Source organism: Mycobacterium celatum, from assembly GCF_002101595.1.
Lineage (GTDB): Bacteria > Actinomycetota > Actinomycetes > Mycobacteriales > Mycobacteriaceae > Mycobacterium > Mycobacterium celatum.
In genome coordinates this window covers 55,478-110,165 of sequence record NZ_LQOM01000035.1, presented here as the reverse complement: position 1 = coordinate 110,165, position 54,688 = coordinate 55,478, and the positions used below count along the sequence as shown (strand labels likewise).

59 protein-coding genes and 1 pseudogene (1 of these 60 only partly in view) are annotated in these 54,688 nt (G+C 67.0%); 29 read left to right on the top strand and 31 right to left on the bottom strand.

Translation table 11 applies throughout. The features are described 5' to 3' along the window. The first annotated feature begins 132 nt into the window (after positions 1 to 132). The 4 genes and pseudogenes from AWB95_RS15880 (at position 133) to AWB95_RS15865 (ending at position 3,322) form a co-directional block, all read left to right on the top strand. Positions 133 to 657 carry a DUF1360 domain-containing protein gene (locus AWB95_RS15880; RefSeq protein WP_062539726.1) on the top strand — a complete coding sequence of 175 codons (525 nt, stop codon included), beginning with the start codon at positions 133 to 135 and terminating at the stop codon, positions 655 to 657. A 17-nt stretch (positions 658 to 674) separates the two neighbouring features. After that, positions 675 to 1,088: a ChaB family protein gene (locus tag AWB95_RS15875; protein ID WP_062539725.1), complete on the top strand. Its 414-nt coding sequence runs from the start codon at positions 675 to 677 to the stop codon at positions 1,086 to 1,088. A 438-nt stretch (positions 1,089 to 1,526) separates the two neighbouring features. Further along, positions 1,527 to 1,775, top strand: a pseudogene (locus tag AWB95_RS15870) (hypothetical protein); the annotation flags it as partial. Positions 1,776 to 1,852: 77 nt separating this feature from the next. Beyond that, positions 1,853 to 3,322 (top strand): flavin-containing monooxygenase, encoded by a 1,470-nt coding sequence (locus tag AWB95_RS15865; protein ID WP_062539723.1) that lies wholly within the window; start codon positions 1,853 to 1,855, stop codon positions 3,320 to 3,322. A 3-nt stretch (positions 3,323 to 3,325) separates the two neighbouring features. Here AWB95_RS15865 and AWB95_RS15860 read toward each other — a convergent pair whose 3' ends face one another. Both AWB95_RS15860 and AWB95_RS15855 read right to left on the bottom strand, forming a co-directional pair. Beyond that, the gene (locus tag AWB95_RS15860; RefSeq protein ID WP_238600910.1) at positions 3,326 to 3,718 is read right to left on the bottom strand and encodes an archease; all 393 of its coding nucleotides are present in this window, start codon (positions 3,716 to 3,718) and stop codon (positions 3,326 to 3,328) included. A gap of 26 nt (positions 3,719 to 3,744) precedes the next feature. Continuing rightward, a complete protein-coding gene (locus AWB95_RS15855; protein WP_062539722.1) occupies positions 3,745 to 5,181 on the bottom strand; it encodes an RtcB family protein in 1,437 nt (478 codons plus the stop codon). A gap of 68 nt (positions 5,182 to 5,249) precedes the next feature. Between AWB95_RS15855 and AWB95_RS15850 the strand changes: the two genes are divergently transcribed. Continuing rightward, the gene (locus AWB95_RS15850) at positions 5,250 to 6,161 is read left to right on the top strand and encodes a DMT family transporter (protein ID WP_062539721.1); all 912 of its coding nucleotides are present in this window, start codon (positions 5,250 to 5,252) and stop codon (positions 6,159 to 6,161) included. On the opposite strand, the gene AWB95_RS15845 is transcribed toward AWB95_RS15850, so the two are convergent. After that, a complete protein-coding gene (locus tag AWB95_RS15845; RefSeq protein WP_062539720.1) occupies positions 6,158 to 8,503 on the bottom strand; it encodes an MMPL family transporter in 2,346 nt (781 codons plus the stop codon). The genes AWB95_RS15850 and AWB95_RS15845 overlap by 4 nt on opposite strands. Positions 8,504 to 8,672: 169 nt before the next feature. Between AWB95_RS15845 and AWB95_RS15840 the strand changes: the two genes are divergently transcribed. Continuing rightward, entirely contained in the window at positions 8,673 to 9,902 is a 1,230-nt protein-coding gene (locus tag AWB95_RS15840; RefSeq protein ID WP_062539719.1) for a GNAT family N-acetyltransferase, read from the top strand. A 4-nt stretch (positions 9,903 to 9,906) separates the two neighbouring features. Here AWB95_RS15840 and AWB95_RS15835 read toward each other — a convergent pair whose 3' ends face one another. Beyond that, on the bottom strand, positions 9,907 to 10,560 hold the full coding sequence (locus tag AWB95_RS15835; protein WP_062539718.1) for a phosphate signaling complex PhoU family protein: 654 nt from the start codon (positions 10,558 to 10,560) through the stop codon (positions 9,907 to 9,909). 177 nt (positions 10,561 to 10,737) lie between these two features. Further along, positions 10,738 to 11,484, bottom strand: a complete 747-nt coding sequence (locus AWB95_RS15830) for a cutinase family protein (protein ID WP_062539717.1) — start codon at positions 11,482 to 11,484, stop codon at positions 10,738 to 10,740. 323 nt (positions 11,485 to 11,807) lie between these two features. Between AWB95_RS15830 and AWB95_RS15825 the strand changes: the two genes are divergently transcribed. Continuing rightward, positions 11,808 to 12,752: an esterase family protein gene (locus tag AWB95_RS15825; RefSeq protein WP_062539716.1), complete on the top strand. Its 945-nt coding sequence runs from the start codon at positions 11,808 to 11,810 to the stop codon at positions 12,750 to 12,752. A gap of 66 nt (positions 12,753 to 12,818) precedes the next feature. On the opposite strand, the gene AWB95_RS15820 is transcribed toward AWB95_RS15825, so the two are convergent. The 5 genes from AWB95_RS15820 to AWB95_RS23960 form a co-directional block, all read right to left on the bottom strand. Continuing rightward, entirely contained in the window at positions 12,819 to 13,250 is a 432-nt protein-coding gene (locus tag AWB95_RS15820) for an anti-sigma factor antagonist (RefSeq protein ID WP_084707084.1), read from the bottom strand. A 583-nt stretch (positions 13,251 to 13,833) separates the two neighbouring features. Further along, positions 13,834 to 14,994 carry a glycoside hydrolase 5 family protein gene (locus AWB95_RS15810; RefSeq protein WP_085168388.1) on the bottom strand — a complete coding sequence of 387 codons (1,161 nt, stop codon included), beginning with the start codon at positions 14,992 to 14,994 and terminating at the stop codon, positions 13,834 to 13,836. A gap of 147 nt (positions 14,995 to 15,141) precedes the next feature. Next, positions 15,142 to 15,312, bottom strand: coding sequence for a hypothetical protein (locus tag AWB95_RS23310; protein WP_169714688.1), 171 nt, complete (start codon positions 15,310 to 15,312; stop codon positions 15,142 to 15,144). Positions 15,313 to 15,484: 172 nt separating this feature from the next. Beyond that, positions 15,485 to 16,882 carry an IS1380 family transposase gene (locus AWB95_RS15805; RefSeq protein WP_085168387.1) on the bottom strand — a complete coding sequence of 466 codons (1,398 nt, stop codon included), beginning with the start codon at positions 16,880 to 16,882 and terminating at the stop codon, positions 15,485 to 15,487. A 120-nt stretch (positions 16,883 to 17,002) separates the two neighbouring features. Next, entirely contained in the window at positions 17,003 to 17,128 is a 126-nt protein-coding gene (locus AWB95_RS23960) for a hypothetical protein (RefSeq protein WP_282957122.1), read from the bottom strand. A gap of 243 nt (positions 17,129 to 17,371) precedes the next feature. On the opposite strand from AWB95_RS23960, the gene AWB95_RS15800 reads away from it, so the two are divergent. Together AWB95_RS15800 and AWB95_RS15795 are read left to right on the top strand one after the other, a co-directional pair. Continuing rightward, a complete protein-coding gene (locus tag AWB95_RS15800; RefSeq protein WP_062541435.1) occupies positions 17,372 to 17,869 on the top strand; it encodes an MPT63 family protein in 498 nt (165 codons plus the stop codon). A 92-nt stretch (positions 17,870 to 17,961) separates the two neighbouring features. After that, complete coding sequence (locus AWB95_RS15795) at positions 17,962 to 18,897, top strand: lysophospholipid acyltransferase family protein (protein WP_062541436.1); 936 nt, start codon at positions 17,962 to 17,964, stop codon at positions 18,895 to 18,897. Here AWB95_RS15795 and AWB95_RS15790 read toward each other — a convergent pair whose 3' ends face one another. Both AWB95_RS15790 and mbp1 read right to left on the bottom strand, forming a co-directional pair. Further along, the gene (locus tag AWB95_RS15790; protein ID WP_062541437.1) at positions 18,898 to 19,605 is read right to left on the bottom strand and encodes a winged helix-turn-helix domain-containing protein; all 708 of its coding nucleotides are present in this window, start codon (positions 19,603 to 19,605) and stop codon (positions 18,898 to 18,900) included. Positions 19,606 to 19,750: 145 nt separating this feature from the next. After that, complete coding sequence (mbp1, locus tag AWB95_RS15785; RefSeq protein WP_062541438.1) at positions 19,751 to 19,993, bottom strand: microaggregate-binding protein 1; 243 nt, start codon at positions 19,991 to 19,993, stop codon at positions 19,751 to 19,753. A gap of 182 nt (positions 19,994 to 20,175) precedes the next feature. Between mbp1 and AWB95_RS15780 the strand changes: the two genes are divergently transcribed. The 9 genes from AWB95_RS15780 (at position 20,176) to AWB95_RS15740 (ending at position 27,930) form a co-directional block, all read left to right on the top strand. Beyond that, positions 20,176 to 21,669, top strand: a complete 1,494-nt coding sequence (locus AWB95_RS15780) for an FAD-dependent oxidoreductase (RefSeq protein WP_062541439.1) — start codon at positions 20,176 to 20,178, stop codon at positions 21,667 to 21,669. 134 nt (positions 21,670 to 21,803) lie between these two features. After that, positions 21,804 to 22,595, top strand: coding sequence for a UMP kinase (gene pyrH / locus AWB95_RS15775; RefSeq protein ID WP_083129438.1), 792 nt, complete (start codon positions 21,804 to 21,806; stop codon positions 22,593 to 22,595). Positions 22,596 to 22,660: 65 nt separating this feature from the next. After that, complete coding sequence (gene frr / locus AWB95_RS15770; RefSeq protein ID WP_085168386.1) at positions 22,661 to 23,218, top strand: ribosome recycling factor; 558 nt, start codon at positions 22,661 to 22,663, stop codon at positions 23,216 to 23,218. A gap of 22 nt (positions 23,219 to 23,240) precedes the next feature. Further along, the gene (locus AWB95_RS15765; RefSeq protein ID WP_420799441.1) at positions 23,241 to 24,134 is read left to right on the top strand and encodes a phosphatidate cytidylyltransferase; all 894 of its coding nucleotides are present in this window, start codon (positions 23,241 to 23,243) and stop codon (positions 24,132 to 24,134) included. 13 nt (positions 24,135 to 24,147) lie between these two features. Next, entirely contained in the window at positions 24,148 to 25,233 is a 1,086-nt protein-coding gene (gene rlmN, locus AWB95_RS15760) for a dual-specificity RNA methyltransferase RlmN (RefSeq protein ID WP_062540320.1), read from the top strand. 69 nt (positions 25,234 to 25,302) lie between these two features. Beyond that, a complete protein-coding gene (gene dsbE, locus AWB95_RS15755) occupies positions 25,303 to 25,809 on the top strand; it encodes a disulfide bond-forming protein DsbE (RefSeq protein ID WP_062540319.1) in 507 nt (168 codons plus the stop codon). Next, entirely contained in the window at positions 25,810 to 26,667 is an 858-nt protein-coding gene (locus AWB95_RS15750) for a cytochrome c biogenesis CcdA family protein (RefSeq protein ID WP_062540318.1), read from the top strand. It abuts the gene before it with no gap. 31 nt (positions 26,668 to 26,698) lie between these two features. Next, the gene (locus AWB95_RS15745; RefSeq protein ID WP_085168384.1) at positions 26,699 to 27,160 is read left to right on the top strand and encodes a toxin-antitoxin system HicB family antitoxin; all 462 of its coding nucleotides are present in this window, start codon (positions 26,699 to 26,701) and stop codon (positions 27,158 to 27,160) included. A 20-nt stretch (positions 27,161 to 27,180) separates the two neighbouring features. Next, the gene (locus AWB95_RS15740) at positions 27,181 to 27,930 is read left to right on the top strand and encodes a DUF4097 family beta strand repeat-containing protein (protein WP_062541405.1); all 750 of its coding nucleotides are present in this window, start codon (positions 27,181 to 27,183) and stop codon (positions 27,928 to 27,930) included. Here the strand turns inward: AWB95_RS15740 and AWB95_RS15735 are convergent. Together AWB95_RS15735 and AWB95_RS15730 are read right to left on the bottom strand one after the other, a co-directional pair. After that, entirely contained in the window at positions 27,923 to 28,177 is a 255-nt protein-coding gene (locus tag AWB95_RS15735) for a DUF2631 domain-containing protein (RefSeq protein ID WP_062541406.1), read from the bottom strand. The two genes, AWB95_RS15740 and AWB95_RS15735, sit on opposite strands and share 8 nt — an antisense overlap. Positions 28,178 to 28,243: 66 nt before the next feature. Continuing rightward, positions 28,244 to 28,924, bottom strand: a complete 681-nt coding sequence (locus AWB95_RS15730) for a fasciclin domain-containing protein (protein ID WP_062541407.1) — start codon at positions 28,922 to 28,924, stop codon at positions 28,244 to 28,246. An 88-nt stretch (positions 28,925 to 29,012) separates the two neighbouring features. Between AWB95_RS15730 and dxr the strand changes: the two genes are divergently transcribed. The 6 genes from dxr to AWB95_RS15700 all read left to right on the top strand — a co-directional run bounded on the left by dxr (position 29,013) and on the right by AWB95_RS15700 (position 36,046). Beyond that, complete coding sequence (gene dxr / locus AWB95_RS15725) at positions 29,013 to 30,179, top strand: 1-deoxy-D-xylulose-5-phosphate reductoisomerase (protein ID WP_085168383.1); 1,167 nt, start codon at positions 29,013 to 29,015, stop codon at positions 30,177 to 30,179. Beyond that, on the top strand, positions 30,176 to 31,384 hold the full coding sequence (locus tag AWB95_RS15720; RefSeq protein ID WP_062541045.1) for a M50 family metallopeptidase: 1,209 nt from the start codon (positions 30,176 to 30,178) through the stop codon (positions 31,382 to 31,384). Before dxr ends, AWB95_RS15720 begins: the two co-directional genes overlap by 4 nt. A 10-nt stretch (positions 31,385 to 31,394) precedes the next feature. Continuing rightward, positions 31,395 to 32,549: a flavodoxin-dependent (E)-4-hydroxy-3-methylbut-2-enyl-diphosphate synthase gene (gene ispG, locus AWB95_RS15715; protein WP_085168382.1), complete on the top strand. Its 1,155-nt coding sequence runs from the start codon at positions 31,395 to 31,397 to the stop codon at positions 32,547 to 32,549. Between the two features lie 30 nt (positions 32,550 to 32,579). Further along, positions 32,580 to 33,434, top strand: coding sequence for a GNAT family N-acetyltransferase (locus tag AWB95_RS15710; protein ID WP_062541044.1), 855 nt, complete (start codon positions 32,580 to 32,582; stop codon positions 33,432 to 33,434). A 197-nt stretch (positions 33,435 to 33,631) separates the two neighbouring features. Continuing rightward, positions 33,632 to 35,440 (top strand): penicillin-binding transpeptidase domain-containing protein, encoded by a 1,809-nt coding sequence (locus tag AWB95_RS15705; RefSeq protein ID WP_062541043.1) that lies wholly within the window; start codon positions 33,632 to 33,634, stop codon positions 35,438 to 35,440. 33 nt (positions 35,441 to 35,473) lie between these two features. After that, entirely contained in the window at positions 35,474 to 36,046 is a 573-nt protein-coding gene (locus tag AWB95_RS15700) for a DUF1707 SHOCT-like domain-containing protein (RefSeq protein ID WP_062541042.1), read from the top strand. Here the strand turns inward: AWB95_RS15700 and AWB95_RS15695 are convergent. Beyond that, positions 36,043 to 36,489, bottom strand: a complete 447-nt coding sequence (locus AWB95_RS15695; protein ID WP_062541041.1) for a nuclear transport factor 2 family protein — start codon at positions 36,487 to 36,489, stop codon at positions 36,043 to 36,045. The two genes, AWB95_RS15700 and AWB95_RS15695, sit on opposite strands and share 4 nt — an antisense overlap. 40 nt (positions 36,490 to 36,529) lie before the next feature. Between AWB95_RS15695 and map the strand changes: the two genes are divergently transcribed. The 5 genes from map (at position 36,530) to AWB95_RS15670 (ending at position 41,337) form a co-directional block, all read left to right on the top strand. Beyond that, positions 36,530 to 37,387, top strand: coding sequence for a type I methionyl aminopeptidase (gene map / locus AWB95_RS15690; protein WP_062541049.1), 858 nt, complete (start codon positions 36,530 to 36,532; stop codon positions 37,385 to 37,387). A gap of 94 nt (positions 37,388 to 37,481) precedes the next feature. Continuing rightward, a complete protein-coding gene (locus AWB95_RS15685) occupies positions 37,482 to 38,981 on the top strand; it encodes a cobyric acid synthase (RefSeq protein WP_062541040.1) in 1,500 nt (499 codons plus the stop codon). A gap of 172 nt (positions 38,982 to 39,153) precedes the next feature. Next, a complete protein-coding gene (locus AWB95_RS15680; protein ID WP_062541048.1) occupies positions 39,154 to 39,705 on the top strand; it encodes an alpha/beta fold hydrolase in 552 nt (183 codons plus the stop codon). A gap of 157 nt (positions 39,706 to 39,862) precedes the next feature. Beyond that, positions 39,863 to 40,573: a gamma-glutamyl-gamma-aminobutyrate hydrolase family protein gene (locus tag AWB95_RS15675; protein ID WP_062541047.1), complete on the top strand. Its 711-nt coding sequence runs from the start codon at positions 39,863 to 39,865 to the stop codon at positions 40,571 to 40,573. Beyond that, positions 40,564 to 41,337: a 3-oxoacyl-ACP reductase gene (locus tag AWB95_RS15670; protein WP_062541039.1), complete on the top strand. Its 774-nt coding sequence runs from the start codon at positions 40,564 to 40,566 to the stop codon at positions 41,335 to 41,337. Before AWB95_RS15675 ends, AWB95_RS15670 begins: the two co-directional genes overlap by 10 nt. Before the next feature lie 15 nt (positions 41,338 to 41,352). On the opposite strand, the gene AWB95_RS15665 is transcribed toward AWB95_RS15670, so the two are convergent. The 16 genes from AWB95_RS15665 to AWB95_RS15595 form a co-directional block, all read right to left on the bottom strand. After that, on the bottom strand, positions 41,353 to 42,510 hold the full coding sequence (locus AWB95_RS15665; protein WP_062541038.1) for a PPE family protein: 1,158 nt from the start codon (positions 42,508 to 42,510) through the stop codon (positions 41,353 to 41,355). Positions 42,511 to 42,713: 203 nt separating this feature from the next. Next, positions 42,714 to 43,103 carry a putative copper homeostasis (lipo)protein LpqS gene (gene lpqS, locus AWB95_RS24210; RefSeq protein ID WP_476638859.1) on the bottom strand — a complete coding sequence of 130 codons (390 nt, stop codon included), beginning with the start codon at positions 43,101 to 43,103 and terminating at the stop codon, positions 42,714 to 42,716. 54 nt (positions 43,104 to 43,157) lie between these two features. Further along, positions 43,158 to 44,369 (bottom strand): PPE family protein, encoded by a 1,212-nt coding sequence (locus AWB95_RS15655; protein ID WP_085168381.1) that lies wholly within the window; start codon positions 44,367 to 44,369, stop codon positions 43,158 to 43,160. Between the two features lie 11 nt (positions 44,370 to 44,380). Further along, a complete protein-coding gene (locus AWB95_RS15650) occupies positions 44,381 to 44,680 on the bottom strand; it encodes a PE family protein (RefSeq protein ID WP_062539510.1) in 300 nt (99 codons plus the stop codon). A 235-nt stretch (positions 44,681 to 44,915) separates the two neighbouring features. Next, positions 44,916 to 46,034 carry a Nickel transporter NicT gene (nicT, locus tag AWB95_RS15645; RefSeq protein WP_062539509.1) on the bottom strand — a complete coding sequence of 373 codons (1,119 nt, stop codon included), beginning with the start codon at positions 46,032 to 46,034 and terminating at the stop codon, positions 44,916 to 44,918. Positions 46,035 to 46,249: 215 nt separating this feature from the next. Continuing rightward, the gene (locus tag AWB95_RS15640) at positions 46,250 to 47,002 is read right to left on the bottom strand and encodes a DUF6390 family protein (protein ID WP_269745727.1); all 753 of its coding nucleotides are present in this window, start codon (positions 47,000 to 47,002) and stop codon (positions 46,250 to 46,252) included. Beyond that, positions 46,999 to 48,129, bottom strand: coding sequence for a hydrogenase formation protein HypD (hypD, locus tag AWB95_RS15635; protein WP_062539512.1), 1,131 nt, complete (start codon positions 48,127 to 48,129; stop codon positions 46,999 to 47,001). Before hypD ends, AWB95_RS15640 begins: the two co-directional genes overlap by 4 nt. 8 nt (positions 48,130 to 48,137) lie before the next feature. Beyond that, positions 48,138 to 48,410 carry a HypC/HybG/HupF family hydrogenase formation chaperone gene (locus tag AWB95_RS15630; RefSeq protein ID WP_062539507.1) on the bottom strand — a complete coding sequence of 91 codons (273 nt, stop codon included), beginning with the start codon at positions 48,408 to 48,410 and terminating at the stop codon, positions 48,138 to 48,140. A 16-nt stretch (positions 48,411 to 48,426) separates the two neighbouring features. After that, complete coding sequence (gene hypE, locus AWB95_RS15625; RefSeq protein WP_084707046.1) at positions 48,427 to 49,539, bottom strand: hydrogenase expression/formation protein HypE; 1,113 nt, start codon at positions 49,537 to 49,539, stop codon at positions 48,427 to 48,429. Next, on the bottom strand, positions 49,539 to 50,201 hold the full coding sequence (locus AWB95_RS15620; protein ID WP_062539506.1) for a D-sedoheptulose-7-phosphate isomerase: 663 nt from the start codon (positions 50,199 to 50,201) through the stop codon (positions 49,539 to 49,541). The genes hypE and AWB95_RS15620 overlap by 1 nt, the downstream gene beginning before the upstream one ends. After that, a complete protein-coding gene (locus tag AWB95_RS15615) occupies positions 50,201 to 50,917 on the bottom strand; it encodes a HypC/HybG/HupF family hydrogenase formation chaperone (RefSeq protein ID WP_062539505.1) in 717 nt (238 codons plus the stop codon). The genes AWB95_RS15620 and AWB95_RS15615 overlap by 1 nt, the downstream gene beginning before the upstream one ends. Continuing rightward, positions 50,914 to 53,247, bottom strand: coding sequence for a carbamoyltransferase HypF (gene hypF, locus AWB95_RS15610; RefSeq protein WP_085168380.1), 2,334 nt, complete (start codon positions 53,245 to 53,247; stop codon positions 50,914 to 50,916). Before hypF ends, AWB95_RS15615 begins: the two co-directional genes overlap by 4 nt. A gap of 1 nt (position 53,248) precedes the next feature. After that, on the bottom strand, positions 53,249 to 53,509 hold the full coding sequence (locus AWB95_RS15605; RefSeq protein WP_062541119.1) for a HypC/HybG/HupF family hydrogenase formation chaperone: 261 nt from the start codon (positions 53,507 to 53,509) through the stop codon (positions 53,249 to 53,251). A 3-nt stretch (positions 53,510 to 53,512) separates the two neighbouring features. Next, positions 53,513 to 54,007 carry a hydrogenase maturation protease gene (locus AWB95_RS15600; protein WP_062541118.1) on the bottom strand — a complete coding sequence of 165 codons (495 nt, stop codon included), beginning with the start codon at positions 54,005 to 54,007 and terminating at the stop codon, positions 53,513 to 53,515. Positions 54,008 to 54,026: 19 nt separating this feature from the next. Next, a complete protein-coding gene (locus tag AWB95_RS24150) occupies positions 54,027 to 54,146 on the bottom strand; it encodes a DUF6893 family small protein (protein ID WP_099539621.1) in 120 nt (39 codons plus the stop codon). Then, positions 54,134 to 54,688 carry the final stretch of a hypothetical protein gene (locus AWB95_RS15595; RefSeq protein ID WP_062541117.1) on the bottom strand. The gene runs 798 nt beyond the window's last position, so 555 of the gene's 1,353 nt are visible here — the last part of the coding sequence; its start codon lies beyond the right edge, outside the window; it ends in the stop codon at positions 54,134 to 54,136. Before AWB95_RS15595 ends, AWB95_RS24150 begins: the two co-directional genes overlap by 13 nt.

The window sequence follows — 54,688 nt, the reverse complement described above, 5'->3', positions numbered from 1 at the left end:
GCCGCCGCCAACCCATCGCGGCGATCGCAAGCGCGGCGCAGCCGGGCGCTGCGGGTCGCCGCAACTCAAGCGTGATTGCCGGGCTCCGACATCGGGTAACCGGGTGCCGGAGCCGACCTCGAGGAGTGGGTAGTGGGCGACGTAAAGGAAATCGGCAAGCGCGCGCGTCGGGAGGCCGATGCTTACCGGGGCGACAACCCACGGCCGTTGGGTGGATACCTGGTCGTGCTGTTCGTATACGGCACGGTAGTAGCCGTGACGGCGCTCGTCGCCTCGCTCACCGGGCGCAAGCTGCCCGATCGGTGGCGGACTCAAGACCTTCTCACGGTGACCTGCGGGACCCACAAGCTGTCACGTTCGTTGACCAAGGACGCGGTGACCAGCCCGCTGCGGGCACCGTTGGCCGAGTATGCCGGGACCGGCGGACCCGCCGAGGTGCAGGAGGAAACCCGGCAGGACAGCCAACTGCGCCACAGCCTGGGCGAGCTGCTGACCTGCCCGTTCTGCCTGGACATGTGGGTGGCCACTGCATTTGTCATCGGCCTGATCTTTGCGCCCCGGTTCACCCGTCTGGTGGCGGGCTGTTTCACCGCACTGGCAGGCGCCGACTTCTTGCAGCTCGCGTACGCGATGGCGCAGCAGTCCGCGCAGGGTTGAGAAAACAAGGAGGATTCATGCCCAAGACGACGAAGGGCGGCAAAGCCAAGAAGAGCGAGCTGCCCAGCACACTTCAGCGCTCGAGCGCCAACGCCCAGCGAACGTTCGCCAAAGCGCACGATGCGGCCGCCGAAGAGTACGGCAGCGAGCAGCGGGCCCACCGGGTGGCCTATTCCGCGCTCAAGCGCAGTTTCGAAAAGGTCGGCGACCACTGGGAGCCGAAGAAAAAGAAGGGCCCGTCGGACAAGCGTGCGGAGCGTGGTGGCCTGCGCAACCCGATCCCCTCGGCGGAGGGCGTCGACGCCAACGCCAGCAAGAAGCATCTGCTCGACGTCGCGCGCCGGCTCGACGTTCCGGGACGCTCCACGATGAACAAGGCCGAGTTGGTCGACGCGATCAAGAAGGCCAACCGTCGTGCCCGGGCCCGGTGACCGGTTTGCTGCGCTGACCGAAATCCTGCTGTGGTGGGTGATCACCGCCCTGGTCTAGCTGGCGACGCTGACGTCGTCACCGCCGCCGAAACGGCGGTGGCCGTGGCGTGCGCACTGCCCTGCGCTGTCGCGGCACGGTCTGCCGCGACGGGCTAACCGGGGGGCACTGGCGGTTCCGCGGCGCATGTCGACCACGCCCTGCTCACCCTCGATGAGTGAACGCCTGTACCTCTAGCTGGCAAAACCAGCTAAGTGCTTGAGCATCGGTATTGTGGTGGTACGGTCACTTTCAGTGAACATCCGTGCTCATTAGATTGAGCGCGTGGTGTCAGCGGGTGAGCGACGCCTTGTCCCGCTAGTTGAGACTCGTGGTCTTGATCGGGAGGCAATGACGTGGGAGTAGCTGTTCTTGCCGAAGCGCCGGCGCGTGGTGCCGGGCTGAACCAGGTGATCGGTCTGTCGATCGCCGCGGCAGTGGTAGCCGCATCGATGCTGTGGACCGGGTATGCGCACCGCACGCACCGGATCAGCTGGCTTGCTCGCGCCGCCGACTGGATGGGCCGCAAGTTCGACAACCCGTCGTGGGTGGCGTTGCCGGTTTTGGTGTTCACGACGTCGATCATCTGTGCGCTGTTTGGGTTCATCTGGTGTGTCAGCTGGCACATCGGCAATGGCCGCGATCCCGGTCACCCCCGCAAGCGGCGACCACCCGGGGCCGTGCCGGATAACCAAAACCGCTGCTCAATCTGTTGCTACCGTGGGCTATGGGCGAACACTTCGACGTCGTAATCGTGGGAGCCGGCATTTCGGGGATAAGTGCCGCCTGGCATCTGCAGGAGCGCTGTCCCACCAAGAGCTACGCCATCCTGGAGAAGCGGCCGGACATGGGCGGCACCTGGAACCTATTCAAGTATCCGGGCATCCGTTCCGACTCAGATATGTACACCTTGGGCTTCCGTTTCCGCCCGTGGACCGGCAGCCAGGCCATCGCGGGCGGCCAGTCGATCCTGGAGTACATCAAGGACACCGCGGCCACGTATGGCATTGACAAGCACATCCGGTTCAACCACAAGGTTGTCGGCGCCGACTGGTCGAGCGCGGAGAGCCGCTGGAGCGTGCGCGTCGAGACGCGGGGGCAGGAAACCACGATCAGTTGCTCGTTCCTGTTTTTGTGCAGCGGCTACTACAACTACGAGCAGGGTTACTCGCCAACCTTTCCCGGCGCGGAGGACTTCACCGGCCCGATCATCCACCCGCAGCACTGGCCCGAGGACTTGGACTACACCGGCAAGAACATCATCGTCATCGGGAGCGGCTCTACCTCGGTGACTTTGGTTCCCGCACTTGCTAATTCGGGCGCTAAGCATGTCACGATGCTGCAGCGCTCGCCGGGCTACATCATCTCGCAGCCCGAGCGTGACCCAATCGCCGCCGGGCTCAACCGGTTACTGCCCGACGGCAAGGCCTACACCATCGTCCGGTGGAAGAACGTGGTCCTGCAGGTGGCGCTGTATCAGCTGTGCCGGCGGTTCCCGCAGCGGATGCGGAAGATCTTGATGGGGCTTGTCGAACGCCAGCTACCCGAAGGCTATGAGGTCGAAAAGCACTTCAGCCCCCGCTACGACCCGTGGGACCAACGGCTGTGTGTCGTGCCCAACGGCGACCTGTTCCGCGCCATTCGGCACGGGAAAGTCGAGGTGGTCACCGACACCATCGACCGGTTCACCCGGACCGGCATCAAGCTCAGCTCGGGCCGTGAACTGACCGCTGACATCATTGTCACCGCAACGGGTCTCGACCTGCAGCTCTTCGGTGGCGCCACCGGCACGGTCGACGGGCAGGAGGTGGACCTGACCCAGACGATGGCCTACAAGGGCATGATGCTCTCGGGCCTGCCCAACCTGGCCTACACGGTCGGCTACACGAACATAGGGTGGACGCTCAAGGCCGATCTGGTGTCGGAGTTCGTCTGCCGCATCTTGAATTACATGGACGCCAACGGTTACGACGTCGTCGTGCCCGAGGATCCGGCCCCGGACGTCGAGGAGCGGCCGTTCCTGGAGTTCACCCCGGGCTATGTGCTGCGCAAACTCGACGAGCTGCCCAAGCAGGGCTCACGCAAGCCGTGGCGGCTGAACCAGAACTATCTGCTCGACGTGCAGTTGATCAGGCGCGGCAAGGTCGACGACGAGGGGTTGCGGTTCGCCAAAAAGCCTGTCTCCCTGGCAGCTTAGCTGTCACACGTCGATCGTCGCGCGGCAGCGCCACTCGTTGCCGATGTGCCGGAACTCCAGTCCGGAAAGAGCAACCGCCTTCGGCGACGCGCCGATCGGTGTGACCTCGTCTATCGACGCCACCGACACGGTCAACCGGAAGGTTTGCGCACCGATGTCGACGTCGGCGCGCAGCGGGACAACTCCTTGCGTGTCAACCAGATAGATCAGCTGGTCGAGCGCCGCCACCAGCCGGTCCTCGTCGTCGTCAGCGGCCATTTCCAGGGTTACGGTGTCGACGGGGGTCGCATCGGAGAGGTCGACGAAGCTGGCCGCCAACCCGACAACCGCCTCGGCCAGGCATGCCTCGCGTGTGGGTCCCCACGCCTCGATCGTCACATCGGCCGGATGCGGCACCGTTCGATGCCCGCTGCCGGCCACGGTCAGCCTTTCACCACGCCCAGCGGCACCAGTCGGGCAACCGTGCGGCACAGACCGGCCTGTTCGGCCACGGCAACGACCTCGCAGACGTCCTTGTAGGCCGACGGCGCTTCCTCGACCAGCCCGCGGGCAGACGCGCCCCTGACCTGAATTCCCTGCTGCCGCTCGAGTTGGTCCCGCAGGGCCTTCGGCGACACCGAGCGGGCCGCCTGATGACGACTCAGCCGCCGGCCGGCGCCGTGACATGTCGAATGAAACGCAGCGCCGCCCCGCACCCCGGCCAGCACATACGACGACGTCCCCATCGAGCCGGGAATCAGCACCGGCTGCCCGACGTCAGCCAAATCCGTTGGCAAATCAGGATGTCCGGGGGGCAACGCCCTGGTCGCACCCTTGCGGTGAACACAGAGCTCGAGCGTGTGGCCGACGACCTCATGCCGCTCGATGCGGGCCAGGTTGTGCGAGATGTCGTAGACCAGTTCCAGCTTCGTCCCGGTGATCGACCTGAACACATCGCTTGCCGACGATCCGAGGAGCTGCCGGTTGGCCCGAGCGTAATTGGCCGCAGCCGACATCGCCGCCAGGTAACGCCGCCCGTCGCCGGAATCGATTGGTGCGCAGGCTAACTGGCGATCCGGAACGCGAACGCCGTGTCGGGCCATGCTGCGGTCGATGGCACGCACCTCGTCCGTGCAGATCTGGTGCCCGAGGCCACGCGAGCCGCAGTGGATCATCACGCAAACCTGCCCGACGCGCAGCCCGAACGCCTTGGCAACCGGCTCGTCGAACAGCTCGGCCACCGCCTGAACTTCCAGGAAGTGGTTTCCCGAGCCGAGGCTGCCGAGCTGGCGCATTCCCCGTGCGCGCGCCTGCTCGCTCACCGCGCCGGCGTCGGCGTCGTCGAACGCGCCGCCGTCTTCGCAGCGGTCCAAGTCGAGCGCAGAGCCGCCACGGTGCTCGACCACATGGCGCGCACCGCCGCGAAGCACGGCGTCCAGTTCACTGCCGCTCACATCCGGCCACACCGCCCCTGGTCCCGCACCCCGGGGGATCCGCTTGCTCAACGCGTCCATCAGCTTGCCGGCCACCGGGCCGAAGTCCTGCCGGTCGAGGTCGGCGGCCAGCAGCCGAACACCGCACGAGATGTCGAATCCGACTCCGCCGGGCGAGATCACGCCGCCGTCGCGCACATCGGTGGCCGCCACGCCACCGATCGGAAACCCGTATCCCAGGTGGATGTCCGGCATCGCGTACGACGCCTCGACGATGCCCGGGAGGGTCGCGACGTTCGCCACTTGTTGTAGCAGCGGGTCCAGGTTGGTCTCGGGCAGCAGCGAGCGCGAGGCGAAGATCACTCCGGGCACCAACATGGCGCCGGATCGGTCAATTCGGAAGCGAAACGGTGTTTCCGCTATCAGCGCTGACGGTGAGATCCGCATACCCCATCCTGCGCTTCTTCCGCGGTATGTGGTTCTCGTAGCCGCGAAAAATGGGGTAACCAGGGCCCATGACCCCGATGCAGCTCGCGGCCCTGCTCGCGTTGAGTTCTGCGCTGTGCGTGGCGATCGGCGACGTAGTGCAGCAACGAGCGGCGCACCGGATCAGTGACAGACCGGTCGGCCACATCGAATTGCTGGCGAAGCTGCTGCGCGATGGCCGCTGGTGGTTGGGCGCCCTGGTGCTGATCGCAAGCATCGGGTTACAGGCGGCCGCGCTGGGTCAGGGTTCGGTGCTGTTGGTCCTGCCGCTGCTGACGTGTTCGCTGCTGTTCGCGCTGCCGATCAACGCGCGACTGTCGCGGCGCGCGGTCACCGGCCAGGAGTGGTTCTGGGCCGGCCTGCTGACTGCTGCGGTGGCGGTGATCGTCACCGTCGGTCACCCGCAGGCCGGTCGTTCCAGCGCATCGCTGCACACCTGGGCCGCTGTGGCCGTCGTGTTGGGGCCGCTGCTGGCCGGATGCGTGGTGGTCGGCCGCATCCGGGGTGGCGCCGTGGCCGCAGTGTTGTTCGCCTTCGTGTCGGGCTCGCTCTGGGGGGTTTTCGCGGTGCTCACCAAGGAGGTGGTCGCTCGGCTCGGCGACGGCGGATGGGCGCTGGTGTGGGCACCTGAGTTGTATGCCTGCCTCCTGGCCGTGCTGGGGGGTCTGGTGTGGAGCCAGTCGGCCTTTCGGGCCGGGCCGCTGACCGCGTCGATGCCGACGCTGCAGGTGTCGCAGCCGGTGGTGGCCGCAGTGCTGGGTGTCGTCGTTCTGGGTGAAACGCTCAACACCGGTCCCGCCGGGATGGTCGGTCTGACGCTCGCAGCCCTGGCGATGATGACCGCCATCGTCCAGCTCGCGCGCGTGGAGGCCATCGCCGCGCGTATGGGCGCCGAGGAGAGATCCCGGCGGCGCCTGCAGCTGACGCACGTGACCCGCTAACTGCCCTCCGTCACCGCGGAAGCCGGCTCCTGATCGAGATCTTCCGCGGGCGTCGGCGCCTCGGTCACCCAATGTCGGCGCGCCACTTTGGCGGCCGCGGCTTCGCCGGGCGCGAACCGTTCGTGCAGCCACGCCAACGGTTTCGGCGCCCACCAACTCCACGGACCGAACAGGTGCATGAAGGCCGGCACCAGGACCATTCGCACCAGGGTGGCGTCGGCCAGCACCGCAAGAGTCAGCCCGAGGCCGAGCATGCGGATGAACGACACGTGTGCCGGAATCAACGCGGCGAATGAAATCGACATCACCAGTGCGGCGGCGGTGACCACCCGGGCGATGCCGGCGATGCCCAACGCCGTGCTCTCGTCGTTGGCGGCGCGCGCATCGGCCGCACCCGGCGGCAATCCCCGGGCGGCTCCGGAGGCCAGCCAGTACTCGCGGATCCGCGAGACCAAGAACACCTCGTAGTCCATGGACAGCCCAAATGCTATGCAGAACAACAACACCGGGATGTTGGCATTCAATGTTCCCGTCGGGGTGGTCCCCAGTGCGCCCAGATGACCGGCCTGGAAGATCCACACCATGGCGCCGAACGCGGCCGTCAGCGACAACACGTTGCACACCAGCGCCTCCAGCGGCAGTACCACGCTGCCGGTGAGCAAGAACAACAGCGCGAAGGTGATGACGGCGATCAGCAACAGCACCGTCGGCAATCGCTTGGTCAGCGCGTCGACGCTGTCGCGGTTGGTCTGGGCCAGCCCGGCTATCTGCACCGACCGCCCGCCCGGTCCGGCGACCTCGTGCAGCCGATCGAGTTGAGAGTTCGAGGCGTGCGAGAAAAGCGGCGCGGTGCTGGCGACCGTCAAGAATGCGCTGCCGTGCGCGACGCCGGTTGGCGCGCCGGGAGGGCCCACCCGGCGTCCGCTCACAAACGTGGCAGTCGGCGCCGTCACCGCCGGCACGTCCGGCACGCGCGACAGCTCGGCGCCGTAGCGTTCCAGGTTGGCGAGGCTTACCCCACGGGCGTCGGGGACCACGACGAACAGCGACGTGCCCAGGTCGACGGCGAAATCGTGATCCAGCATGTCGGCGACTTGACGCGACGGCGCCGACGGCGGCAGCACGCGTTCGTCGGGAAAACCCCAGCGCACCCCCAAAAACGGGAGCCCCAGCAACAGCAGTAGAGCGACGACGCTCAGTCCGACCGGGACGGCGTGGCGCAACACGAATCTCGTTGAGCGGTACCAAAACATCGGGTTGACCGGTTTGCGCGCGTAGTCGGGCCGCGCGGGCAGCAGTCGCCGCACCAGCAGACGCACGTCGAGCGCGTCCAGCCGAGGACCCAGCAGCACGATGACCGCCGGGGTCACGACGACGGCCGCTATCGCGACAATGACTGCCGTGGCGACCACGGTGTAGCCGGCCGATTTCAAGAAGTACATCGGAAACACCATCAGCACCGCCATCGACAACGCGACAGTGGTCGCAGAGAACAGCACGGTGCGCCCGGCGGTTGCCATGGTGCGAAACAACGCCTGTTCACGGCTGCTGCTCTGCACCAGCTCCTGGCGGTAGCGGCTGATGATCAGCAGGGTGTAGTCGATGGCCAGCGCGAGACCCATTGCGATGCTCAGATCCAGCGCGTACGTAGACACGTCGGTGGCGAAGCTGATGAGCCGCAACACCGACATGGTGCCGACAATGGCCAGTCCGCCCAAGGCAATTGGCAGTGCGGCCGCCACCAGACCGCCGAATACCCAGACCAGTACCGCGAAGCTCAGCGGAATCGCGATCGCCTCCATCATCAGCAGGTCGCGCTCGTTCTGCTGGTTCACCTCCGCGTACGCCACAGCCATGCCGCCTGCGCGCACGGTGACGCCGTCGCGGTCGTGCACCAGTTGTGCGGAAAGCGTTTTGGCGTACTTCTGCGCGTCGTTTTCTCCGCCCTTGAGGTTGGCGACAATCAGTCCGGACTTGTTGTCCTTGCTGATCAACCGTGCGGCGGCCTGCGGCGGCGACGTCCACGCCGACGACACGTTGAGCACCCACGGCGACCGTTTCAGCTGGTCGACGATGTCGGTGCCGACGCGGCGCGCCTGATCGCTGCGGGCGCCGGCGGGTGCGGTGATCACGATCATCATCTTCTGATCGGTTTGGTCGAACTTGTCCCGGAGCAGCTCGGTTGCCCGCGCCGACTCCGACGTCGGGTCTTGAAAACCCCCGGCCGACAAGCTGTTGACCACCGGGACCCCGAACACGGCGGCCGCCAGCACCACCACGACGGCGACCCCGATGATGCGTCGCGGCGCCGCGATGGCCAGTCGGGTGATTGCGTGCAGCATCTCGGCGTCCTCCCGCGGTCGATTTCCCGGCCCCTACCGCTATACCCGATCCGGGCTGCCGGACCACGCATGGCCCGGTGTCATCGTGGTTGGCCGCGTCGCCGGGTGGGTACGCAGACCGAAGCTGCACCCTTAAGAGGCCTCGACCAGTAAGGCGAGCTGAAACTCCATGGATGACACGATCAGAATTCGATTTGCCAACGACGACGACTTGGATGCGGTCTACGAGAACCAGGCCCGGGTATACGGCAATTCTGTGGAGCCGCGGGATATCGAGGCCTGGAAACGCAAGGTCAAACCCGAGGACATTCTGGTCGCCGAGGATATCTCCGATCCGGAGCACCCTTTCCTGGTCGGTACCTCTCTGTACTACCGGCTGCGGCTCACCGTGCCGGGTGGTGCCAGCCTCGAGGCCGCATGGCTGGCGATGATCACGGTCGCGGCAACACATCAGCGAAGGGGAATTTGGCAGCAGGTCAGCTTCCAGGGCTTCGCAATACTTCAAGACCGTGGTTATCCGATCCTGTGCGGTGTTCCGACCCGGCCGCCAGTTTACGAAATCTTGGGCGCCGGCGTGGCAAGTTATGCCCGGACGTACCAAATCGATCCGCATTCAACAAGACTGCGGGCTGCGCCCACGCAAAACCCGGCCCGGGAGGTTCGTGCCGCCCAGGCGGAAAGCCACTTACCCGAGATTTATGACCGATGGTGCGCCAAAACACCCGGGGCCCTGAGCCGGGACAGCGCGTGGTGGGCCGACTTTTTGGAAGACCGAGTGACGCAGCGCGACAACGGATCGTCGCTCAATTTCGTCATCCATCCCGACGGCTTCCTGACGTACCGCGTGGTTGGTGCACCGGCGCATGCCTTTCGGCCACCTTTCGGCTCTGTGGTGATCCAAGATTTCTGCCCTGTCACGGACGAAGCCCACACCGAGCTTCTTGCGACGTTGTCGGGCTTGGAGATGTTCGACAGTATCGAGATCGAGGTCCCGGTCGACGATCCGCTTCCGCTCAAATTCCAAGACCAGGCCGCCGCCCAGACGACATGCCTGGGTGATTTCCTTTGGCTGAGGATCATGAATGTGCCCGAGGCGCTCGGGGCACGCGTGTACTCCGCCGACGTCGACGTGGTGCTGGACGTCATGGATCCGCTGGGCGTCGCCGGGGGACAGTTCTTGCTGCAGACCCGTGACGGCGTCGGCAAATGCGTCCCGCATGAAGGATCGCCGGACATCCGAATCGGGCTGGGGGAACTGGGAACAATCTACATGGGTGCGCATCGCGCCTCGGAGTTGCATCGAGCGAATCGCATCACCGAGCTGAATGTTGGTGCGCTACATGACCTCGATGCGGCCTTTTGTACCGAGCGTGCACCGTATTGCGGCACGCTCTTTTGATGTGCTAGCCGCTCAGCGCCGGACGCTCGTAGTGTGCAGGGTGTCCGGAAACCACGTGGCGGGCGATGTGGACGGCGTGGTCGGAGAAGTGCTCGTATAGGCAGCCCGCAAGGGCAACGTCGACGTCGGCAGTGCCGGCCCGGCCCTTGTCGATGAGCCCCGTCAGCAGCCGGCGGTGCAACTCCTTGACGACGGCATGGTCATGCAGCGCGTGCGCGGGCGTTCGTCGGTCTCCGGACAGCAACGCTTCCTGGGCTGTTCGGGCTTGTGCCACCGCCAATGCGCTCATGTCGGCGATCGGGCCGACCACTTCGTCGGGCACCGCGTGGCCTGAGCGGCGGCGGCGTGCGATCTCGGCAACCCGCACCGCCAATTCGCCCATGCGTTCCGCATCGGTGGTGATGTGGAGCGCGCTGACGACCGAGCGCAGGTCGGCGGCCATCCGCGCTTGCGAGGTAAGCAAAAGGAACGCGGTTTCCTCCGCGCTGGAACCCATCGCCGAAATGTCCTCGTGACGCAGGATGACACCGTCGGCCACGCCCGCGTCGGTCTGTAGCAAGGCGAGCGTGGCATCGTTCATTGCCTGCCCGGCCATGACACACATCTGTGCGAGCTGTGCGGTTAGTCCCGACAGCTCGTACTGGAACCGGCTTTTCATGATTATGAATCAGCTTGCGGCGCAACGGCTAAACCACTCGCCACGGTTTGTTACCGAACTGGGACACGAACCGCTTCGACGCGCGCATCAGTTCCGGGAAGCTCAAATAGCTTCCTGGTATTGACTTTTCGGCTTAGGCCGCTCGGGCAGGTGAGCCGGCCGGTAGCTGCCCTCAACTCACTCGCCAAAGCCTCCAGCCGACGTGCCCGGCGCCAGCCCGGTGGAGTTTGCGCCGACGCGACTGGCGGCGAACGCCGCGCCCTGGTCGATGATTGCGCCGTCGTCGGCGTAGGCGTTGTGCGCGGCGAAATTCATGCCGTCCGAGCAGACCGGGTCCTCGGGGGCGCAGACCTTGATGGTCTTGCTCTGATAGGCCGGGCCGATGACGACCGGCGGCTCGCCGAGGAAGTTCATGGCCCGGACATTGGGCATTCCGAACAGCACGACGGCGGCGACGTGGTCGGCGATGCTGGGGTCCAGCGGTTTCGGGACGGTCGCCGGGTCTACCCCGTCTGGTATTGCCGCCGAGGTGACGAAGCCCGTCACCGCCGCGCCCTGGGAATAGCCGCCGAGCACCATCTTGGTGTTGGGGCAGGTCCGTGCCGTGGAAACGACGTGAGCACCTTCGTCGCGAATGCCCTCGAGGCCGGTCTCCCATTGGTCGCTGGCCGGGTAGTTGACCGGATAGACGTCGAACGAGCGTGGGCCGACCCGGTTGTGCAGGTCGTCGACGAACGCCTGCCCGGTGGGGCCCACGCCAGGCTCTTCGCCCGTTCCCCGGGCGAAGACCACTTCTACGTCGGGGCACGGTTGGGCAGACGCGGATGGGGCGGCAGCAAGGCCGGCAAGGACGGAAGCGCCGAGGCCGCCTGCGGCGATCGCCGCGGGACCAAGGAAACGAATGATGTTGTGATGTGCGATCATGCCGCATAGGTGCCCATGCAAGCGCCCGCCCAAACTGAAATTTTTTTGGCAATTTATTGAGGGCTTGAATCCAGCTCTGAAACGGCCCGTTTGACGCGACACATCGCGGCGATTCATCGGCGGCAGAAGCGGTAGAAACAGCGCTGCGATGGGTACTCCCAGAACCTCCGGGTCGGTGGATCCAGGGTGCGCAGACAAAAGGTGACGGGATGGCAGGGCGGGCCGCCGAATGGCTGTCCCAGCGCGCCACCGCGGTACCGAGATGACTTGGCCGGGCGGCCGAGAACCCAATTGGGAATCCCCCTGAATGGAAAGGAGCGGGGATGAACGGGAACAAGGAGCGCTGGATACGTCGACTACTGGTTGCCGGCGTCGCGGTCGCCGCACTGCCGGGGCTCGCCGGTGTCGGGAGCGTGCCGCGCGCACGGGCGGCTGCGCCGGAATTTCTGCAGGTGCCCTCGGCGAGTATGGGTCATAACATCACCGTCGAATTCCAAAGCGGCGGAGCGCCGGCGGTCTACCTGCTCGACGGCTTGCGGGCTCGTGAGGACCGCAGCGGGTGGGACATCGAAACCAACGCATTCAACGACTACGCCGGTTCCGGTATATCGGTGGTGGCGCCGGTAGGCGGGCACTCGAGCTTCTATTCCGATTGGTATGGGTCGGCGAACGGCCAAACCTACAAGTGGGAAACCTTTTTGACCAGTGAGCTGCCCGGCTATCTGTCGGGCAAAGGCGTCCGGTCGAACCGCAACGCGGTGGTGGGGGTGTCCATGTCCGGGTCGTCCGCGTTGATCCTGGCGGCCTACCACCCGGGGCAATTCGCCTATGCCGGCTCGCTGTCGGCGCTGTTGAACCCCTCCAGCGGCAATGGGCCCAGCCTGATCAAGCTCGCGATGAACGACGAGGGCGGCTTCAACCCCGAGGACATGTGGGGACCAGTCGGCGGCCCGGGCTGGCAGCGCAACGATCCCACTGTGCAGGCCGGACGATTGGCAGGCAACAATACCCGGCTGTGGATCTACAGCGGCAACGGCACACCGTCGGAAGCCATCGGTCAGGGCAGTTTGCCGGGCCAGGTGATCGAGCAAATCATTCTGCAGAGCAATGTCACCTTCCGGGACGCCTACACCGGCGCCGGCGGTCACAACGCGACGTTCAACATCGACAGCAACGGCGTGCACAGTTGGGGTTACTGGGGTGCCCAGTTGGCAGCCATGAAGCCGGACATGCAAAGCACGCTGGGAGCCGGAGCAGGAGCTGCCTGACGCCGCACGTAAAGCGTTGGTGGCCACACTTTTTCGCCGTCGATGTGTCGGCAGTCAAGCTGGTGCTTACCGCTCCTGGATGCCCAACGCGGCTTCGGTGGTCGGATACATCGGCAGTAGCCAGCGCAGCCCACAAGCCGCCACGATTCGCGCGACGATCGGGTCCTGGCTGACCAGGCACAGGTTCAGGCCGCGGCGCCGGCAGCGTTCCGCCTCGCGGGCCAGCGCCGTGTATGCGCAGCAGCCCATGAAGTCGAGGTCGCGAACATCGACCACGACCCGACCGGGCACGGTGGCGAGCGCGACCATCTCGGCCAGTAGGTATCTCCAGTCGCCTTCGTTGCTCGCGTCTACTTCACCCGCAACCGAGATGATCACCGCCCGGCCGCGCTGCGACGTGGTGGCATTCAGCGCGCCGGGCGGCGCAGCGGGTTGGGAAAGGGACCGCGGGCGCGAATTAGCCCGGGAGCGAGAAACTTTGATTGTCGCAGAGCTCATCGACGCACTCCTACCGTGCGCCACGTGGACGCCTCCGATGGATGCCGGCCCTACGCTTCTGAAGACAGGGGATACTCATTAGTAACCCCGACGGGCCACCATGTCCAGGCTTTTCTGGGAATTGTCCGAAAGAAATGCAGCCTATGGATGGTGGGTGGGCGCCGTGATGCTGCCGATCGGGGGAGCCCCCTGCCTCGCTTTCCTCAGCAGGTATCCGTAGCCGTTGGCGCGCAAGCTGCACCTCAACGAAATAGTCGCCTTATGATCCGTCAACCACTCGGTGATTACCGGCCACTGCTTGGCGACCGGCTCATGCTCGACGTGGAGTAGTCGGAGTAGCTCCGCCGCCGTCGCCGGCTCCGTCAGTGCAGTGGTGCCGCCGTGTGTCGCAGACGCCGTTCCCATTGCCGTACCTCTCAGTCAGCCGGAAGCGGTGGGCCACCGACTGGGCGTTGACCACCTGCGCGCTGGTGCCCGGGCGCAGTTACGTCCATGGTCGCCGCCTACCCACAATTGAACAGCTCGAAACAGACTTTCGCTGATTTTCTGCGAACTTTTCCGGCGGGGCCGCCAGAGGCGCTCGTCAGTGGCTCTGCTCCCGCGCGCCCGGCGGCATGACCAGCCGATCGATCGGCGCAATCGCTGTGACCTCCGTGTCTTGGTAGGGCCGCCCGTCCGGCTGGAGCAGGTCGTGAAACCACACCTTCGGCATCGCCGTGTAGGGGTGCTCCCACGAGTCCCACGGGAAGTAGGTCTGGGTCTTGCCGGCCACCAGACCCCAGTTGAGCGCTGCGACGTTGTACCGCTTCGCGATTGGCACGATTCCCTCGATGGTGCTGCCCAGTGGCCGGGCCAGGTACTCGGTACACAGAATCGGTCGCCCGAATGACAGCAGCTCGGCGATCCGCGCCTCGAACGCTGCCGGCCGGCCATAGTTATGGAACGAGATGACGTCCGAATTGCCGAGTTGGACGTCCGCAATGACGCTGCGCCGCAAGGGATCTCCCCAGACGCCACGCCACACCCCACTTGTCAACGGCTGACTCGGGTCGACAGAACGTGCCCACCGGAACACCTGGGGAAGCAGGCCTGCGACGAGTTCCTGCTTGTCTTTTCGCTCGAACTGACGGTACACGCGGGAGGGATTGTCGGGTTCGTTCCACAGATCCCAGCCCAAAACGCGGTCATCGCCGCGGAACTGGGCCAACACGCCCGTGACATATTCCCGGAGGACGCGGACGTATGCGGGGTCACCGAGGTGCTCGGCGCCCGGGCTCTGCACCCAGCGGGAGTTGTGGACCCCGGGCCGCGGTGCGGCTTGCTCGCCCGGTTTGGGGAGCGGATCCCAGCACGAGTCGAACAACACGAACAGCGGTTTGATGCCGTGGCGCGCCGCAATCCCGACGAACTGCGCGAGACGTCGTTGGAAGCCGCGGTAATCCTGGACCCACAGCAGATCGTGCAGGAAGACCCGCACACAGTTGAACCCGAGCAACCGGGCCCAGCCCAACTCGATATCGATGCGGCGCGGGTCGAAGGTTTCGGCCTGGAACATCTCGAGTTGGTTGACCGCATTGGAGGTGATGTAGTTGGCGCCCACCAGCCAGCCTTGCGCTCGATACCACTGGTGCGCACGGTCGGCCGGCCACCGGCCCGGTTCCTCCGCGCTGGCACGCGGTATTTGGGCCAGTGCTGCGCCTGCGACAAGCACCACCGGCAGCTTCAGGACCGTCCGACGACGCATGAGCCGCCTAACCGCGGGCTGACATTATGTTCTTAAGGAGCGGCGGGAGTCACTCCACCCGCACAACACCAGTCTACACCAATCCCACTGCCCCCAAACGGGTTTGGGTGTCGGCGCAGGAGTCGAATCGCCGTTGCCGGCGGCCTGTTACGGGGCCGCCGGACCGGCGGTCGGGACGTCCGGGTCGTCGTCGGCCGGCGGCTCGGGGTCGCGCCATTCCTCGGCGCGACTGGGACGGTTCCCTTGTGACGTCCCGCGCAGCTCATGTTTGAGCTGGTCATCCTCACGGGGGTTGTGTTTGGCGCTTTCTCGTCCCATTAGCCCGGATTTTGCATCGAATTGATGCGGAGTCGGTTCTATCGCTGGATTGTGTTGGTGGGTAGTGGTTTTGGTGTGTTGGCGTGGTTGAGTGGTCCCGTGTCGCCGGGTGGGGCGGGCTTTCCTGGGGCCGGTGGGTCTTTCAGGGTTGGTGGGTCGGGTGATCGGCTGGTTATCCAAAGGCGGTGCGCAGGTGTTGCCAGGCGGCCGCGATCTGTGATGCCCACCGCCAGGTGGCGTCGAGGCGTAGCCGTAGTTGGCGGGCGCCGCGGGTGATGCGGGCTGCGACGTGCAGGACTCGGTAGCGGAAGGTGGTGATCTCGACGCGGGCCAGGCCGGGATGGCTGGTGAATCCGATGAGCCGTGCCCAGGTGACCAGGTCGGCTGCGGCCAGGATGATTTCGAGCCAGGCGGCGTTGGCGTCAAAGGCGTGACACGGCAGGTTACGCAGGCCGGTGGCTTTGAGTTCGCGGATGCGGTCCTCGATGCGGGCGTGCTGACGGTGCCGTAGCTCCAGACCGGCGACTTGCCCGGGCACTAGACCGGCCGGGGTGTCGGTGATGAAGGCAGTGACCCGCATGCCGTCGGCGTCGGTGAACCGCAACTGTGCGCCCGGGTGGGGGCGTTCCTTACGCAGGATCAGTCTCGTGCCGGCCGGCCACGATGACAGGTTGACCAGGTCGGTGGCCTCGGCAACCCACGCGCCGTCGCGGATAGCGCCGTCGGTGTCGATCGCCGGATACCAGGCAGAACCGAGGTTGAGGGTGTCCACCGCGTCTTGCACCCGCCAATCGACGGGATATCCGAAGGAGAACCCCACCCCCGCGGAGCGGCAGGCCGTCGCGAAATCATGGGTCGCCCCGGCGGTGTCGCAGCGCACCAGCACCTGGGCCGCGTCAGGATCGTCGGGGTCGGGCCGCCACGCCGCGGGCAGCGACGCCAGCGCCTGAGCCAGGACGGTGACGTGGTCTGCGGCGGTGTTGGAGCCGGCGTTGCCGGCGCGCAGCAGCCCGGCCAGCGCTTCCCCGCCGGCGATCCCCGGTCGGTCCAGAAACGCCAGCAGCGGATGAAGACCGAAGGTCTTCTTCCAGGTAGCCCCCGCCTTCTCCTTATTATCGGAGTGATCGATCACCAGGGTGGCGTCGATGTCGATGTGCAACCAGCCACCCGGTGCGGGAGCGGCTCCGGCGGCCCACGCCGCCGCTCGCGCCACAGCCCGGGCGGCACGCACCCGCGGCAGGTGCGCGGCGTCGATCCGCTCATCAACCAGCCGCCACATCGTGGTCGTCGAGGCTTTCGCACCGAACACATGCTCACGGTCGCCGCACAGTTGTCCGACTGCGTCGATGCAGTCCGCCCCGTCGGCGACCGCGACAGCCAGATCAGCGAAGACATCCCCGGGCGCATACACCCACGGGCCGCGATAGGTGTCTGCCAACGCGGCGGTGACCTGCGCCGATAACCCGGTCCGGTCGGCGAGCTCACGCACCATGGCCATCCCGGCATGCGACACGACACCATGGCCGTCGGCGGACACTTTCATCCGCGATGCCACCGCGATATTCTTCACCTGCGAAGTGCCTTCCCGTCAGGATCTTTGAACCGTAGAGAAGTCCAATTATCCCTTGCAGGACAGGCACTTTCGCTTATCTACACCCCGACACTCACAACATTCCGCGAAAAATCCGGGTTAGCCTGGCTCCTTCAACGGGTCGTGGCCGATCGCCATCAGCCGATGACGCCAATTCTCTTGGCCCGCTTTTAATTCCAGTTCTTCGCTGCGCTGCGCATGCACCAGCTCGACTGCCTTGCGCATCGTCTCCTCCCCGTCGCGCATCCGTCACTGATATCGAGCCAGAAGTCGGCTACCCGGGGACAAGCGGCTAATCACCGATGCAGGCGTTTACACGGCAGTAGAGGCGTGTTTGCCGCCGTGCGCCCACATGGTGTTTGAGGTCGGTGCGTGTGGGTATGCGGCGATTGCGGGCGGCGGCTACCAGGTGAAGTGGCCGTCGCATCGAGACCGAAATCTGAAACGACGCGAACGAAAGGGGTCAGCGTGAATTTCACCTCGACGACTGTGAAAACGGGAATTGGTGCCGCCGCCATAGCGGCAGCCGGAGTCTTGGGCATGGGTACGGCGGCGGCCGCGCCTCCCACCGTCCAGTCCTTGGGCACCAGCGAAGCGCTGTTCGACGGCCCGCTGGTCACCAACTACACGGTGAGCAACCTGCAACCGAGCAACGCGACGATTCCCGGCTACATCCCGCAGGGCAAGCTTTACCAGGCCGACGTCACCGTACGCTCGGACAGCGGCACCATCACGCCGCTGATCTCGGACTTCAACGCCCGTGCCGCCGACGGGACGACCTACCGGGTGATCGACACAGTGCCGGTTCCGAACGGTGTCCCGCCGGCGCCGTTGAATCAGGGTCAGCAGGTCAACGGTGAGATGTACTTCGACGTCACCGGTCCGCCGCCCAACGGTGTTGTCTACAACGACGGAACAGAGGACGTTCTGATCTGGACGACACCGTCCAACGTCACCCATCCCTGACCGGTTATCGGCGAACTCCCCGCGTCATCCCCGACGCGGGGAGTTTGTATTCAAGGGCATTGCCTGCAACCGGATCGGGTATCCGAATCGCCATGGGTACTACCGACCACAGACCCGCCAAGGTGCGCCGGCAGGCGCGAAAACAGGCCGACCAGGCACGTGCCGCGATGGAGGACCGCCGCAGCGGACAGCAGGGCGGCCTTTCCGGCTGGGTGGCCCGCCGCGCCGGCCGCTGGGACCTTTCGCGCCAAGACGAGGCCAGCTTGCACCGCCAGAAGTTCTTCTGGAATTTGTTGGTGGACTACTGGTTCCGAATGGAGATCGACGGCTGGGAGAATGTCGGCGAGCCGCCGGTGCTGCTGGTGGGCATCCATTCCGGTGCGCCGTTCGTGTGGGACGCCTGGACTGTCGGGCTGCAATGGTGGCGACGGTTCGGGTCCGAGCGCACCCTGCACGGCACTGCTCACGATGCGCTGATGGCCATCCCGGGCTTCGGCCGGTTCTTCCGCTCGATGGGTGTGCTGCCGGCGGCGCCGGACGCCATCGCCACCGCGCTGGCCGAAGGGCGTGACGTCGCGTTGTGGCCCGGTGGCGAGGTGGACTCGCTGCGGCCGTGGAGCGAGCGCGACCGGGCCAACCTCGCCGGCCGAAAGGGCTTTGTCAAGATGGCAATTCGCGCCGGCGTGCCGATCGTCCCGATCGCCACGGTGGGCGGCGCCGACGCCATGCCTGTGCTGATTCGCGGCGACAAGCTCTCCCATGCCCTGCGGCTCGACAAGTTGTTGCGGCTCAAGGTGTTTCCGCTGGCGGTCTCGTTGCCGTGGGGCATCGCCCCTGCGGCATTGCCCCAGTTGCCGTTGCCGGCCAAGATCCGGACCCGGTTCATGCCGCCGGTCGAGTTGGACCACGACCCTGCCCGGGCCGACGACGACGCGTACGTCGACGCCAAGTACCGCGAGGTGCAGGACAGCATTCAGCGCGGAGTGGACGCGTTGACCCGCAAGCGGGCGTTGCCCCTGTTCGGTTGACTACGACGCCCGCACGGGGCTGATCGCACGCTCGCTGACGATCCAGCGTGGGTGCGGTGGAGTCACTGCCATATAGCCGACTCCGCGGACCGTGTCGACGATCGACTCGTGCTCGGGGCCGAGTTTGGCACGCAGGCGCTGCACGTGCACGTCAACGGTGCGGGCCCGGTGGTCGCATTCATAACCCCACACCTCGTGCATCAGCCGGGTGCGGGTGAAGGCCTGACCGGCGTGCTGCACAAGGTAATTCAGCAATTTGAACTCGGTGAGCGTGAGGTCCAGTTCGCGGCCTTCAAGCGTGGCGGTGTAGCTTGCCGGGTGCAGCACCAGGTCACCGAGCTCCCAGGTGCCCTCCAGCGTGCTGCGGCGGCGTGCGATTGCCAGCCGCAGCCGCGCCTGCAACTCCGCGGCGCTGGCGTTGGCCAACAACACGTCATCGAGATGCCAGTCGAAGTCGACCGCCACGAAATCGGCGGCATCCACGACGGCTACCACCGCGATCGCGGGCGCCGTCGCGGTCAGCCGCCGGCACGCCGTGCGAGCGGCCGGCAGGTTGGCGCGCGCGTCGATGATCGCGACGTCGGCGCGCTCGTGGTAACCGGCGGCGCTGTCGCTGAGCGGGATCTGGCGGACGTCCTCGGCGAACAGCTCCAGCGTCGGCAAAACCGATGCGAAATCGGCCTGATCGGTAATTAGCAGGACATCCACCCGAGCCTCCAACCCCCTGGTAGGGCAGCCACAGGTTACCCCGATCCACTCGAAATTATTCCGGAATATTGGACGTTATTGTCGGACCGCGGACATGCGACGGGCCCGGTCCGTCACTGCAGACCGGGCCCGTCCTTGTATCCAGCTACTGCTGGTGAGATTGCTCGCGCTTTTCCGAGGCAGCGGCGCTGCCACGGGCGGCGTCGGCTTCGGCTTCCTTCTTCGCCGCGTCGCGCTGGGCTTCGGCCTTGTCCTGCTGGGCTTTACCCTCGCGGGCCAGCTCGTCCTGGCCGAGCACGTTACCTGCGGCTTCCTTGGCCTTGCCCTTGACGTCCTCGACGACGCCCTTGACGCCTTCCGCGGGTCCGCTCTTGTTGTCCTCCGCCATGGATTCCTCCTCATTGGCTGTCCTGCTCATGGACCGGCCAACGTCTCGACCGGTTTGTGTCGGCGCGGCGCAGAGACTTCGTCATCTCCGCGCTCTTCCCGCCGCGTCTGGCCGGATTCCCACCGCGGCGCACGCTCAAACCTCCGTTGTTTCGTCGGGGCCGGGCCGGGTATTTGGAGGCGATGACTACCTCGCTGTGGCTGGCCGACCGCGCTCGGCCGAACACGCAAACCAACCTGGGGCAACCGTCCGCCGACGTGGTGGTCGTCGGTGCGGGCATCACGGGGCTGACCACCGCCGTGCTGCTGGCCCGGGCAGGCAAGGACGTGCTGGTGCTGGAGGCACGCAGCGCCGGCGCGGTGACCACCGGCAACACCACCGGGAAGATCAGCCTGCTGCAGGGCACCATGCTCTCGCAGATCGTGTCCCACCACGGCGCCGATATCGCGCGCGACTACGTGCGGGGCAATCGAGAAGGCCAGGATTGGCTGCTGCACTACTGCGAGGCGAACGGCGTTGCGGTTCAGCGGGAGGACGCCTACACCTACGCGCGGTCCGCGGGCGAGGTCGAGACGGCGCGTGCGGAACTGGCTGCGGCGCGGTTGGCGGGTCTAGACGCCGAGTGGGACGACGACGCCGACGTGCCGTTTCCCTACCACGGCGGGGTACGGCTGGCCAACCAGGCGCAGTTCGATCCAATGCCCTTGCTGGACAGTCTGATTGGTGAGCTCACTCAGCGTGGCGGCCGACTTGTCGAGGGTGCGCGGGTGCAGCGGCTGTCGCACCGCAACGATCGCGTGCGACTGACCACCCGGACCGGCGACGGCACGGTCGACGTGGACGCGGCGCAGTGTGTGCTCGCCACCGGCATGCCGATTTTGGACCGCGGTGGATACTTCGCCAGGCTGAAGCCCAACAGGTCCTACTGCATTGCGTTCGAGGTTCCCGGCGCCATCACCCGGCCGATGTTCATCTCCGCCGGTTCGCCGACCAGGTCGCTGCGATACGCGCCGGCCGGCGACGGCGAGCGACTCATCGTCGGCGGCGCCGGCCACGTGGTGGGCCGCAAGAGCCCAACCGCCGAGCTGGACGAATTGGCGTCGTGGGCCGGCGAGCACTATCCCGGTGCCGTCCAGACCCACCGGTGGTCGGCGCAGGACTACACGCCCATCGACCATCTGCCCTACGTCGGGCCGATTTTGCCCGGCGATGAAAAGGTTTACATCGCAACGGGATTCAACAAGTGGGGACTCGCCGCCGGAGTCGCGGCGGCGCTTCTGCTCAGCAGCCGGATCCTCGGCGGCCGAATGGACTGGTCGAAGGCGTTCGCGGCATGGAGCCCCCACGAAATCACCGGCATCACCACCGCCATGCGCGCGAATCTCGAGGTTGCGTTGCACATGGCCAAGGGATGGCTTGCGCCGGCGACCCGATTGGGCCGCGACGTGCCCACTGACGGCGGCGTGGTCAAGGGATTGCCATGGCACATGGAGGCGCAGTGCTCGGTTGACGGTGTGACGCATCGGGTTTCGCCGGTATGCCCGCATCTTGGCGGCATCGTCAACTGGAACGACGCGGACAAGTCGTGGGAATGCCCGCTGCACGGATCGCGATTCGCGCCGGACGGCACACTCTTGGAAGGACCGGCAACCCGGGGCCTGACCCGATCTTCGTAGCGGTTGGGGTGTCCGCGTAGCCGGTTGTTCGCCGCAAATCTGCTCCACCTCGAACGCGCGGACCTGCCATGAGGCAGGATAGGAGGTGCTGTCCGGGGGGTAGCCGCAAGGCGCTCTCGCATGCGAGGAGTCTGATGACGGAGCAGGAGCCGACGAGTACCAACGGCGTCGAGGCATTTCCACCGGACAACGGCTATCCCGGCGCAGAACCGCCACGCCGGCCCAAGTACTCGCGGGTGTTGCTCAAGCTCGGCGGCGAAATGTTCGGCGGCGGGCAGGTGGGGCTTGACCCCGACGTGGTGGCCCAGGTGGCCCGCCAGATCGCCGAGGTGGTCCGCGACGGCGTTCAGGTTGCCGTGGTGATCGGCGGCGGCAACTTCTTCCGGGGCGCCCAGCTGCAGCAGCGCGGCATGGAGCGTAGCCGCTCGGACTACATGGGCATGCTCGGAACGGTCATGAACAGCCTTGCGCTGCAAGACTTTCTGGAAAAAGAAGGGATAGCCACCCGAGTCCAGACCGCGATCACGATGGGCCAGGTGGCCGAGCCCTACATTCCGCTGCGCGCCCGCCGTCACCTGGAGAAGGGGCGGGTGGTGATCTTCGGCGCCGGCATGGGGCTGCCGTACTTTTCCACCGACACCACCGCCGCGCAGCGGGCGCTGGAGATCGGCGCCGAGGTGGTGTTGATGGCCAAGGCGGTCGACGGGGTGTTCGCCGACGACCCGCGGGTCAACCCCGAGGCCGAGCTGCTCACCGCGATCAGCCACCGCGAAGTCATCGACCGCGGCCTGCGGGTGGCCGACGCCACCGCGTTCAGCCTGTGTATGGACAATGGCATGCCGATCCTGGTGTTCAACCTGCTGACCGACGGCAATATCGCCCGCGCGGTCGCGGGTGAGAAAATCGGGACGCTGGTCACCACCTAGGGGGAAGACGCGATGATCCGCGCTGGCGACGATGCAGAGCGCAGCGATGAGGAGGAGCGGCGCACATGATTGAGGAGATTCTCTTCGACGCCGAAGAGAAGATGGAAAAGGCCGTGTCGGTGGCCCGCGATGACCTGTCGACCATCCGGACCGGCCGGGCCAACCCCGGAATGTTCTCCCGGATCGTCATCGACTACTACGGCGCGGCCACCCCGATCACCCAGCTGGCCAGCATCAACGTCCCCGAAGCGCGGCTGGTCGTCATCAAGCCGTACGAGGCCAACCAGCTGCACGCCATCGAGACCGCGATCCGCAACTCCGATTTGGGCGTCAACCCCACCAACGACGGAACCCTGATCCGGGTGGCCGTGCCGCAGCTGACCGAGGAGCGTCGCCGCGAGCTGGTCAAGCAGGCCAAGCACAAGGGCGAGGAAGCCAGGGTTTCGGTGCGCAACATCCGCCGCAAGGCGATGGAGGAGCTGCACCGTATCCGCAAGGACGGCGAGGCCGGCGAGGACGAGGTCGGCCGGGCAGAAAAGGACCTGGACAAAACCACCCACCAGTACGTCGCCCAGATCGACGAGCTGGTCAAACACAAAGAAGGCGAGCTGCTGGAGGTCTAGCGGCCACTCAGCAACGATGTCTGTGGCAGACACTGATACCGGCGCAGGCACCCCGGCGGAGGGGTCGGCGCAGAAGACCTCACGGGCCGGTCGCAACCTGCCCGTCGCCATCACCGTCGGCGCACTGCTCGGCGGGGCGGTCATCGCCAGCCTGGTGTACGCGCCGCATGCGTTCGTCGGGATAGTCGCCGCCGGCGTGCTGCTGGGCACGCTGGAGGTGGTGCGGCGGCTGCGCGCCGCCGGGTACGTGATTCCGGTCATCCCGCTGGTGGTCGGCGGCCAGGCCACCCTGTGGCTCACCTGGCCGTTCGGGGTGCGCGGCGCGCTGGCCGGCTTCGGCGCCACCGTCGTGGTGTGCATGATCTGGCGGCTGCTGAGCCCCCACGGTCGCCGCGCGGCGCCGGTGCCCGACGCCTCTCCGGCCAACTACTTGCGCGACGTGTCGGCGACGGTTTTCCTGGCCGCCTGGGTCCCGCTGTTCGCGTCGTTCGCCGCGCTGCTGGTCTACCCGCAAGACGGGCCCGGCCGCGCGTTCGCGCTGGCAATCGGCGTGGTGGCCTCCGACGTCGGCGGCTACGCGGCGGGGGTGCTGTTCGGCAAGCACCCGATGGTTCCCGCGATCAGCCCGAAGAAGTCGTGGGAAGGGCTGGTCGGTTCGCTGGTGTTCGGGGTGACCGCCACCGCCCTGACCGTGACCTACCTGGGCGGCAAGCCGTGGTGGATCGGCGTGCTGTTGGGTTTCATGCTGGTCGCCACCGCCACACTCGGCGACCTGGTGGAATCGCAGGTCAAGCGCGACCTGGGCATCAAGGACATGGGCAGCCTGCTGCCCGGTCACGGCGGCGTGATGGACCGATTCGACGGTTTCCTGCCGTCGGCGGTGGCCGCTTGGGTCGTGTTGACCCTGGTGCCCTGATACTGGACACATCATGAAGCCGCAGCTGGTGTTCGAGGCGCCGCGCCGCACGCTGCCGCCGCGCCACCTGGCCGACCTCGACGAAAACGGCCGTGCGGCCGCCGTCGCCGAGCTGGGCCTGCCGGCGTACCGTGCCAAACAGCTCGCCCACCAGTACTACGGCCGGCTGATCGCCGACCCGCGGCAGATGACCGACCTGCCCGCCGCGGTTCGCGACCGGATCGCCGAGGCGTTGTTCCCGAACCTGCTCGTCCCGGCCAGCGAGGTCACCTGCGACTCCGGCCAGACCCGCAAGATGCTGTGGCGGGCCATCGACGGCACCACCTTCGAGTCGGTGCTGATGCGCTACCCGCAACGCAACACGGTGTGCATTTCGTCGCAGGCCGGCTGCGGCATGGCGTGCCCGTTCTGCGCGACGGGACAGGGCGGGCTGAGCCGGAATCTCTCCACCGCGGAGATCCTCGAACAGGTGCGGGCCGCCGCCGCGGAGTTGCGCGACGAGTTCGGCGACCGGTTGTCCAACGTGGTGTTCATGGGCATGGGGGAGCCGCTGGCCAACTACGCGCGAGTGGTCGCCGCGGTGCGTGGCATCACCTCAGGTTTCGGCATCTCCGCGCGGGCCGTGACGGTGTCGACGGTCGGTCTGGCCCCGGCCATCCGCAAACTCGCCGACGAGCGGCTCGGGGTGACGCTGGCGCTGTCGCTGCACGCACCCGACGACGAGCTGCGCGACACGCTGGTGCCGGTCAACAACCGCTGGAAGATCGCCGAGGCGCTGGACGCCGCGCGCTACTACGCCGACGTCACCGGCCGGCGGGTCTCGATCGAATACGCGCTGATCCGCGACGTCAACGACCAGCCATGGCGGGCCGAGCTGCTGGGCAAGCAATTGCATCGCGTGCTCGGCCCGCTGGCCCACGTAAACGTCATCCCGCTCAACCCCACACCGGGCAGCGACTGGGACGCCAGCCCGAAATCCGCGGAGCGCGAGTTCGTCCGGCGCGTGCGGGCCAAGGGCGTCTCCTGCACGGTCCGCGACACCCGTGGGCGGGAGATCGCCGCCGCCTGTGGCCAGCTCGCGGCCCAACACGTGACGTGATTCGGCGTATTTTGAACTAAACCGGGCCAGTTTTACGTGGTTAAGGCAGACATGAAGCGGAGGCCTGCGATGAGGGTTCACTGTTCCATCCTGACGAAACTGGTTGCCCTGGTTGTCATCACCGTCGCGCTTGCGGCCGGGACGAGCATCGCACCGCGTGCACTTGCAGCCGACGATCGCCTGAATTTCACCGCAACCACACTGAGCGGAGCTCCGTTCAACGGCGCCGGCCTGCAGGGCAAGCCGGCCGTGCTGTGGTTCTGGACGCCGTGGTGCCCGTACTGCAACGCCGAAGCCCCGGGTGTCAGCCAGGTTGCGGCCGCGAATCCCGGGGTCACCTTCGTCGGCGTCGCGGCCCACTCCGATGTCGAGGCGATGCAGAACTTTGTGTCCAAGTACAACTTGAACTTCACCAACCTCAACGACGCCGACGGGTCCATCTGGGCACGCTACAACGTCCCGTGGCAGCCTGCGTATGTGTTCTACCGTGCCGACGGCACATCGACATTCGTGAACAACCCGACCGCGGCCATGCCCCAGCAAGAGTTGTCCGACCGGGTTGCAGCGCTCAAGTAATTGGTAGACGAGGGACTTGTCGGATTGGCGTTCGCCGCCGGATTGGTGGCTGCGCTGAACCCATGCGGCTTTGCCATGCTGCCCGCCTATCTGGTTCTGGTGGTACGCGGCGGCGGACAGGCGGGGCCGACGTCGGTCGGCCGCGCATTGGTGGCCACCGTCGGGATGGCTCTCGGTTTTCTGACGGTGTTCGGGCTGTTTGGGGCGCTCACCGTGTCGGCCGCGACGACGGTGCAGCACTACCTGCCCTATGTGACGGTGTTGATCGGCGTTGTGCTTGTCGCCCTTGGCATTTGGCTGCTATGTGGCCGAGAGCTGAGCGTGCTGATACCCCAACGGCTTCGCGCGCAACGTGCCCCGACGGTTCGGCTGGGATCGATGTACGGCTATGGCCTCAGCTACGCAATCGCCTCGCTGTCGTGCACCGTCGGTCCGTTTTTGGCGGTCACAGCGGCCGGTTTTCGGAGCGGATCGATCCTCGGCGGCGTGTTGATCTATCTGGCGTATGTCGCCGGGCTGAGCCTGGTTGTCGGTGCGCTGGCCGTCGCCGCCGCATGCGCGAGCTCGGCACTGGCCGATCGCATGCGGCGAGTCGTGCCGTTCGTGAACCGGATCGGTGGCGCACTGCTGGTCGTCGTGGGGCTATATGTCGGCTACTACGGCCTCTACGAGGTGCGGCTGTTCAGTCTGCACGGGCACCCGCGGGACGCCGTGATCGCGGCGGCCGGTCGCATCCAGGGCGTCCTGGCCGGCTGGGTGCACCAGCACGGTGCCTGGCCGTGGCTGCTGGCGCTGGTCCTGCTGGTAGCGGGCGCGCTCGCGACGGCCCAGTACCGCCGACGTCATCGCGACACTTGAAATGACATCATGATGGTGTCACCATGACACCATGGATTTGCAGCCGTACGTCGACGCGGTCCGCCACGAGTTGAGTGTTGCCGCCGCGGCGGGCGGTGACGAGGCCCAGGCGCTCGCCGATCGGCTGACTGCTCCGCTCGAGTCGGCGATCCGATTGGCGCTGCTCCAGGCGCTGGCGGCCGGTGCCGAAGAGATCACCCGTGAGCTGGCGCCGCGTTCGGTCGAGGTTCGGCTGAGAGGCCGCGACCCGGAGTTCGTCGTCAGCGCCCCGCTCGGCGAGTCGCCCGCCGAGGCGCCGGCGGTCGACGACGACGGCGGCACCTGGCGGGTCACCCTGCGGCTGCCGGAGTCGCTGCGGGCCGGGATCGAGGCGGCCGCCCGCCGCGACGGCATCTCCCTGAACGCCTGGTTGGTCCGCGCCGCCGCCGCGCGCGTCGAAGCGGCGACACCACGAACCGCCACCCGCCATCACGTCACCGGCTGGGTGCGCTGAGTACCGACAAAGGAGGCCCGATGCCCACGTTCGCCACACCCGAGCCCATCTCCGCCCGCATCGACGCGGGTGAGGGCTCGATCCGGCTGATCGCCACCGACCGGACCGACACCGTCGTCGAGGTCCGCCCACGCGACCCGAACCGCCAGGCCGATGTCCGCTCCGCTGAGCAGGCGCGAGTGTCCTACGCCAACGGCCAGCTGGCCGTCGCACCCGCCAAATTCGGCTTCCTCGGGTACCGGATGGGCGCGGTCGACATCATCGTCAAATTGCCGTCGCGCTCCCGGGTCCGCGCGGCCGTGGCGTCCGCCGACGTGCACGCCGACGGCGAATTCGCGGACTTCGACTTAGCGTCGGCCAGCGGAAGCCTTGCGGCGCAATCGATCACCGGGCAGCTCAAGGCCGCGACCGCCTCGGGAGGGGCCGACATCGGCGAACTCGACGGTGATGTGAACTTCAGTACCGCCAGTGGCTCGCTGTCGCTCGGTCGGCTGCGCGGCCGGGTGAAGTCGCAAACTGCGTCCGGTTCGGTGCACATCGCGGCCGCTGTCAGCGGCGCCGTCGTCGCCTATACCAGCAGCGGCGCGGTCGAAGTCGGTGTTCCGGAGGGCAGCGCCGCCCGGCTCGACATCGTGACCGGGTCCGGCGTCATCACCAACCGGCTGGAACCCTCGGGCGGCCCCGAGGAGGGCGACGAAACGCTGTCGGTGAAGGTACGAACCGGCTCGGGGGACGTCGACATCCACCGAGCCGTTGCGACGCTTACCTGATCCAGCCGCGGCGGCGGCCCCACCAGTCGCGCACCACGACGAACAGAGTCAGCGCGGCGAAGCTGATCAAAAACCAGTTCTCGATGTGGCCGACGTGGTTGCCGCGCAGCATCAGCAGCAGGAACCCGGCGACGCACAGCCCGACAATGTGCCAGGTGCGGTGGTTGATCCTGCTCCAGCCCCATTCCGCGGAGGGCACTTCGGCAAGGTCGACCCCGGTGTAACGCTCCACCTCAGTACCGGCCACGGCTACTCCTCCAGTTGGACTGCGACGCACCGACATTCTGGCACACGCCGGGGAAGCGGAATTGGCCTACGGGCCGGGCGGAGGCATCAGCACGGTGTCGATCATGTAGAGCTGCGCGTTCGCGGTGCTGATGCCGCCACAGGTCACGGCGGCCTCGTTGACCTTCAGGCTGTCGGCGGTGCCCGTGACGGTCAGGGTGGTGTTGGCGTCGAGCGTCTGATGCACGCCGTCGATCTGGGCCGGGGTCAGCTGCCCGTTGACCAGGTGGTAGGTCAGGACGCTGTTCAGGAACGCCGCGTCGGTCTTGAACCGGTCCATCGTGGCGGGGTCGAGCTTGGCGAACGCCTGGTCGGTCGGTGCGAACAGCGTGAACTGGCCCTTGTTGACGGTGTCGACGAGGTTCACGTCCGGGTTCATCCGGCCCGACAGTGCCTGGGTCAGCGTGGTGAGCCGCGGGTTGTTCGACGCCGCGACCGAGACCGGGTCTTTGGTCATACCCGACACTGAACCGGGCCCGGTCGGCACCTGCTGCTCGTACTCGGCACAGCCGGGGCCGACGGGATTGCCTGCGGGAGCGGCGGTTCCCGTGCTGGTCGAGGACGCCGGCGGCGTCACGACGACCGTGGTGGTCACAGTCGATGGCGCGGACTGCACGGGCTCGTGGACCTCGGTTGTGCAGGCCGTCGCCCCCATCACAGCCAGCACAACGACGCCGACCGCGGCAAGCGGTCTATTCATTTTTGCCATCCTCTCCCTGCCATTAGGTGTCCGTCCCCTTTCCCGCTTTGGTCTGGCGCTAAACGCAAGAGCGATACAGGCGCGGCACAATGAATGGGTGACAAACGACCGCCTGCGCGTCCTGGTGCTGGGCAGCACCGGCTCGATCGGGACCCAGGCGCTGGAGGTCATCGCCGCCAACCCGGATCGCTTCGAGCTGGTCGGGCTGGCCGCCGGCGGGGCAAACCCGGATTTGCTGGCCCGGCAGCGCGCCGAGACCGGGGTGACGAACATCGCCGTCGCCGACGAGGGCGCGGCCATCGGCGACGTCACCTACCGCGGACCCGACGCCGTCACCCGGCTGGTCGAGAACACCGAGGCCGACGTCGTCCTCAACGCGCTGGTCGGGGCGCTGGGACTGCGGCCGACACTGGCCGCGCTGGCCTCCGGCGCCCGGCTGGCCCTGGCCAACAAGGAGTCGCTGGTCGCCGGTGGGTCGCTGGTGCTGGCGGCCGCCGCGCCCGGCCAGATCGTGCCCGTCGACTCCGAGCACTCCGCGATGGCCCAATGCCTGCGCGCCGGCGCCCCGCACGAGGTCGCCAAGATCGTGCTCACCGCCTCCGGCGGCCCGTTCCGGGGCTGGTCGGCTGCCGCGCTCGAACACGTCACCCCCGAACAGGCGGGCGCACATCCGACCTGGTCGATGGGCCCGATGAACACGCTGAACTCGGCGTCGCTGGTCAACAAGGGGCTCGAGCTCATCGAAACCCACCTGCTGTTCGGCATCCCCTACGAGCGCATCGACGTCGTCGTGCACCCGCAGTCGATCGTGCACTCGATGGTCACCTTCACCGACGGCTCGACGATCGCCCAGGCCAGCCCGCCGGACATGAAACTGCCCATCGCGCTGGCGCTGGGCTGGCCGGACCGGGTGTCCGGCGCCGCCGCCGCTTGCGACTTTTCCACCGCGTCGAGCTGGGAGTTCGAACCGCTGGACACTGCGGTGTTTCCCGCCGTCGACCTCGCCCGGCAGGCCGGCCGGGCCGGCGGCTGCATGACCGCCGTCTACAACGCCGCCAACGAAGAAGCTGCTGCCGCGTTCCTGGCCGGGCGGATCCGATTTCCCGCGATCGTGCGCACGATCGCCGAGGTACTGAGCGCCGCCGACCAATGGTCGGTCTTACCCGCTACCGTGGAAGACGTACTCGACGCGCAGCGCTGGGCCCGGGAGACGGCCAGGCGTCTCATTGATCGAGTCACACAGGAGGTCATACCCACCCGATGATGTTCGTCGTCGGCATCGTGCTGTTCGCGCTCGCCATCCTCGTCTCGGTGGCGCTGCACGAATGCGGCCATATGTGGGTCGCGCGTGCCACCGGGATGAAGGTGCGCCGCTACTTCGTCGGCTTCGGCCCCACGCTGTGGTCGACGCGGCGCGGCGAAACCGAATACGGCCTCAAGGCGATCCCGGCGGGCGGCTTCTGCGACATCGCCGGGATGACCGCGGTCGAGGAGCTGGCGCCCGACGAGCGCGACCGCGCCATGTACAAGCAGAAGACCTGGAAGCGCACCGCGGTGCTGCTGGCCGGGCCGGGAATGAACTTCCTGATCGGCCTGGTGCTGATCTACGGCATCGCCGTCGTCTGGGGGCTGCCGAACCTGCACCCCGACACCCGTGCCGTCGTCGGCGGAACCGCTTGTGTGGCACCGGAAGTCAGCAAGGGTGAGCTCGGCCAGTGCACCGGTCCGGGCCCGGCGGCCATCGCCGGGATCAAACCCGGCGACGTCATTGTCAAGGTCGCCGGCCAGGACGTGCGCAGCTTCGCTGATGTGCAGGCCGCCGTGCAGCCGCGAAACGGGCCCACGCCGGTGGTGGTGGAGCGCGACGGGCGCCGGCTCGAATTCACCGTGAACGTCACGCAGACAAAGAGATTCACGTCCCAGCACGCCGACGCCGCATCGACCGTCGGCGCTATCGGAATCAGCAGCAGCGCGCTGTCGGGCCCGACGAAGTACAACGTGCTGACGGCGGTGCCGGCCACCTTCACGTTCACCGGCGACTTGTCCGTGGAGCTGGGGAAGTCGCTGGCCAAGATTCCCACCAAAGTCGGCGCGCTGGTGCACTCGATCAGCGGCGGAGAACGTGATCCCGAAACCCCGATCAGCGTCGTCGGCGCCAGCATCATCGGCGGCGACACCGTCGACCACGGGCTGTGGGTGGCGTTCTGGTTCTTTTTGGCCCAGCTGAACTTCGTGCTAGGCGCCATCAACCTGGTGCCGCTGCTGCCGTTCGACGGCGGGCACATCGCGATCGCCGTTTACGAGAAGATCCGCAACATGATCCGGTCGGCGCGCGGCATGGTCGCCGCGGCGCCCGTCAACTACCTCAAGCTGATGCCCGCCACCTACGTCATCGTGGTCGTGGTGGTCGGCTACATGCTGCTGACCGTTACCGCCGACCTGGTCAACCCGATCAGGTTGTTCCAGTAGGAGTCTCGTCATGACCACCGGACTGGGGATGCCGGCACCGCCGGCGCCCACCTTGGCGCCTCGGCGCAAGACCCGCCAGTTGATGGTCGGCGATGTCGGCATCGGCAGCGACTATCCGATCGCCGTACAGTCGATGACCACCACGAAGACCCACGACGTCAACGCCACGCTGCAGCAGATCGCAGAGCTGACCGCCGCCGGCTGCGACATCGTCCGGGTGGCCTGCCCGCGCCAGGAGGACGCCGACGCGCTGGCCGAAATCGCGCGGCACAGCCAGATTCCGGTGATCGCCGACATCCACTTCCAGCCCAAGTACATCTTCGCCGCGATCGACGCCGGTTGTGCGGCTGTGCGGGTGAATCCCGGCAACATCAAGGAATTCGACGGTCGGGTCGGCGAGGTCGCCAAGGCCGCCGGTGACGCCGGCATCCCGATCCGCATCGGCGTCAACGCCGGCTCGCTGGACAAGCGGTTCATGGCCAAATACGGCAAGGCCACCCCGGAAGCGCTGGTCGAGTCGGCGCTGTGGGAGGCGTCGCTGTTCGAGGAGTACGGCTTCGGCAACATCAAGATCAGCGTCAAGCACAACGACCCGGTTGTCATGGTCGCGGCCTACGAGCAGCTGGCCGCGCAGTGCGACTACCCGCTGCACCTCGGCGTCACCGAGGCCGGCCCGGCGTTCCAGGGCACCATCAAGTCGGCCGTCGCGTTCGGCGCGCTGCTGAGCAAGGGCATCGGCGACACCATCCGGGTGTCGCTGTCGGCGCCGCCGGTCGAAGAGGTCAAGGTCGGCAACCAGATCCTGGAATCGCTGAACCTGCGGCCGCGCTCGCTGGAGATCGTGTCCTGCCCGTCGTGCGGCCGCGCGCAGGTCGACGTCTACACGTTGGCCAACGAGGTCACTGCGGGGCTCGAGGGCCTCGACGTGCCGCTGCGGGTCGCAGTGATGGGCTGCGTGGTCAACGGCCCGGGGGAGGCCCGCGAGGCCGACCTCGGGGTTGCCTCGGGTAACGGCAAGGGCCAGATCTTCGTGCGCGGCGAGGTGATCAAGACGGTGCCCGAAGCGCAGATCGTCGAGACGCTGATCGAAGAGGCCATGCGGCTGGCGGCCGAGGGCGGCACGGGCGCTTCTGCAAGCGGTTCGCCTGTTGTGACCGTAAGCTGAGGGACGCCCGCTCTCGCAGAAAGAGTCACCATGTCGGCTCCGCCCATCCATCGCTTGATCGACGAGCGGCGGGTGTCGGTGGTGCGGGATGTCGCGGCGGTGCGCCGCGTTCTCGACCATGACCCCGTCGGGTCGTGCATGGTGGCCGCGCGGGTCGCCGACCACGGGATCGAGCCGTCGGCGATCGGCGGTGAACTGTGGACCCGGCGCGGTGTCGACGAATCCCTTTGCTACGCAGGGCCGAACCTGATTCCGCTGCGCGGCGGGCCGGCCGACTTGACTGCCTTCGCGGACGAGGCGATGAGCGCCTCGCGGCGATGTTCGTCGCTGGTGGGCCGAGCCGAACTGGTGATGCCGATGTGGCGGCGGCTGGAGTCGGCCTGGGGACCGGCGCGCGACGTGCGTGAGCATCAGCCGTTGATGGCGTTGACCTCGATGCCCACCTGTGCGATCGACCCCGAGGTGCGCCAGGTGAAGCTCACCGAGATCGACGCCTACCTGGTGGCCGCGGTGGACATGTTCATCGGCGAGGTCGGGGTGGATCCGCGGCTTGGCGACGGCGGCCGCGGCTACCGGCGCCGGGTGGCCAACCTGATCACCCAGGGCCGGGCATGGGCCCGCTTCGAGCACGGTCAGGTGGTCTTCAAGGCCGAAGTCGGGTCGCAGTCTCCGGCCGTCGGCCAGATCCAGGGTGTGTGGGTGCATCCGGATCGTCGCGGCCAGGGCCTGGGCACGGCGGGCACCGCGACGCTGGCGGCGGTGATCGTCGGCACCGGGCGGATCGCCAGCCTCTACGTCAACAGCTTCAACACCGTGGCCCGCGCCGCCTACACGCGGGTGGGATTCCGCGAAGTCGGTAGCTTCGCGACGGTCCTGCTGGACTGAGTCCACTTGTTGTTGCGCCGAGTGTGAATCCTGGGATTCCACTGTGCATCCAGGGAGAAGACAGGGGCGATTTCCCGCCCTGCGTTAACACTCGAAGCCCAGGATTCACACTCGATATTCGCCGCGGGCCGATCCAGAGGACTTGCTTCGGTGCGCCTACGCCCGTCGGGCGATACCAGTTCGTAACATCAGCCTCAATGGCAACTAAAACCATATTGGTATCAGCAGTCACGGTTGGCCTGCTCACGGTTTTCGCTTTGCCGGCGTGTACGCCGCGACCGGACGGCCCTGCCCCGGCGGCGCAGCGGTTCTTCGCCGCGTTGTCCACCGGCGACACTGCGGCGGCGGCCGAGCTCAGCGACGACCCGAGCGATGCCCGCGAAGCGCTCAACGCGGCCTGGGCCGGCCTGCAGGCCACCCACCTGGACGCCGAAATCCTCGGCTCGCGCTACACCGAGGACACCGGCACTGTGGCCTACCGCTACACCTGGCATCTGCCCAAGAACCGGACCTGGGCCTACGAAGGCCAGCTGAAGATGGCCCGCGACGAGGGCCGCTGGCTGGTCCGCTGGAGCACCACCGACCTGCATCCGCGGCTGGGCGAGCATCAGACGTTCGCGCTGCGGGCCGACCCGCCGCGGCGGGCCTCGGTCAACGAAGTCGGCGGCACCGACGTGCTGGCACCCGGCTACCTCTACCACTACACGCTGGACGCCACCCGGGCCGGGCCGAACCTGATCGCCACGGCCCGCGCCGTCGTCGATGCGCTGCATCCCTTCGACGAGGCGCTGAACGACCCGCAGCAACTGGCCGAGCAGGCCAGCTCGTCCGCCAAGCCGCTGGATCTGATCACGTTGCGAGTCGACGACAACAACAACGTCGCACCGGCGATCGGCCAGCTGCCCGGCGTGGTGATCACCCCGCAGGCCGAACTGCTGCCGACCGACGACCATTTCGCCCCGGCCCTGATCAACGAGGTCAAAAAGGCCGTGGTCGACCAGCTCGACGGCGAGGCCGGCTGGCGGGTGGTCAGCGTCAACCAGAACGGTGTCGACGTCGCGGTGCTGCACGAGGTCGAGCCGTCACCGGCGCCGTCCATCTCGATCAGCCTGGATCGGTCCGTTCAGGACGCCGCCCAGCACGCCGTCGACACCCAGCCCGGCAAGGCGATGATCGTGGTGATCAAGCCGTCGACCGGGGAGCTGTTGGCCGTCGCGCAGAACGGCGCCGCCGACGCCGACGGGCCGGTCGCCACCACCGGCCTGTACCCGCCGGGGTCGACGTTCAAGATGGTCACCGCGGGCGCTGCCATCGAGCGCGACATGGCCACCCCCAACACGCTGTTGGGCTGCCCCGGCGAAATCGACATCGGGCATCGCACCATTCCCAACTACGGCGGATTCGACCTCGGGGTGGTGCCGATGTCGCGGGCGTTCGCCAGCTCCTGCAACACCACGTTCGCCGAACTGGCCAGCCGGATGCCGCCGCGCGGTTTGAGCCAGGCCGCCGTCCGGTACGGGCTTGGGCTCGACTACCAGCTCGACGGCATCGCCACGGTCACCGGTTCGGTGCCGCCGACCGTCGATCTGGCCGAGCGCACCGAAGACGGCTTCGGCCAGGGCAAGGTGCTCGCCAGCCCGTTCGGCATGGCGCTCGTCGCGGCGACGGTGGCCGCCGGGAAAACCCCGGTACCACGCCTGATTGAGGGCCGGCCGACGACGGTCAACGGCGACACGACGCCGATCACCCCGAAGATGCTCGACGGTCTGCGACCGATGATGCGGCTGGTCGTCACCAACGGCACCGCCACCGACATAGCCGACTGCGGCGCGGTGTTCGGGAAGACCGGGGAAGCCGAGTTCCCCGGCGGGTCGCATTCCTGGTTCGCGGGCTACCGCGGCGACATGGCGTTCGCGGCGCTGATCGTGGGGGGCGGCAGCTCCGAACACGCGGTCCGGATGACCAAGCGGATGTTCCAGACGTTGCCGGCCGACTATTTGGCCTGATGGTCTATCTGGCGGCGGTAGATTGATACCGCTATGACACACGGCGAGCTGACCGAATTGCGGGTGTCGGACGCCGACCGCAACGGCACGCTGCGGCGCCTGCACAATGCCGTCGCGCTCGGTCTGATCGACATCGGTGAGTTCGAGGAACGTTCATCGCTGGTCTCGTACGCCCGAACCCGCAGCGAGTTGGACAGTGTGGTCGGCGACCTGCCCGGCCCGGGGGCGATCGTCACCTCGGCGGCCGACCGCGTCGAGCTGCGCGGCTGGCTCGGATCGCTCAAGCGGCACGGCGAATGGATGGTGCCGACCCGGCTGGCGCTGGTGCGTCGGGTCGGCTCCTGCGAGCTGGACCTCGTGCATGCCCGCTTCGCCGGGCCGGTCGTCGTGATCGAGCTCGACATGAAGTTCGGTGGCGTCGATATTCGCTTGCCCGACGGCGCCAGCGCCTCGATCGACGACGTCGAGGTCTACGCGGGCAGCGCCAGCGACCGCCGCAAGAACGCACCCCCCGAGGGGACACCGCACGTGGTGTTGACCGGCCGGGTGGTGTGCGGCTCGGTGGTCATCCGCGGGCCGCGCCGGTCGCTGCTGCGCCGGCGTTAGCGCTTGAACAGCGCCGCCCCGGCCCGCGCCAGGCGGCCCCACCCCCGTGGCCGGCCGAGGAGCTTGAGCACCAGCGGCGTGGCATTGAAGTAGGAAACCCGCTGCGCGATCAGGCCGTCGGTGAAAGTGAACCGGTCGACCGCGTCCCACGCGATCGGTTTGCCTCCGTAGGTTCCGCTCAAGGTGAATTCGATGAACACCTCTCGCCCGCCATGCCCGACGGTGTGCACGTCGGCGTGCAGATCGGGCACCAGGACGAACAACCGGTGAAACGCCGACCGGCAGGCCTGCTTACCGCGCAGGGTGCCCATCAGCGGCTGGATCAGCTCGATGTCGTCGCTCCACAGCGCCTCATGCTTGGCCAGGTCGGGGGTGCGCCAGGTGTCGGCGAACCGCTCGGCGAACTCGGCGGCGAACTTCGTGTCCACCTCATCGATGTGCATGGTCGTCAATGTATCCACGGGTTCCGACTACCCTGGCGACATGCCTGTTCGCACCGCGTTGTCCCCCGGCGTGCTGTCTCCCCCACGGCCGGTGCCCAAGTCGATCCCGCGCCCGGAATACGTCGGCAAGCCCACCGCGCGGGAGGGCAGCGAGCCGTGGGTGCAAACGCCCGAGGTGATCGAGAAGATGCGCGTCGCCGGAAAGATCGCGGCCGGTGCGCTGGCCGAGGCGGGTAAGGCCGTCACGCCGGGAGTGACGACCGACGACCTGGACCGCATCGCGCACAACTACATGGTCGACCACGGCGCCTACCCCTCCACGCTGGGGTACAAGGGTTACCCGAAGTCGTGCTGCACGTCGCTGAATGAGGTTATCTGCCACGGCATCCCGGACTCGACGGTGATCGAAGACGGCGACATCGTCAACATCGACGTCACCGCATACATTGACGGCGTGCACGGCGACACCAACGCGACGTTCCTCGCGGGCAACGTCACCGAGGAGCATCGGCTGCTGGTCGAGCGCACGCGCGAGGCGACCATGCGCGCGATCAAGGCCGTCAAGCCGGGCCGTTCCCTGTCGGTGGTCGGCCGGGTGATCGAGTCGTACGCAAACCGGTTCGGCTACAACGTGGTTCGCGATTTCACCGGCCACGGCATCGGCACCACGTTTCACAACGGCCTGGTGGTGCTGCACTACGACCAGCCGTCGGTCACCACGATCCTCGAGCCGGGTATGACGTTCACCATCGAGCCGATGATCAACCTCGGCGCGCTGGACTACGAAATCTGGGACGACGGCTGGACCGTGGTCACCCGAGACCGCAAGTGGACCGCGCAGTTCGAGCACACCCTGCTGGTCACCGACACCGGCGCCGAAATCCTGACGTTGCCGTGAGGTGGCCGCCGCGACCGTGCGGATTGATACGCCCTCCGCGGCGTGTCGCGTATGAAACCGCACACTCACCGCGTCGGCGCGGCGCGCAACCAAGGTGAGCGGTGCGCTGCTAGTCGCGGGCACCAGCTCCGACGCCGGCAAGTCCATGGTGGTGGCGGGACTGTGCCGGCTCCTGGCCCGCAAGGGCACCCGGGTGGCGCCGTTCAAGGCGCAGAACATGTCGAACAACTCGGCTGTCACCGTCGAGGGCGGCGAAATCGGCCGGGCCCAGGCCATGCAGGCCCGGGCGGCAGGCCTACAGCCCAGCGTCAGGTTCAACCCGATCCTGCTCAAACCCGGCAGCGACCGCACCTCGCAGCTGGTGATCCGCGGCCAAGTGGCCGATACGGTCACCGCGGCGAGCTACTGGGCGCACCGCGAGCAGCTCGCGGACGTCGTCGTCGACGAATTGTCTACGCTGCGAACAGAATTCGATGCAGTGATCTGTGAGGGGGCTGGCTCGCCGGCCGAGATCAACCTGCGGGCAACCGATGTGGCCAACATGGGACTGGCCCGGGCCGCGAACCTGCCGGTGATCCTGGTCGGCGACATCGACCGCGGCGGGCTGCTCGCCCACCTCTACGGCACCGTCGCGATACTGGACCCGCAAGACCAGGCGCTGATCGCCGGGTTCGTCGTCAACAAATTCCGCGGTGACCCCGCACTGCTCGAGCCCGGCCTGCGCCAACTGGCCGAGCTGACCGGCCGGCCCACCTACGGGGTGCTGCCACACGCCGACGAGCTCTGGCTGGACGCAGAGGACTCCGTCTCGGTGCTCGCCCATCGGGTCCTGGGCGTTCCGCAGCCGCCGCGCGGCCGGCAATGGCTGCGGATCGCTGCCCTGCGGCTGCCGCGGATCTCCAACTCCACCGACCTCGAGGCGCTGGCCTGTGAGCCCGGGGTGCTGGTGCACTGGGTCACCGAGCCCGCCGACCTGGCCGACGCCGACGTGATCGTGCTCCCGGGCAGCAAGGCCACCGTCGCCGACCTGCACTGGCTGCGCGATCAAGGGCTCGCCGACGGCATCATGGCGCACGCCGCATCGGACCGGCCGGTGCTGGGCATCTGTGGTGGTTTCCAGATGCTGTGCCGTTCGATCGACGACCCGGTCGAATCGGGCACAGGCCGGGTCGAGGGGTTGGGCCTGCTGGACGCCGATGTCGTGTTCGGCGCCGAGAAGGTGTTGCAGCGGTGGCAGAGCCCGCTGGCGGGTTACGAGATCCACCACGGGCGGGTGACCCGCTGCGCCGAGTTCGCCTGGTTCGGCGCGGACGAGTCTCCGCAGGGGTACCGCCGCGATCACGTGTTCGGCACCCACTGGCACGGGGTGTTCGACAACGACGGCTTCCGGCGGCAGTGGCTGACCGTCGCGGCCGCCGCCGCCGGCCGGGACGGTTTCGTTGTGGCTGACGATGTCAATGTGACGGCACGCCGCGATGCCCAATTGGACTTGATGGCCGACCTATTGGACGCCCATGCCGACACGGATGCCATGATCGGACTGCTCGACGGCGGACCGCCGCCGCGCCCGACCCTCGTGGTCGGCCTGGCCTAGTCGCAGCCAAACCCTCGCTGCGCCAGCGGTTTACGGCCACATCAGCAGCCACACCCGTCGCTCAATGCACGATGCCCGAGAATCTGCGCCTGATAGTGGCCTGAGAGACAGTGCAGAAACCGCCCGCGCAGCGGCCTTTTGGCGCTACCTTGCACAAGTGCCTTCGACGATGATGACCACCGTCGACGGATTCCCCCTCGAGGTCAATCTGGCGGGCCCGGAAAAGGGCTCCGTTGTGGTGGTGTTGGGTGCGGCGCAGCGGGCGCTCGCCGCCTACGACCCGGTGTGCGAACGCCTGCACACCGCGTCGCTGCGGACGATTGTCATCGGCCCGGACCAACGGCTGACCGCCAAATCGGTGGTCGGGATCATGGACGTCCTCGACATCAACTGGGGTGTGCTGGTCGGCGATCGCCTCGGCGGCGAGCTGGCATGGGAGCTGGCGGCTACAAGGCTGGACCGCTTCACCGGCCTGATCGTCATCGACCGCGGGCACCCCCGAGTGGCCGATCTGACCGGGGTGATCCGCGACCCGCACTGCCCACCTGTGGAGATCAACACCACCGCATTGGTCAGCACCCCGGCCTCCCAGGCGGTGGCGCGGGCCAGCCAACGCTGGGTCTACGGCGATTACCGCATCGTGCAGCTGCTGGGCCGGCGCAACGCACAGGAGTCCACCGCACAACTGGCCGCCGAGATCGTCCTGCGCACCAGCACCTGGTAACCCAGCGGCGGATCTTGCCTACGGTGGTGACGTGGAAGCCTCAAAGACCGCCGGCGACCCGCAGCGCCCGGCTGCGCCGCGCTCGCGATCGCCGGTGGCTGTTGGCGGCGACCCGCAGCGCCCGGCTGCGCCGCGCTCGCGATCGCCGCTGATCGGCATGACCACCTATCTGGACCAGGCCCAGACCGGCATTTGGGACGTTCGTGCCAGCTTTCTGCCGGCCGCCTACTTCCAGGGCGTCACGCTAGCCGGCGGTGTGGCGGTGTTGCTGCCGCCGCAGCCGGTGGACGCCGGCATCGCCGGGCGAGTGCTCGACGGCCTCGACGGACTCGTGATCACCGGCGGCAAGGACGTCGACCCGGCCGCCTACGGCCAGCAGCCGCACCCGGCCACCGACGAACCCGGCCCCGAGCGCGACGCCTGGGAGTTCGCCCTGCTACGCGAGGCGCTCGACCGGAAACTGCCGGTGCTGGGCATCTGCCGCGGCGCCCAGGTGCTCAACGTCGCACTCGGCGGAACGCTGCACCAGCACCTGCCCGACGTCATCGGGCACAGCGGCCATCGGGCCGGCAACGCGGTGTTCACCGATTTGAAGGTGCGGACGGTGCCCGGCACCCGGCTGGCCACGCTGCTGGGGGAGTCGGCCGAGGTGCGCTGCTATCACCACCAGGCCATCGCCGACGTCGGGGAGGGCCTGGTCGTCAGCGCTTGGGACGTAGACGGCGTGATCGAGGCCCTCGAGTTGCCCGGCGGCGACTTTGTGCTCGCCGTGCAATGGCATCCGGAGGAAAGCCTGGACGATTTGCGGCTGTTCGCGGCGGTCGTGGATGCGGCGCGCGACTATGCGAGCGTGAACAGATGGATCTGACGCAGCGGCTGGCCGGCAAGATTGCCGTCGTCACCGGCGCGGGAAGCGGCATCGGTCTGGCCGCCGCGCGGCGGCTGCATGCAGAAGGAGCCACGATTGTCGTCGGCGACATCGACAAACGGGCCGGGACGGCCGCCGCCGACGAACTGGCCGGTTCGTTTGTGCCCGTGGATGTTTCGGACGAAGCCGCGGTCAATGAGCTGTTCGACACCGCGGCGGCAACCCACGGCGCAGTCGACATCGCGGTCAACAACGCCGGCATCTCGCCGCCGGAGGACGAGCTGATCGAGAACACCGAACCGGCGGTGTGGCAACGGGTGCAGGACGTCAACCTCAAATCGGTGTACTTGTGCAGCCGGGCAGCTTTGCGGCACATGGTTCCCGCGGGAAGTGGTTCCATTGTCAACGTCGCGTCGTTTGTCGCCGTGATGGGTTCGGCAACCTCGCAGATCTCCTACACCGCGTCCAAAGGCGGCGTGCTGGCGATGTCCCGCGAGTTGGGGGTGCAGTTCGCCCGCCAGGGCATCCGGGTCAACGCGCTGTGCCCCGGCCCGGTGAATACCCCGCTGCTGGCTGAGCTTTTCGCCAAAGATCCCGAGCGCGCCGCGCGCCGGCTGGTGCATGTGCCGATGGGCCGGTTCGCCGAGGCGCACGAAATCGCCGCGGCCGTCGCGTTTCTCGCCAGCGACGACGCATCGTTCATCACCGCGTCGACGTTCCTGGTCGACGGCGGCATCACCGCCGCCTACGTCACCCCGCTGTAGTCTCCGCGTCCGGCACTACCCGGCGGACGGTGACCGCGGAATCACGCTGGGGCGCATATCGTATTGCGGGGTGGCTCCGCTGGTGGTGCGCGCGGCCATATTCGCGATCGGCATCATCGGCGGTACCCCTCCGCTGCCCCCTACCGGGGCGGCGCTGACTCCAGTTCCCGGGAACGCACCGGCGGTGTGGCTCACAGCGCTGGGAACCGCGGCCCAGGCTTGCGGCACGGACAGTGGGCCGATGGCAACCGCCCTGCCGATGCCCGCAGTCACTGCTGCGCCGCCACCCAGGGACGGTGCTGAGCCCAGTACGCCTGCGCCCGAGGCTAACCCGCCGGCCAGGGCGGATCCCGCGGACTTGACCGTCGAGGCGGCCGCAGTCGTCGTCGAACCCAGGTTCTTGGCGAGCGAACTCAATGCATTCGTCGTGGTGATGGGAATGCTGGTCAGGTAGGCGGCATTCCGCAACGGCATCGCAAGCGTATTCAGACTATTCACCACCGAGATAGGCGACGTGGACGACGACGGGGGCGAGGCGAGGCTCTGCAGCGCCTGCGGCATCGCCGAGGTCAGCTGCGAGAGCGCCGTTTGCGTCTCGGTGCCGGTAGCCTGCGCGACCGCGCCGCCCTGGTCCGCTAGCGACGCAGGGTTGGTGGTCGTCAGCGGCTGCGTGAACGACGTCAATGTCGAAGCGGCGGCCGCGGAGCCGGCGTAGCCGTACATGGCTGCTGCATCCTGCGCCCACATCTCGCCGTACTGAGCTTCCGTGGCCGCGATCGCCGGGGCGTTTTGCCCCAGCACGTTGGTCGCGATCAGCGACATCAACTGGGCGCGGTTGGCGGCGATAAGCGGCGGCGGGACCGTCATTGCGAACGCGGTTTCGTAGGCGGCGACGGCAGCTTTGGCCTGCACGGCGGTCTGCTCGGCTTGCGCGGCAGTGGTGTGCAGCCACACCAGGTAGGGCGCGGCGGCGGTGGCCATCGCGGTCGACGACGGGCCCTGCCAGGGCCCGCCGGTCAGCCCGGAGATCACCGACGAGTAGGAGACCGCTGCCGCGCCGAGAGCGGCGGCCAGATCGTCCCAGGCCGACGACGCGGCCAGCATCGATCCCGGTCCGGGTCCGGAATACATTCGGGCAGAGTTGATTTCGGGGGGCAACATGCCGTAGTCCATCGTTAGACACCTCCATGTGGTGCCGCGATCGCATTGATAAAAGACATCGAGTTCTCCTGGAAAAAGAAATGGGGTTATCCGACGCTTCACACAGCCACCGATGAATTCGGTGACTACGGGCGTCGGTCACCGCGTCGCGAGCCGGCGCTTCGCGGGGTCAGCGATCACCGGCCGTCGACACACGACGGCACGGCGCTGACCGATCAGCGACGGGCGATGCAGAAGTGGGTCAAGAGATCTCGGCCGGAATGATCCGTTGCTGGGGCGCGCGCCGGAGCCCCATCCGCCCGGCACGAGATGGACAGCGGCAAAACTGATGACAACGACGCCTGCGATACCGGCATCACGCGCAGCGGAGTCGGTGGCCGATCGCGATGCAGGCCCGCGGACTTGAACGGCGCATGGCTTATCGGTGCCGACGCGTGGTCGAGATGCGCCTGCTCGACGCTCACAACCCCAAGCGAAGTCACCGGGTCAGGTGTGGCGCGTTCGAGTCGCAGCAGCCAGCACCCGGCCACGGCAGCGAGCACGCCTACCACCGCGGCAATGGCGATGGTGGACCGTGACGGTCTTGGCGCGTCGCTGTGATTCACAGTGCCTCAAATCTAGCAGCGCGCAGGGGAACGACAGCGCAACCGATCCGGCGGCTAGCCGGCGGCCGGTGGGTGTGCAATCACCGTCGGGCGGAACCCGTACCGAGGCATGGCACCGCTCACGCCATGCCCGGCCGCACTGGCTAGCGGCATCCCGCCGAGCATGCTCGCCGGACCACCTGCCGCAACGCTTGGGGCATTGCCCGGGCCGACGTTCGGCAACGCCGAGGCGGCCGCGCCGATCGGCGCCGTCCACGTCGGCGGGACTGACAATGCCCCGATCGAACCGGCCTGGCCCAGCCCCGCCGACACGGCGCCGCCAAGACCTCCCAGCCCGCCCAGTCCATTAAGCGGGGCCGCCAACGCACCACCGAGACCGTCTACCGCCGCGGCCGGCGCCAACGCCTCTCCGGCAGCCGCCTCGCCAGCCGCCGCACCGCCCAGTAGACCCAAAAACGGCGCCATCGTGTTGCTCGGCATGTAGAACCCGGACGAGAAAATCGTGTTCCAGATGTTGGCGTTCGGACCCCAGGTATTCCAAAAGTTGTCCAGCGCTGTATTGCCCGAGGATCCTCCTGTCAGTAGGCCCAGGATTCCCGAAAGCCCCGAGGACGACGCCGAGGGCGATGCGAGGTTTTGCAGTGTTCGAGGTATCCCAGACGTCAACTGCGACAAGGCCGTCGGCGTCGCGGTGCCCGCCGCCTGAGCGACCGCAGCGGCCTGCGCGGCGGCTCCCGCGCCGTTGGTAGTTGTCGGCGGGGTGACAAATGGTGTCAGCGTCGACGCCGCCGCCGAGGATCCGGCGTAGCCGTACATCGCCGCGGCATCCTGTGCCCACATCTCGGCATAGTGAGCCTCGGTCGCTGCGATGGCCGGAGTGTTCTGACCCAAGAAATTCGTGGCAACCAGCGAAGCCAACAGTGCTCGGTTGGCGGCGATCACCGGTGGCGGCACCGTCATCGCGAACGCGGTTTCATAAGCAGCCGCAGCCGCTTGGGCCTGCATTGCAGCATGCCCAGCCTGTGCGGCCTCCTGCCCCATCCAGGCCACGTAGGGAGCGGCGGCGGCCACCATCGACGCCGACGCCGGGCCGCGCCACGGCCCGTCAACCAAGCTGGCAACTATTGAGCCGTAATCTCCGGCAGCCGAGGACAACTCGTTGGCAAGAGCATGCCAGGACGCTGCCGCGGTCAACAACGGTCCCGAGCCCGCGCCGGCATACATCCGGGCAGAGTTGATCTCCGGCGGCAATGCTGCGAAATCCATTGCTACCCTCCCTAGCTCGTGCAGACCGCGTTGGCGGCCTCAGTGAGGCCATACGAAGCGGCGCTGGCCGCCAGAATCGTCACGAACGTTTGATGAATCGCGGACGCTTGGGCGCTGACCGCTTGGTACAGCTGGCCGTGCGCGCAGAATTGCACTGCGGTCAGCGCTGATACCTCGTCAGCAGCAGCGGGAATCAGCCCGGTGGTGGGGGCGAGCGCTGCGGCGTTCTGGGCACTCACTGCCGAGTCGACAGATTGCAGGTTATCTGCTGCCGCAGACAGCATTTCGGGTACGATGTTGACGAATGACATTGAACGGCTCCCTCGGAGTACAAGATCGACCCCGACACAGCCGATGAAGACACAGGCCTGCCCGAGATTTGGCTAGTCGCAAGCTATGTCACGCTGACGGCGTCGTGCCGGGACCGAACGAAACGGTACGGTCAGTGATTTGCGGCGGTGCCCGTGCACCGTGTGAGTGAGTACCGCATGTGGCACGGTGGTGAACGCGGCCTGACATCAATCCAGACCGATTTGTCGACGCGTTTCAGCCGACGCGTTCGGCCTGCAGGCTCCACTTCTCCTCGATGCGTCCGTAACGCCAAATAGCCAAGGCGACAACCCAGGTCACCACGAACAGCCCGACGATCACGAAGCCGACCGCGTTGAGGTTGATGCCCCCAACCCAGTCCCAAAACGGGCCGCTCCAGCCGAGTTGGTCGGCGAGCAGGCCCAGCAGCTCGACGCTGCCGATGAGCAGAGCGACCGCAACCGAGAGCGCGGTTATGGTGATGTTGTAGTAGACCTTGCGCACCGGATTGGAAAACGCCCAGCCGTAGGCGAAGTTCATGAACGAGCCATCGATGGTGTCCAACAAGCACATTCCGGCGGTGAACAGCACCGGCAGGCAGAGGATGGCATACCAGGGCAGGCCGGCGGCCGCGCTGGTGCCCGCCAGCACCAGCAGCGCAACCTCGGTGGCGGTGTCGAAACCGAGCCCGAACAGCACGCCCACCGGATACATGTGCCACGACGCGGTGATCGACTTGGTGAACCGGCCCAGGAACCGGTTGAGGAATCCGCGATTGTTCAACTGCTCTTCCAACGCGGCTTCGTCGTAGACGCCGCGACGCATCCGGGCGAACACCCGCAGGATCCCGGCCAGGATGACCACGTTGATGGCGGCGATCAGGTACAGGAAGACGGCCGAGACGCTGGTGCCGATCAGGCTGGTGTAGTGATGCAGTGCCGACGAGTTTTCTTTGACCGGCCCGACGATGGCTTTGACGCCGATCGCCAAGAGCAGCGCCAGCCCGAACACCACCGACGAGTGGCCCAGCGAGAAGAAGAACCCGACCGCCAGCGGGCGTTGCCCGTCGTTCATCAGCTTGCGGGTGGTGTTGTCGATGGCGGCGATGTGGTCGGCGTCGAAAGCGTGCCGCAGCCCCAGTGTGTAGGCGGTGAGACCGATGCCAATACCGAATGCCTTGTCTCCGAAGGAAAAGTGCGCCGGCGCAACGATGAGCACCAGGGTGCACCAGCCGACGACGTGCAGCGCGACGATCACCGCGGACATCGCGCCCAGGTGCAACCACTCGTTGGGCGTCAAAGCAGCCCGCGGCCCCGACCACGACGATTTCTGGCGGGTGAGCGCATCACCGGCCATGTCGCTTCTCCTGCGCTGAGAAGAAAACCCCGACCGCGACGACGGTAACGCACGCCGCGCCTTCATGCATGCGATTTGCAAGTATTCTGCAAATTTCTCGCAAGTAGGCCGTGAATGCGGCTCACAGCCGCGGGCATTGCTCGACGTTCCCCAGAAAATCCGCGATCATCACGGGGGTGCAGGCATGGGCCAGGTCTTGCATGGTCGCCACGAACCTACGCCTGCACCAGCCGCTGGTTCGTCACTCGCAACTGACGGGCCGTGCTGACCGCGAGCGCCTCGATCTGCTCGGGGCGCAGTTGCCCGCATAGTCGGCCCCAGTGGATTGCGACGTCGTCCCCGACGGCCACGTCGGGCACCGCGCTGTATCCGTCCACCCAGATATCGAGTGAACGCGGCGACGGCTCCGAGAGCTCCAGTGCACGGCCGTCCCAGAGCAGGCGTCGGCACGACACCTCGACAGTGCCGCCGCCGCGGGAAACTACTGTGCCCCATGTGATTCGGCAATTGTCCAGGATGCTTCGCGGATGCTCGTCGAGGCTTCCCCCTTTTTGGCCCAGCAACCGCGACCACGGGTAGACCCCGAACACATGGAAACAGTGATTGGCGGCCGCCTCACATGCCAAATCTGGCCCGAGATGCGACCAGTAACGGCCCGCCTGCGGACCGATGATGGCGAGCAGCTCGTCGAAGAATGCCTTCGGGTCCAGGTCGGCACCGACACCGCCGCCGTGCCAATACGATTCGACGAGCCGGTAGTCCAGCGGGTCGGCGATACCGGTCATCGTCGACAACACCTGCAGATATGGCCAGGCGCCGGAAAACATCGTCGCCGCCGTGCGCACCTCTTCTGCCGAACCGTCCCGCAGCGTTGCGCCCAGGGGCGGACCGCAAAAGCCGAGGGCATTGGGCGCGTACGCGTAGCGGGCGAACATTTCCGCCCCCCGCGTATCAACCGACACGGTCACGTCCTGGAGCCCACCAGCTTGACCGCGTCGCGGTGCATGCGCCCGAAGTTGTAGTAGGCCGCGCACGCGCCCTCGGGTGACACCATGCAGGTCCCGATCGGGGTCTCCGGAGTACAGGCGGTGCCGAAAACCTTGCATTCCCAAGGCTTGAGCACACCCTTGAGCACCTCACCGCATTGGCACGCCTTGGGGTCGGCGACCCGCACGCCGGGCATGTCGTAGCGCAGCTCGGCGTCGAACTCGGCGAAGTCGTCGTGCAGCCGCAGCGCGCTCTGCGAGATGAAGCCCAGCCCGCGCCATTCGAAGTGCGGGCGCAGCGCGAACACCTTGCCCATCAGCGCCAGCGCCGCCGGGTTGCCGTTTTCGGGCACCACGCGCTTGTACTGGTTTTCCACCTCGCAGCGGCCCTCGCGGATCTGGGTCAACAACATCGCGACCGACGCCAGGATGTCCAGCGGCTCGAATCCCGAGACCACCAAAGGCTTTCCGTAGACTTCGGGCACGAATCGATACGGCCGGTTCCCGACGACGGTCGACACGTGACCGGGACCGATGAACCCTGAGAGCCGCAGGTCCGGCGATTCCAGGATGGCCTTGATCGGCGGAATGATCGTGACGTGATTGCAGAACACGCTGAAATTACGCAAGCCCAGATCGCGTGCTCGCACCAGCGTCACCGCGGTCGACGGCGCGGTGGTCTCGAAACCGATCGCGAAGAACACCACCTGCTTGCCCGGGTTGTCGACGGCGATCTTGAGCGCGTCCAACGGCGAGTACACGAACCGTACGTCGGCGCCGCGCGCCTTGGCGTCCAGCAGGCTGCCGTCCGAGCCGGGTACCCGCATCATGTCGCCGAAGCAGGTGAAGATCACGTCGGGTTGCTTGGCCAGCCACATCGCGTCGTCGACGCGGCCCATCGGGATCACGCACACGGGGCAGCCGGGGCCGTGGACCAGCTCCACGTTCTCCGGCAGCATGTGTTCGATGCCGTGCCGATAAATGGTGTGGGTGTGCCCGCCGCAGACCTCCATGAATTTGAAGTGCTCGCCGCCGTCGGCCAGGTGCTCAATGGCCACCAGCAGTTTGCGGGCCGCCGCCGGATCGCGGAACTCGTCGACGAATTTCATGGTCACTCCTAGACGATCGCGGACTTGTCGAAGGCTTCCATCTCGGTGGCGTAGGCGTCACCCATCTTTTTGACCGCGGCCAGCGTGAGCAATGCCTCGGTCTCGTCGATCTTGGCCATCGCGAAGCCGACGTGGATCAGCACCCAGTCGTCGGGCTCGGGCATGTCCTTCTCCAGCAGCCGCACACTGATCGTGCGCTGTACCCCGCTGACGTCGACCTTCGCTAAATAGTTGGCAGGGTCGGTGATTTCGACGACCCGGCCGGGAATCCCAAGACACATTTCGGTTCTCTCCTCGTCAGCAGATCCGCGGCAGTGGGTCACCGACGAGCATGTCGACGATCCTGGTACCGCCGAACCCGGTGCGTACCACGACGGTCTCCTCTGGTTCGGCGATGATCTCGCCGACTTCGGCCGCCTCGGCGCCCAACGGATGCGACCGCAGCGCGGCCAGTCCGGCTTCGGCTTCCTGCGGTGCGACGACGGCGACGAACTTGCCTTCGTTGGCGACGTAGAGCGGGTCGATGCCGAGTAGTTCGCAGGCGCCGGCCACCATCGGGTGCACCGGCAGTTTTTCCTCCTCGAGCAGCACCCCGAGACCGCAGGACTGGGCCAGTTCGTTGCAGACGGTGCCCACGCCGCCGCGGGTCGGATCGCGCAGCCACCGGGTGGACGGTGCGGCGGCCAGCAGCAGCTCCACCAGCGGGCTCACCGAGGCGGTGTCCGAGCGGATATCCGCCTCGATCGCCAAATCACCGCGGGCTAGCATCACCGCCATCCCATGATCGCCCATCGATCCGGACAGCAGCACCTTGTCGCCGACGCGGACCGACTCCGCCGAGAACTGCCGTCCCGCCGGAATGACGCCGGCGCCGGTGGTGGTGATGAACAGGCCGTCGGCCGCGCCGTTGGGCACCACCTTGGTGTCACCGGTGACGATCTGCACTCCACTGGCCGCCGCGGCGGCGGCCATGTCGGCGGCGATCTCCTTCAGCTCGGCGATCGGCAAGCCTTCCTCGAGCACGAACGCTGCCGAAATCCATTGCGGCACAGCACCGGCCACGGCAAGATCGTTGACGGTGCCATGCACCGCGAGCTCGCCGATCGAGCCTCCGGGAAAACGCCTGGGCTGCACCACAAACGAATCCGTCGACAACACCATCCGCTCGCCGCTGGGTAAGGCGATGACGGCGCCGTCGCCAAGCGACTCGAGCAGCGGGTTACGAAACGCGTCCAGGAACACCGCGTCGACGAGTGCCGCCGAGGCTTTTCCGCCGGCGCCGTGCGCCAACGTCACGTGGTCGTCGAGCAACCGGGGCCGCCGTCTGCGGAACGACTCGATCCGCTCGATCACATCGCTCTCGGCGAATTTCGGTCCCGACGCCAGGTATTCGCGTGCGGATCTGCTCATCAGGCCACCATTCCCGGTGTCTCCAGCCGTTCGTGCACGGCCAGCCACAGCTCGTAGCCCAGTAGCGCTTGGGCTTCCTGGATGCGGTGCACGCTTTGCGAACGAACGACGAAGCAAGCGTCCACATCTGGGCTTTTGGCGAACGCCCCGCCGTCGTATCCGGCGAAACCGATGGTGTACATGCCACGGTTATGCGCTTCCTTCAGCCCCGCCATCAGATTCGGCGAGCTGCCGCTGGTCGACATCGCGATCGCGATGTCGCCCGCCTTCGCCCGTGCGATCAGCTGCCGGGCGAACACCAGCTCGTATCCGACGTCGTTGCCCAGCGCTGTCAGGATCGCCTGATCGGCGGTCAGCGACCAGGACGGCAGCGGCTTGCCCAGCGGCGGTCGGGCGAACAGTTTCGCAAGCGTCGTGGAATCGGTGCAGCTGCCGCCGTTGCCGAAGGTGAACAACCGCCCCCCGGCCGCGAAGCGGCGCGCCATCTCGCCGGCGGCAATGGCCAACAGTTCCGCATTGGAGTCCACCGTGGACCGGCGCAGCGCCAGGCTTTCGGCCGCCTTGGCCTGCGCCGACGCGGTGAGGTCGGCCAGCAGCGACGTGGCGTCGTCTTCCTGCGCGTCGATGAACGGGTACAGGAAATTGGTGGGCTCGTCACTCATCAGACGTCCTCCTCGGTCAGCTTGCTGATCGCCGTCCCCGCATGTACGAGCACCAGATCGCCTGGCACGACCGGCTCGACCAGCGCGGTCGCAACCGTTTCGAACCCGCCGGCGGTGCGCACCTCGGCGATGCCGTCCGCCGACGCCGCGGTCACCTCACCGAGGCGGCCCTCGTCGCTACAGGTCGTGCAGACCTCTTCTGCGGCAGGAGCTTTCAGTAGTCCCGGGTGCTCGAAACAAACATGGGTCAGTTCCCACAACAGGTGGTAGAACAGCACGAACCCACCGGTCGCCGGGACGCGCGGGTCGGGGTCGTCGAGCCACAGCACGTGATCCGCCATTCCGGTCGACGGCCGTTCACCGCTGCCGATCCAGACGGTGGTGGCACCCCAGGCCGGGCATCGACGCATCACCGAAGCCACCTCGGGATTGTCGGCGCCGACGACGCCGACCACGATGTCGCCGGGACGGACCGAAACCCTTACCAGGTCCACCACGTCGGGCCCGGTCAACGCGACTGCCGGCAACGCCCGCTTGCCGACGATCACCGGATGGATGAACTCGACCGCGATGTGCAGGGCGTGCGGTTCCCAACCGGGTGCAATGGACCACATGGTGGCGCCGGCCGCGAACCGCCTGGCCAGGGTGAGCGCGGTAGCGGCGAGATCGGAGGTCAGGTCGGCGCCGAGCCCACGGTCAATCGCGGTGGTAGTCATTGGGCCTCCACAGAATCTGATTGCGCATCAAGCGCGGTCAGCAGGGAAACGGCCGCCTGGCCGAGCGCGAGGCCACCGTCGTTGGGGGGCACCGTGTGATGAGTCAGAACCTCGAATCCCGCCTGCTGCAGCCGTTCTCGGCATGCGCGCAGCAGCAGGACGTTCTGGAACACCCCGCCGGTGAGGCCCACTAATTGCAGCGGGCCGGCGACCAGGGCAACCGCCTCGGCGACGGCGTTCGCGACCGCCTCGTGGAAGCCGGCCGCCAGCGCCGCCGGTTCGGCTCCCGCACGCAGCTCCGACACCATCGCGCGGATCATGCCGCGCGGGTCGATCACCCCGTCGTCGTGCACGTCCATTCGCAACTGGATCGCGCCGGCGGTTTCGGCTAGCACCTCCAATTCGATCGCGGCCTGAGCCTCGTAGTCGATCCGGTGCCGCACCCCCAGCAGGGAGGCGACGGCATCGAAGAGGCGGCCCATGCTCGAACACGGCACACAGCCCGCACCGGTGTCCAGCTGGGAGCGCACGGCGGACAGCTCGGCGGGGGTGGCCGCGGTGACCGGCGGCAAATCCGGGGTCCATGCGATACCGGCCATCCATAGCTGTGACAGCGTCATGCGCCACGGATTGCGCACGGCGGCATCGCCACCCGGCAGCGGCACCGGCAACAAGTGTCCGACCCGCACGAAACAGTGGCTGTCGCGACCGATGGCAAGAATCTCCCCGCCCCAAATCGTCCCGTCGCAGCCGTATCCGGTGCCGTCGAAGGAGACACCGATAATCGGTTCACCTAGTCGGCCGTGCTCGGCCAGCAGCGAGACGACATGCGCATGGTGGTGCTGCACCAGGTCCAGCGGGCGGTCGCCGGCGTGCCGCTCGGCCCAAGCGCGGGTCTGATAGCCCGGGTGCAGATCGGCGGCCAATCGCATTGGTTGATGCCGGATTTCGCTGAGCTGACCCACCGCGCGTTCGAATGCCCGCAACGTCTCGAGTGTTTCCATGTCGCCGATGTGCCCGGACATGAACGCGCGCGGGCCATCGGTGAGACAGAAGGTGTTCTTCAGTTCGCCCCCCACCGCCAGCACGGTGGGACCCTCACGGCCGAGGTCGACCGGCAGCGGCGCATAACCACGGGAACGCCGGATCGGCAGTTCCCGGCCGTCGAGGACGCGTACCACCGAGTCGTCGCAGGGCACATGGATCGACCGGTTGTGGTCGAGCACCGCGTCGCACAGCGGCGGAAGTCGCCGCAAAGCATCGTCTTCGGTGAAGCAGAGAGGCTCGTCGGACCGGTTGGCGCTGGTCAGCACCAGCGCATCGGGCACCGGTGTGTCGACGGCGGGTATGGCCGCGAGCAGCAGGTGATGAATGGGGGAGTACGGCAACATCAATCCCAGCAACGGATTACCGGGCGCGACGGCCTCGGCGACCGGCGCATCGGGGCGCCGCCGCACCAATACGATGGGGCGGGCCGGGCTGGACATGATCGCGGCCTCGGTGTCGTCGATCCACGCGAAGCGGCGCGCCACGTCGAGGTCACGCACCAGCACCGCGAACGGCTTGGCGCCGCGCATCTTTCGGGTACGCAGCGCACCGACGGCCGTCTCGTCGGCAACGGCACAGGCCAGGTGGTAGCCGCCGATGCCCTTGATGGCCACCACGGCCCCGCCGGCCAGCGTCCGCTGGGTGGCGGCCAGCGCGGCGTCCGAGCCGTCGACCCGGCCGGCGTCCGAGCAGAACCAGATTGACGGACCGCAATCGGGGCAGGCGATCGGCTGCGCGTGGAAGCGGCGATCCGCCGGGTTGTGATATTCGTCCGTGCAGCGCTCACACATCGGGAACGCCGACATCGTCGTGGCCGGGCGGTCGTAGGGAAGCGCCCGGATGATCGTGAACCGCGGTCCGCAATTGGTGCACGTGACGAACGGGTGCCGGTAACGCCGGTCCCCGGGGTCGAACAGCTCCCGCACGCAGTCGTCGCAGACCGCGATGTCGGGCGGAATCGGCGTGGTGGCTCCGGCAGCCGGTTGGCTGTCGACGATGCGGAATCCCGCATCGCACGTGGTCTCGGCGTCGACGACGCAGACTCCGGTGATCTTGGCCAGTGGCGGCGCCTCCGCACGCAGCCGGCGGCCGAACTCGTCAATGCGAGCGGCCGGACCTTGCACTTCGAGAAACACCGCGCCGGAATCGTTTCCGACAAACCCGGCCAGGCCCAGTTCGCTGGCAATCCGGTGCACGAACGGACGAAAACCCACTCCCTGAACGACACCGGTCACGGTGAACCGCTGCCGAACATCGCCCGATCGCAACAACGTGTCGGTCACATCAACCACTGCCCGGCAGCGGTGCGTCGCGGCTCCGGCCCATCAGCTCGAGACCGGCCATTGCCTGCTCGGCGCCGGCCCGGTCTGTTTTCTCGACGGCGAAGCCCATGTGGATGATCACCCAGTCACCGGGAACTAACGTCTCATCCGGCAGCATGCCCACATTGACCTTGCGGGCCTCGCCGGCGACGTCGACCAGCGCGAGTTGTCCGTCGTAGCCGTCGAGCATCTGGACGACTTGACCCGGGATCCCCAGACACATCTGTCAAACCTCTCGCAGGCTGTGGTCCGCGGCGCGCAGCATCGCCACCGCCGACTCGACCGCCGTCACCGCGCCCGGCACGGCGGCTTGGACGGGCTCGCTCAAGCCGATGCCGTCAGTGACGTCGGCAACTTCGCACCCCACCACGACAGTCCGGGGAGCAACGCCGCCAAGGGCCCGAAGGCTCGCGAACACCACTGCCGGGTCCATGCCGTGCGCATCCAGCGCCGGGGTCAACTCGTGCTCGCCATGGTCGGCCTCGAAGACGTGGAGCGTGCCCGGTGAGCCCCGGTTGGGCAGCGCGTCGACGAGCACCAGGGCGTCCCAACCTTCAAGGAGGTCGTAAGCCAAGTGCATGCCCCCGATTCCGTAATCGGTGGCGCGCAACCCATCTGAGCCGTCGACCCGATCACACACATGGCGCATCACCTCGGGACCGAAGCCGTCGTCACCGAGGAAGATGTTGCCGATCCCGGCTATCAAGATGCGGGACGTCATTACGCCGACGATGACTCCGCTACATGTGCCGGATCTTCAGATACCGTCTGGCATCCGGAACCGATCGCAGCCCTAAACCAATCGCGATCAATCCGATCGCCGCCAGGATGGCTATGAACACCCAACCTAAGATCTCCATGTCGGCTTCCTTTCTTCGTGAGCTTCGAGCGGTTCGACTTCGTCGGGCGCGAAGTACAGGTAGCGGCCGTACCAGTCATGCAGCTCGGCTGCCGGGTCGTCTTCGACCACGACTCCGACATGCTGGTTGCCGTCGACGTCCTCGTGTACCGAGGTCACGCGAGCGGTCTTGCCCGAGAAGAACAGGTCTTGGGCGTCGGCACGTCGGGCCGGGTGCAGCCGCACCCGGCTGCCGCGCGCCACTCGCACACCGTTCACCAGGACGGCATCGCTGTCGGGGCGGACTGCGTTGTCGGCCAAGGGATCCCACCACTGCACACCGTCGGGTATCTCGGGAATCAGTCCGGGCCGGCCGGCTGCGCTGCCAGTGTGCGGATCGCGCAGCACTCCGTGCAGGCGCTGCATCGCCTCCGGCGACATCGCGTCGCAGCGGTCAATGATCTGCGCAGCCAGCGGATCGGTGGCGCGGGCCTGCGCCTTCTCCTCCTCGGTCATGGTCATCACTCGCAAGGTGAGGATCTCGTCGATCTCGGTGGCGTCGTA

What these genes read in the sequence shown, in the direction of transcription:
- AWB95_RS15875 (WP_062539725.1), top strand. Translation starts at nt 675, where the DNA reads ATGCCCAAGACGACGAAGGGCGGCAAAGCCAAGAAGAGCGAGCTGCCC.
- AWB95_RS15865 (WP_062539723.1), top strand. Translation starts at nt 1,853, where the DNA reads ATGGGCGAACACTTCGACGTCGTAATCGTGGGAGCCGGCATTTCGGGG.
- AWB95_RS15855 (WP_062539722.1), bottom strand. Translation starts at nt 5,181, where the DNA reads ATGCGGATCTCACCGTCAGCGCTGATAGCGGAAACACCGTTTCGCTTC.
- AWB95_RS15850 (WP_062539721.1), top strand. Translation starts at nt 5,250, where the DNA reads ATGACCCCGATGCAGCTCGCGGCCCTGCTCGCGTTGAGTTCTGCGCTG.
- AWB95_RS15845 (WP_062539720.1), bottom strand. Translation starts at nt 8,503, where the DNA reads ATGCTGCACGCAATCACCCGACTGGCCATCGCGGCGCCGCGACGCATC.
- AWB95_RS15840 (WP_062539719.1), top strand. Translation starts at nt 8,673, where the DNA reads ATGGATGACACGATCAGAATTCGATTTGCCAACGACGACGACTTGGAT.
- AWB95_RS15835 (WP_062539718.1), bottom strand. Translation starts at nt 10,560, where the DNA reads ATGAAAAGCCGGTTCCAGTACGAGCTGTCGGGACTAACCGCACAGCTC.
- AWB95_RS15830 (WP_062539717.1), bottom strand. Translation starts at nt 11,484, where the DNA reads ATGATCGCACATCACAACATCATTCGTTTCCTTGGTCCCGCGGCGATC.
- AWB95_RS15825 (WP_062539716.1), top strand. Translation starts at nt 11,808, where the DNA reads ATGAACGGGAACAAGGAGCGCTGGATACGTCGACTACTGGTTGCCGGC.
- AWB95_RS15820 (WP_084707084.1), bottom strand. Translation starts at nt 13,250, where the DNA reads ATGAGCTCTGCGACAATCAAAGTTTCTCGCTCCCGGGCTAATTCGCGC.
- AWB95_RS15810 (WP_085168388.1), bottom strand. Translation starts at nt 14,994, where the DNA reads ATGCGTCGTCGGACGGTCCTGAAGCTGCCGGTGGTGCTTGTCGCAGGC.
- AWB95_RS23310 (WP_169714688.1), bottom strand. Translation starts at nt 15,312, where the DNA reads ATGGGACGAGAAAGCGCCAAACACAACCCCCGTGAGGATGACCAGCTC.
- AWB95_RS23960 (WP_282957122.1), bottom strand. Translation starts at nt 17,128, where the DNA reads ATGCGCAAGGCAGTCGAGCTGGTGCATGCGCAGCGCAGCGAAGAACTG.
- AWB95_RS15795 (WP_062541436.1), top strand. Translation starts at nt 17,962, where the DNA reads ATGGGTACTACCGACCACAGACCCGCCAAGGTGCGCCGGCAGGCGCGA.
- mbp1 (WP_062541438.1), bottom strand. Translation starts at nt 19,993, where the DNA reads ATGGCGGAGGACAACAAGAGCGGACCCGCGGAAGGCGTCAAGGGCGTC.
- AWB95_RS15780 (WP_062541439.1), top strand. Translation starts at nt 20,176, where the DNA reads ATGACTACCTCGCTGTGGCTGGCCGACCGCGCTCGGCCGAACACGCAA.
- pyrH (WP_083129438.1), top strand. Translation starts at nt 21,804, where the DNA reads ATGACGGAGCAGGAGCCGACGAGTACCAACGGCGTCGAGGCATTTCCA.
- frr (WP_085168386.1), top strand. Translation starts at nt 22,661, where the DNA reads ATGATTGAGGAGATTCTCTTCGACGCCGAAGAGAAGATGGAAAAGGCC.
- rlmN (WP_062540320.1), top strand. Translation starts at nt 24,148, where the DNA reads ATGAAGCCGCAGCTGGTGTTCGAGGCGCCGCGCCGCACGCTGCCGCCG.
- dsbE (WP_062540319.1), top strand. Translation starts at nt 25,303, where the DNA reads ATGAGGGTTCACTGTTCCATCCTGACGAAACTGGTTGCCCTGGTTGTC.
- AWB95_RS15745 (WP_085168384.1), top strand. Translation starts at nt 26,699, where the DNA reads ATGGATTTGCAGCCGTACGTCGACGCGGTCCGCCACGAGTTGAGTGTT.
- AWB95_RS15740 (WP_062541405.1), top strand. Translation starts at nt 27,181, where the DNA reads ATGCCCACGTTCGCCACACCCGAGCCCATCTCCGCCCGCATCGACGCG.
- AWB95_RS15730 (WP_062541407.1), bottom strand. Translation starts at nt 28,924, where the DNA reads ATGGCAAAAATGAATAGACCGCTTGCCGCGGTCGGCGTCGTTGTGCTG.
- AWB95_RS15720 (WP_062541045.1), top strand. Translation starts at nt 30,176, where the DNA reads ATGATGTTCGTCGTCGGCATCGTGCTGTTCGCGCTCGCCATCCTCGTC.
- ispG (WP_085168382.1), top strand. Translation starts at nt 31,395, where the DNA reads ATGACCACCGGACTGGGGATGCCGGCACCGCCGGCGCCCACCTTGGCG.
- AWB95_RS15710 (WP_062541044.1), top strand. Translation starts at nt 32,580, where the DNA reads ATGTCGGCTCCGCCCATCCATCGCTTGATCGACGAGCGGCGGGTGTCG.
- AWB95_RS15705 (WP_062541043.1), top strand. Translation starts at nt 33,632, where the DNA reads ATGGCAACTAAAACCATATTGGTATCAGCAGTCACGGTTGGCCTGCTC.
- AWB95_RS15700 (WP_062541042.1), top strand. Translation starts at nt 35,474, where the DNA reads ATGACACACGGCGAGCTGACCGAATTGCGGGTGTCGGACGCCGACCGC.
- AWB95_RS15695 (WP_062541041.1), bottom strand. Translation starts at nt 36,489, where the DNA reads ATGCACATCGATGAGGTGGACACGAAGTTCGCCGCCGAGTTCGCCGAG.
- map (WP_062541049.1), top strand. Translation starts at nt 36,530, where the DNA reads ATGCCTGTTCGCACCGCGTTGTCCCCCGGCGTGCTGTCTCCCCCACGG.
- AWB95_RS15680 (WP_062541048.1), top strand. Translation starts at nt 39,154, where the DNA reads ATGACCACCGTCGACGGATTCCCCCTCGAGGTCAATCTGGCGGGCCCG.
- AWB95_RS15675 (WP_062541047.1), top strand. Translation starts at nt 39,863, where the DNA reads ATGACCACCTATCTGGACCAGGCCCAGACCGGCATTTGGGACGTTCGT.
- AWB95_RS15670 (WP_062541039.1), top strand. Translation starts at nt 40,564, where the DNA reads ATGGATCTGACGCAGCGGCTGGCCGGCAAGATTGCCGTCGTCACCGGC.
- AWB95_RS15665 (WP_062541038.1), bottom strand. Translation starts at nt 42,510, where the DNA reads ATGGACTACGGCATGTTGCCCCCCGAAATCAACTCTGCCCGAATGTAT.
- AWB95_RS15655 (WP_085168381.1), bottom strand. Translation starts at nt 44,369, where the DNA reads ATGGATTTCGCAGCATTGCCGCCGGAGATCAACTCTGCCCGGATGTAT.
- AWB95_RS15650 (WP_062539510.1), bottom strand. Translation starts at nt 44,680, where the DNA reads ATGTCATTCGTCAACATCGTACCCGAAATGCTGTCTGCGGCAGCAGAT.
- nicT (WP_062539509.1), bottom strand. Translation starts at nt 46,034, where the DNA reads ATGGCCGGTGATGCGCTCACCCGCCAGAAATCGTCGTGGTCGGGGCCG.
- hypD (WP_062539512.1), bottom strand. Translation starts at nt 48,129, where the DNA reads ATGAAATTCGTCGACGAGTTCCGCGATCCGGCGGCGGCCCGCAAACTG.
- AWB95_RS15630 (WP_062539507.1), bottom strand. Translation starts at nt 48,410, where the DNA reads ATGTGTCTTGGGATTCCCGGCCGGGTCGTCGAAATCACCGACCCTGCC.
- hypE (WP_084707046.1), bottom strand. Translation starts at nt 49,539, where the DNA reads ATGAGCAGATCCGCACGCGAATACCTGGCGTCGGGACCGAAATTCGCC.
- AWB95_RS15620 (WP_062539506.1), bottom strand. Translation starts at nt 50,201, where the DNA reads ATGAGTGACGAGCCCACCAATTTCCTGTACCCGTTCATCGACGCGCAG.
- AWB95_RS15615 (WP_062539505.1), bottom strand. Translation starts at nt 50,917, where the DNA reads ATGACTACCACCGCGATTGACCGTGGGCTCGGCGCCGACCTGACCTCC.
- AWB95_RS15605 (WP_062541119.1), bottom strand. Translation starts at nt 53,509, where the DNA reads ATGTGTCTGGGGATCCCGGGTCAAGTCGTCCAGATGCTCGACGGCTAC.
- AWB95_RS15600 (WP_062541118.1), bottom strand. Translation starts at nt 54,007, where the DNA reads ATGACGTCCCGCATCTTGATAGCCGGGATCGGCAACATCTTCCTCGGT.
- AWB95_RS24150 (WP_099539621.1), bottom strand. Translation starts at nt 54,146, where the DNA reads ATGGAGATCTTAGGTTGGGTGTTCATAGCCATCCTGGCGGCGATCGGA.